Origin of the sequence: Aliiglaciecola sp. 2_MG-2023 (assembly GCF_030548145.1) — a bacterium.
GTDB classification, from domain to species: domain Bacteria; phylum Pseudomonadota; class Gammaproteobacteria; order Enterobacterales; family Alteromonadaceae; genus Aliiglaciecola; species Aliiglaciecola lipolytica_A.
Genome location: NZ_JAUORY010000016.1, coordinates 1 through 57671, shown reverse-complemented (window position 1 = coordinate 57671; position 57671 = coordinate 1). Strand labels below are relative to the sequence as shown.

At 40.1% G+C, this 57671-nt stretch carries 58 protein-coding genes, 1 pseudogene and 1 riboswitch (1 of these 60 running past the window's edge); of the genes and pseudogenes, 31 read left to right on the top strand and 28 right to left on the bottom strand.

Annotation, left to right across the window (positions count from 1 at the left end; genetic code table 11):
- Nucleotides 1–514, bottom strand: partial view of a thioredoxin-disulfide reductase gene (gene trxB / locus Q4567_RS15410; protein ID WP_216047490.1) — the 5' portion only. It extends 443 nt beyond the left edge of the window; the window shows 514 of its 957 coding nt (coding positions 1–514); it begins with the start codon at nt 512–514; its stop codon lies off the left edge, out of view.
- A 344-nt stretch (nt 515–858) separates the two neighbouring features.
- Here trxB and yfbV point away from each other — a divergent pair, with 344 nt between their 5' ends.
- Entirely contained in the window at nt 859–1305 is a 447-nt protein-coding gene (gene yfbV / locus Q4567_RS15405) for a terminus macrodomain insulation protein YfbV (protein WP_216047489.1), read from the top strand.
- A 30-nt stretch (nt 1306–1335) separates the two neighbouring features.
- On the opposite strand, the gene Q4567_RS15400 is transcribed toward yfbV, so the two are convergent.
- Entirely contained in the window at nt 1336–1824 is a 489-nt protein-coding gene (locus Q4567_RS15400) for a SprT family zinc-dependent metalloprotease (RefSeq protein ID WP_216047488.1), read from the bottom strand.
- A 92-nt stretch (nt 1825–1916) separates the two neighbouring features.
- Nucleotides 1917–3779 carry a signal peptide peptidase SppA gene (gene sppA / locus Q4567_RS15395; protein ID WP_216047487.1) on the bottom strand — a complete coding sequence of 621 codons (1863 nt, stop codon included), beginning with the start codon at nt 3777–3779 and terminating at the stop codon, nt 1917–1919.
- Between the two features lie 257 nt (nt 3780–4036).
- On the opposite strand from sppA, the gene Q4567_RS15390 reads away from it, so the two are divergent.
- Complete coding sequence (locus Q4567_RS15390; RefSeq protein WP_216047486.1) at nt 4037–4588, top strand: NAD(P)H nitroreductase; 552 nt, start codon at nt 4037–4039, stop codon at nt 4586–4588.
- Between the two features lie 144 nt (nt 4589–4732).
- Here the strand turns inward: Q4567_RS15390 and Q4567_RS15385 are convergent, their stop codons facing one another.
- The 3 genes from Q4567_RS15385 to Q4567_RS15375 all read right to left on the bottom strand — a co-directional run bounded on the left by Q4567_RS15385 (nt 4733) and on the right by Q4567_RS15375 (nt 8651).
- Complete coding sequence (locus Q4567_RS15385; RefSeq protein WP_303500956.1) at nt 4733–5905, bottom strand: trans-acting enoyl reductase family protein; 1173 nt, start codon at nt 5903–5905, stop codon at nt 4733–4735.
- 257 nt (nt 5906–6162) lie between these two features.
- A complete protein-coding gene (gene pyk / locus Q4567_RS15380; RefSeq protein WP_216047484.1) occupies nt 6163–7599 on the bottom strand; it encodes a pyruvate kinase in 1437 nt (478 codons plus the stop codon).
- 200 nt (nt 7600–7799) lie between these two features.
- Nucleotides 7800–8651, bottom strand: a complete 852-nt coding sequence (locus tag Q4567_RS15375; RefSeq protein WP_216047483.1) for a MurR/RpiR family transcriptional regulator — start codon at nt 8649–8651, stop codon at nt 7800–7802.
- A 287-nt stretch (nt 8652–8938) separates the two neighbouring features.
- Here Q4567_RS15375 and zwf point away from each other — a divergent pair, with 287 nt between their 5' ends.
- Genes zwf through Q4567_RS15350 form a run of 5 tightly spaced genes read left to right on the top strand, consistent with a single transcriptional unit; the run spans nt 8939 to nt 14572 of the window.
- On the top strand, nt 8939–10432 hold the full coding sequence (zwf, locus tag Q4567_RS15370; RefSeq protein WP_216047482.1) for a glucose-6-phosphate dehydrogenase: 1494 nt from the start codon (nt 8939–8941) through the stop codon (nt 10430–10432).
- Nucleotide 10433: 1 nt separating this feature from the next.
- Nucleotides 10434–11126 (top strand): 6-phosphogluconolactonase, encoded by a 693-nt coding sequence (pgl, locus tag Q4567_RS15365; protein ID WP_216047481.1) that lies wholly within the window; start codon nt 10434–10436, stop codon nt 11124–11126.
- Between the two features lie 8 nt (nt 11127–11134).
- Nucleotides 11135–12970, top strand: a complete 1836-nt coding sequence (gene edd / locus Q4567_RS15360; protein WP_216047480.1) for a phosphogluconate dehydratase — start codon at nt 11135–11137, stop codon at nt 12968–12970.
- Nucleotides 12960–13913, top strand: a complete 954-nt coding sequence (locus tag Q4567_RS15355; protein WP_303500953.1) for a glucokinase — start codon at nt 12960–12962, stop codon at nt 13911–13913. The genes edd and Q4567_RS15355 overlap by 11 nt, the downstream gene beginning before the upstream one ends.
- A gap of 5 nt (nt 13914–13918) precedes the next feature.
- Nucleotides 13919–14572 carry a bifunctional 4-hydroxy-2-oxoglutarate aldolase/2-dehydro-3-deoxy-phosphogluconate aldolase gene (locus Q4567_RS15350; RefSeq protein ID WP_216047478.1) on the top strand — a complete coding sequence of 218 codons (654 nt, stop codon included), beginning with the start codon at nt 13919–13921 and terminating at the stop codon, nt 14570–14572.
- Between the two features lie 122 nt (nt 14573–14694).
- Here Q4567_RS15350 and Q4567_RS15345 read toward each other — a convergent pair whose 3' ends face one another.
- The 8 genes from Q4567_RS15345 to Q4567_RS15310 all read right to left on the bottom strand — a co-directional run bounded on the left by Q4567_RS15345 (nt 14695) and on the right by Q4567_RS15310 (nt 23886).
- A complete protein-coding gene (locus tag Q4567_RS15345) occupies nt 14695–16062 on the bottom strand; it encodes an MATE family efflux transporter (RefSeq protein ID WP_216047477.1) in 1368 nt (455 codons plus the stop codon).
- The gene (gene glp, locus Q4567_RS15340; RefSeq protein WP_216047476.1) at nt 16059–17285 is read right to left on the bottom strand and encodes a gephyrin-like molybdotransferase Glp; all 1227 of its coding nucleotides are present in this window, start codon (nt 17283–17285) and stop codon (nt 16059–16061) included. The genes Q4567_RS15345 and glp overlap by 4 nt, the downstream gene beginning before the upstream one ends.
- 155 nt (nt 17286–17440) lie before the next feature.
- On the bottom strand, nt 17441–18298 hold the full coding sequence (locus Q4567_RS15335) for a TraB/GumN family protein (protein ID WP_216047475.1): 858 nt from the start codon (nt 18296–18298) through the stop codon (nt 17441–17443).
- A gap of 295 nt (nt 18299–18593) precedes the next feature.
- Nucleotides 18594–18803 carry a hypothetical protein gene (locus Q4567_RS15330; RefSeq protein ID WP_216047474.1) on the bottom strand — a complete coding sequence of 70 codons (210 nt, stop codon included), beginning with the start codon at nt 18801–18803 and terminating at the stop codon, nt 18594–18596.
- Between the two features lie 334 nt (nt 18804–19137).
- Nucleotides 19138–20898, bottom strand: a complete 1761-nt coding sequence (locus tag Q4567_RS15325; RefSeq protein WP_216047473.1) for a sugar phosphorylase — start codon at nt 20896–20898, stop codon at nt 19138–19140.
- A gap of 18 nt (nt 20899–20916) precedes the next feature.
- Nucleotides 20917–22140: a glycosyl transferase gene (locus Q4567_RS15320; protein ID WP_216047472.1), complete on the bottom strand. Its 1224-nt coding sequence runs from the start codon at nt 22138–22140 to the stop codon at nt 20917–20919.
- Nucleotides 22133–22975, bottom strand: a complete 843-nt coding sequence (locus Q4567_RS15315; protein ID WP_216047471.1) for a mannosyl-3-phosphoglycerate phosphatase — start codon at nt 22973–22975, stop codon at nt 22133–22135. Before Q4567_RS15315 ends, Q4567_RS15320 begins: the two co-directional genes overlap by 8 nt.
- The gene (locus Q4567_RS15310; protein WP_303500951.1) at nt 22972–23886 is read right to left on the bottom strand and encodes a kinase; all 915 of its coding nucleotides are present in this window, start codon (nt 23884–23886) and stop codon (nt 22972–22974) included. Before Q4567_RS15310 ends, Q4567_RS15315 begins: the two co-directional genes overlap by 4 nt.
- Nucleotides 23887–24136: 250 nt before the next feature.
- Nucleotides 24137–24309: riboswitch (molybdenum cofactor riboswitch) on the top strand.
- Here Q4567_RS15310 and moaA point away from each other — a divergent pair.
- The 11 genes from moaA (at nt 24299) to Q4567_RS15255 (ending at nt 32710) form a co-directional block, all read left to right on the top strand.
- Nucleotides 24299–25267 (top strand): GTP 3',8-cyclase MoaA, encoded by a 969-nt coding sequence (gene moaA, locus Q4567_RS15305; RefSeq protein ID WP_216047469.1) that lies wholly within the window; start codon nt 24299–24301, stop codon nt 25265–25267. Its footprint overlaps the riboswitch before it by 11 nt.
- Before the next feature lie 2 nt (nt 25268–25269).
- Complete coding sequence (locus tag Q4567_RS15300; RefSeq protein ID WP_303500950.1) at nt 25270–25866, top strand: molybdenum cofactor guanylyltransferase; 597 nt, start codon at nt 25270–25272, stop codon at nt 25864–25866.
- Nucleotides 25867–25897: 31 nt separating this feature from the next.
- Nucleotides 25898–26437 (top strand): molybdenum cofactor biosynthesis protein B, encoded by a 540-nt coding sequence (moaB, locus tag Q4567_RS15295; protein WP_303500949.1) that lies wholly within the window; start codon nt 25898–25900, stop codon nt 26435–26437.
- 1 nt (nt 26438) lies between these two features.
- Nucleotides 26439–26954, top strand: coding sequence for a cyclic pyranopterin monophosphate synthase MoaC (moaC, locus tag Q4567_RS15290; RefSeq protein WP_303500948.1), 516 nt, complete (start codon nt 26439–26441; stop codon nt 26952–26954).
- A gap of 7 nt (nt 26955–26961) precedes the next feature.
- The gene (gene moaD, locus Q4567_RS15285; RefSeq protein WP_216047529.1) at nt 26962–27207 is read left to right on the top strand and encodes a molybdopterin converting factor subunit 1; all 246 of its coding nucleotides are present in this window, start codon (nt 26962–26964) and stop codon (nt 27205–27207) included.
- A 2-nt stretch (nt 27208–27209) separates the two neighbouring features.
- Complete coding sequence (gene moaE, locus Q4567_RS15280; protein WP_216047465.1) at nt 27210–27683, top strand: molybdopterin synthase catalytic subunit MoaE; 474 nt, start codon at nt 27210–27212, stop codon at nt 27681–27683.
- Between the two features lie 269 nt (nt 27684–27952).
- Nucleotides 27953–30208 carry a TonB-dependent receptor gene (locus tag Q4567_RS15275; protein WP_216047464.1) on the top strand — a complete coding sequence of 752 codons (2256 nt, stop codon included), beginning with the start codon at nt 27953–27955 and terminating at the stop codon, nt 30206–30208.
- Nucleotides 30209–30218: 10 nt separating this feature from the next.
- A complete protein-coding gene (locus Q4567_RS15270; RefSeq protein ID WP_303500946.1) occupies nt 30219–31292 on the top strand; it encodes a dienelactone hydrolase family protein in 1074 nt (357 codons plus the stop codon).
- A gap of 21 nt (nt 31293–31313) precedes the next feature.
- Nucleotides 31314–31790 (top strand): Rid family detoxifying hydrolase, encoded by a 477-nt coding sequence (locus Q4567_RS15265; protein WP_216047462.1) that lies wholly within the window; start codon nt 31314–31316, stop codon nt 31788–31790.
- 95 nt (nt 31791–31885) lie between these two features.
- A complete protein-coding gene (locus Q4567_RS15260) occupies nt 31886–32236 on the top strand; it encodes a RidA family protein (protein ID WP_303500945.1) in 351 nt (116 codons plus the stop codon).
- Between the two features lie 75 nt (nt 32237–32311).
- Nucleotides 32312–32710, top strand: coding sequence for a YkgJ family cysteine cluster protein (locus tag Q4567_RS15255; protein ID WP_303500943.1), 399 nt, complete (start codon nt 32312–32314; stop codon nt 32708–32710).
- Between the two features lie 123 nt (nt 32711–32833).
- Here Q4567_RS15255 and cmoB read toward each other — a convergent pair whose 3' ends face one another.
- Both cmoB and cmoA read right to left on the bottom strand, forming a co-directional pair.
- On the bottom strand, nt 32834–33805 hold the full coding sequence (cmoB, locus tag Q4567_RS15250; protein ID WP_303500942.1) for a tRNA 5-methoxyuridine(34)/uridine 5-oxyacetic acid(34) synthase CmoB: 972 nt from the start codon (nt 33803–33805) through the stop codon (nt 32834–32836).
- A 2-nt stretch (nt 33806–33807) separates the two neighbouring features.
- Nucleotides 33808–34536 carry a carboxy-S-adenosyl-L-methionine synthase CmoA gene (gene cmoA / locus Q4567_RS15245; protein ID WP_216047458.1) on the bottom strand — a complete coding sequence of 243 codons (729 nt, stop codon included), beginning with the start codon at nt 34534–34536 and terminating at the stop codon, nt 33808–33810.
- 197 nt (nt 34537–34733) lie between these two features.
- On the opposite strand from cmoA, the gene Q4567_RS15240 reads away from it, so the two are divergent.
- From Q4567_RS15240 to Q4567_RS15230, 3 genes are all read left to right on the top strand, one after another.
- Entirely contained in the window at nt 34734–35372 is a 639-nt protein-coding gene (locus Q4567_RS15240) for a response regulator transcription factor (protein ID WP_216047457.1), read from the top strand.
- A gap of 45 nt (nt 35373–35417) precedes the next feature.
- A complete protein-coding gene (gene add, locus Q4567_RS15235; protein ID WP_303500940.1) occupies nt 35418–36413 on the top strand; it encodes an adenosine deaminase in 996 nt (331 codons plus the stop codon).
- A gap of 142 nt (nt 36414–36555) precedes the next feature.
- On the top strand, nt 36556–37302 hold the full coding sequence (locus Q4567_RS15230) for a hypothetical protein (RefSeq protein ID WP_216047455.1): 747 nt from the start codon (nt 36556–36558) through the stop codon (nt 37300–37302).
- Between the two features lie 183 nt (nt 37303–37485).
- Here the strand turns inward: Q4567_RS15230 and fadE are convergent, their stop codons facing one another.
- From fadE to purM, 4 genes are all read right to left on the bottom strand, one after another.
- Nucleotides 37486–39948 (bottom strand): acyl-CoA dehydrogenase FadE, encoded by a 2463-nt coding sequence (fadE, locus tag Q4567_RS15225; protein ID WP_303500939.1) that lies wholly within the window; start codon nt 39946–39948, stop codon nt 37486–37488.
- A gap of 219 nt (nt 39949–40167) precedes the next feature.
- Nucleotides 40168–40908 carry a DUF3108 domain-containing protein gene (locus Q4567_RS15220; RefSeq protein WP_252728898.1) on the bottom strand — a complete coding sequence of 247 codons (741 nt, stop codon included), beginning with the start codon at nt 40906–40908 and terminating at the stop codon, nt 40168–40170.
- Nucleotides 40868–41518 carry a phosphoribosylglycinamide formyltransferase gene (purN, locus tag Q4567_RS15215; RefSeq protein ID WP_216047453.1) on the bottom strand — a complete coding sequence of 217 codons (651 nt, stop codon included), beginning with the start codon at nt 41516–41518 and terminating at the stop codon, nt 40868–40870. Before purN ends, Q4567_RS15220 begins: the two co-directional genes overlap by 41 nt.
- Nucleotides 41519–42559 (bottom strand): phosphoribosylformylglycinamidine cyclo-ligase, encoded by a 1041-nt coding sequence (purM, locus tag Q4567_RS15210; RefSeq protein ID WP_216047452.1) that lies wholly within the window; start codon nt 42557–42559, stop codon nt 41519–41521.
- Nucleotides 42560–42804: 245 nt separating this feature from the next.
- Here purM and Q4567_RS15205 point away from each other — a divergent pair, with 245 nt between their 5' ends.
- Together Q4567_RS15205 and hda are read left to right on the top strand one after the other, a co-directional pair.
- On the top strand, nt 42805–43914 hold the full coding sequence (locus tag Q4567_RS15205; protein WP_216047451.1) for a DUF2066 domain-containing protein: 1110 nt from the start codon (nt 42805–42807) through the stop codon (nt 43912–43914).
- Between the two features lies 1 nt (nt 43915).
- The gene (gene hda, locus Q4567_RS15200) at nt 43916–44638 is read left to right on the top strand and encodes a DnaA regulatory inactivator Hda (RefSeq protein ID WP_216047450.1); all 723 of its coding nucleotides are present in this window, start codon (nt 43916–43918) and stop codon (nt 44636–44638) included.
- 92 nt (nt 44639–44730) lie between these two features.
- Here the strand turns inward: hda and Q4567_RS15195 are convergent, their stop codons facing one another.
- Genes Q4567_RS15195 through arsC form a run of 3 tightly spaced genes read right to left on the bottom strand, consistent with a single transcriptional unit; the run spans nt 44731 to nt 46093 of the window.
- Nucleotides 44731–45153: a DUF2069 domain-containing protein gene (locus tag Q4567_RS15195; protein WP_216047449.1), complete on the bottom strand. Its 423-nt coding sequence runs from the start codon at nt 45151–45153 to the stop codon at nt 44731–44733.
- A complete protein-coding gene (gene wrbA / locus Q4567_RS15190; RefSeq protein ID WP_216047448.1) occupies nt 45150–45740 on the bottom strand; it encodes an NAD(P)H:quinone oxidoreductase in 591 nt (196 codons plus the stop codon). The genes Q4567_RS15195 and wrbA overlap by 4 nt, the downstream gene beginning before the upstream one ends.
- Entirely contained in the window at nt 45740–46093 is a 354-nt protein-coding gene (gene arsC, locus Q4567_RS15185) for an arsenate reductase (glutaredoxin) (protein ID WP_216047447.1), read from the bottom strand. Before arsC ends, wrbA begins: the two co-directional genes overlap by 1 nt.
- Before the next feature lie 135 nt (nt 46094–46228).
- Here arsC and Q4567_RS15180 point away from each other — a divergent pair, with 135 nt between their 5' ends.
- Nucleotides 46229–46723: a TlpA disulfide reductase family protein gene (locus Q4567_RS15180; protein ID WP_216047446.1), complete on the top strand. Its 495-nt coding sequence runs from the start codon at nt 46229–46231 to the stop codon at nt 46721–46723.
- Here the strand turns inward: Q4567_RS15180 and Q4567_RS15175 are convergent.
- Nucleotides 46720–48180: a M48 family metalloprotease gene (locus tag Q4567_RS15175; protein WP_303500992.1), complete on the bottom strand. Its 1461-nt coding sequence runs from the start codon at nt 48178–48180 to the stop codon at nt 46720–46722. The genes Q4567_RS15180 and Q4567_RS15175 overlap by 4 nt on opposite strands.
- A 319-nt stretch (nt 48181–48499) precedes the next feature.
- Here Q4567_RS15175 and Q4567_RS15170 point away from each other — a divergent pair, with 319 nt between their 5' ends.
- Complete coding sequence (locus tag Q4567_RS15170; RefSeq protein WP_216047445.1) at nt 48500–49573, top strand: AI-2E family transporter; 1074 nt, start codon at nt 48500–48502, stop codon at nt 49571–49573.
- 66 nt (nt 49574–49639) lie between these two features.
- Here the strand turns inward: Q4567_RS15170 and bcp are convergent, their stop codons facing one another.
- Complete coding sequence (bcp, locus tag Q4567_RS15165; RefSeq protein ID WP_303500935.1) at nt 49640–50107, bottom strand: thioredoxin-dependent thiol peroxidase; 468 nt, start codon at nt 50105–50107, stop codon at nt 49640–49642.
- Between the two features lie 71 nt (nt 50108–50178).
- Nucleotides 50179–50706: a glycine cleavage system protein R gene (locus tag Q4567_RS15160; RefSeq protein ID WP_216047443.1), complete on the bottom strand. Its 528-nt coding sequence runs from the start codon at nt 50704–50706 to the stop codon at nt 50179–50181.
- Nucleotides 50707–50936: 230 nt separating this feature from the next.
- On the opposite strand from Q4567_RS15160, the gene dapA reads away from it, so the two are divergent.
- The 4 genes from dapA to Q4567_RS15140 all read left to right on the top strand — a co-directional run bounded on the left by dapA (nt 50937) and on the right by Q4567_RS15140 (nt 54799).
- Nucleotides 50937–51824: a 4-hydroxy-tetrahydrodipicolinate synthase gene (gene dapA, locus Q4567_RS15155; RefSeq protein WP_216047442.1), complete on the top strand. Its 888-nt coding sequence runs from the start codon at nt 50937–50939 to the stop codon at nt 51822–51824.
- Nucleotides 51825–51846: 22 nt separating this feature from the next.
- Nucleotides 51847–52953 carry an outer membrane protein assembly factor BamC gene (gene bamC / locus Q4567_RS15150; protein WP_303500934.1) on the top strand — a complete coding sequence of 369 codons (1107 nt, stop codon included), beginning with the start codon at nt 51847–51849 and terminating at the stop codon, nt 52951–52953.
- A 36-nt stretch (nt 52954–52989) separates the two neighbouring features.
- A complete protein-coding gene (locus Q4567_RS15145) occupies nt 52990–54093 on the top strand; it encodes a phosphoribosylaminoimidazolesuccinocarboxamide synthase (protein WP_303500933.1) in 1104 nt (367 codons plus the stop codon).
- 91 nt (nt 54094–54184) lie between these two features.
- On the top strand, nt 54185–54799 hold the full coding sequence (locus Q4567_RS15140; RefSeq protein WP_216047439.1) for a flavin reductase family protein: 615 nt from the start codon (nt 54185–54187) through the stop codon (nt 54797–54799).
- A 17-nt stretch (nt 54800–54816) separates the two neighbouring features.
- Here Q4567_RS15140 and Q4567_RS15135 read toward each other — a convergent pair whose 3' ends face one another.
- A complete protein-coding gene (locus Q4567_RS15135; RefSeq protein WP_216047438.1) occupies nt 54817–55215 on the bottom strand; it encodes a hypothetical protein in 399 nt (132 codons plus the stop codon).
- Between the two features lie 270 nt (nt 55216–55485).
- Nucleotides 55486–55866, bottom strand: a complete 381-nt coding sequence (locus Q4567_RS15130; protein ID WP_216047437.1) for a hypothetical protein — start codon at nt 55864–55866, stop codon at nt 55486–55488.
- A gap of 438 nt (nt 55867–56304) precedes the next feature.
- Here Q4567_RS15130 and Q4567_RS15125 point away from each other — a divergent pair, with 438 nt between their 5' ends.
- On the top strand, nt 56305–56598 hold the full coding sequence (locus tag Q4567_RS15125) for a hypothetical protein (RefSeq protein ID WP_216048744.1): 294 nt from the start codon (nt 56305–56307) through the stop codon (nt 56596–56598).
- Between the two features lie 859 nt (nt 56599–57457).
- Nucleotides 57458–57671 (top strand): annotated as a pseudogene (locus Q4567_RS15120) (hypothetical protein); the annotation flags it as partial.

The window sequence follows — 57671 nt, the reverse complement described above, 5'->3', positions numbered from 1 at the left end:
CTTCTGACGCAATATTAGATAAATATAAAGCTTCTTCAACGGCAGTATTACCACCGCCGATAACCGCTACTTTCTGGTTACGATAAAAGAAACCATCACAAGTAGCACAGGCTGAAACCCCTTTACCCATAAATGCCGTCTCAGATTCCATACCCAAATATTTGGCTGATGCGCCAGTTGCAATAATCAGAGCGTCACAAGTATAAGTGCCGTTATCACCTTGAAGTGTGTAAGGGCGTTTAGACAGGTCAGTTTTATTAATGTGATCGAAAATGATTTCAGTATCAAATTTTTCAGCATGTTTTTGCATTCTAACCATAAGGTCAGGACCGGTTAATCCCTCAGGATCGCCGGGCCAGTTTTCAACTTCTGTTGTAGTGGTAAGTTGTCCGCCTTGCTGAATCCCTGTAAGTAGTACCGGATTTAAGTTTGCTCGTGCAGCATAAACCGCAGCAGAATAACCTGCTGGTCCAGATCCCAAAATCAAAAGACGTACGTGTCTAACATCAGACATATTTAGTTCTCCAAAAGTAGTCAGGATTGAACCAATCCATCTGACCAAAAAATTAAATAAAAAGTGTTTCTAAACATATGGATTTTTTAACTAGATTCAACGGTCAAAAAATTATTTAGATCAAATATTTTAAGTTTTAAGCAAACCTTAATAAAAAGTTCTGATTAATATTCACTTAATGGGCAAATAAATAATCATCGTTTTTATATTATTTATCTATTTTACGTGGTTTTGCCCGTTGTTTTATCCTGAATTCTACTATTTCGTTAATTTATTTTGGTAAAATTAGCGATTAAAGATTATTCTTATAGTTACCAGTAGTTAATCAATCTGCAAGGATTCAAATGTCCCAGAGCATGACCGGAATTTTCAAAGATGGTCAAGAGTATATGAAAACTTGGCCGATGGAAAAGCAGCTGAATGCACTTTTTCCAGAGTATCGTGTGATTAGCGCTACTAAATTGTCGATTACAATTATGCCCCCCATCGCTGTATTGAGTGCGTTTTCTATTATTAATTTTTATGGTGATATTTTCATACCTCAGGGAATCGCCATTGGTGCATTTTTTCTTAGTCTTCCTCTGCAAGGATTAATGTGGCTTGGTCATCGTTCTAACCAAACTCTTCCTCCTGCCTTACGGGCGTGGTATCAAGAAATTCATCATAAGATGCAATTACAAGGGGTGACCGTTAGCCAACAACGGGCTAAACCTCGTTATAAAGAACTGGCGAAATTATTAAAAACTGCCTTTAAAGAACTTGATAAAGTGTTTACAAAGCAGTGGTTTTAGTAGCTTTTGGATTATTAATTTAATTGAAAATCAGGTTATTTCTAGCAACTCTTGTTGGCACTTCCGGCAACAATAAATCTGTTGTTTGTTAACCACCTTGTTATGCCTTCTCAACGTCAGCTTAACTGTCCCGCACTGACACTTATAGTCAAACATTTTACCTTGGGTCTTGGTTGTGTCCATTTTATGTCTTACCGTTGCGGGTAAGTTGAACACATTATTCATAATTGATTGCCATTCAATACCATGGGGTTTCACACGTTTGAATAACTGGAATGTAATGATGTGAGCAACTTCGTGAGGAATCACAGTAACAAGAAACTCGTCAAAATTATCCATCAATAAAGTGCTATTGAGCTTTATCAGGTTTTTTTGTAAGTGAGCCGTTCCTGCTATATTTCCCCGTTGATTAAACATCAGAGTAGGGGCTACAAACTTTCGATGAAAATAAACTTCAGCCATTTGAATACAGTCTAATACTCGCTGCTGAATTATTTTTTGTTGTGCAAAACTGATCATTTAATTGAAATTGTTTTTAGGTGCTTATTTGAGTGTAGAGGTGATGATTAATGGCCTAACTAGACCATTAATCATCGAGAGGATAATAGAGGTTAGTTTATTTCACAAGCTAAACAATGAGCATAAACACCATTAGGATCATTCAATTTTGTGACGGCATCTACCTCTTCAACTAGTTGTTTAACAAAGCCAGCTAGCGCAGAATCTTTTTTGGCGAAGCTGCCATGTCCAATTGTTTGAGAAGCTTGCCCTAAGAATTCTTTCCAGAATTTTTCACTAGGGCTTAAATCTCGTTCGACATATTTGGTTTCGTAGTTTTCCAGTTTCGCTAAATCTGCCGCAGCGGAAACGGCATCATCTAAAAACCCTAGGTTATCGACTAAACCCAATTCTTTCGCCGTTTCCCCAATCCAAACTCTACCTTGGGCAATTTTGTCGACAGCTTCCACCGTCATGTTTCTTTCCTTGGCAACTAAGTTAAGAAAATCTTGATAACCATGATTTATGCTCATTTGAATAACTCGGCCAACTCTTGGGTCAAGCGCTCTTGTCACGTTCAATCCAGAGAAGTCCGTGGTACCCACACCATCAGAGTGAATGCCTAAATAATCAAGGGTATTTTCAAAGGTCATAAACATGCCAAAGATACCAATAGAGCCAGTAACAGTGCTAGGCGCTGCCCAAATCTCATCCGCAGCAGCTGAAATCCAATAGCCACCTGAGGCACCATAAGTACTCATCAAAGCAACGACAGGTTTATTTGCAGTTTTTAGGTTTTCAACTTCTTGGCGGATAATTTCAGAGGCAAATGCGCTGCCCCCAGGGGAGTCTACATACAATACTACTGCTTTGACCGAGTCATCTAATCGGGCTTTACGAAGCAACTCAGCAGTACTGTCACCGCCGATGTCTCCGGCTTTTTGAGTGCCGTTTAAAATCGTACCTTTGGCGACCACGATTGCAACATGATCAACATCAACTTGTGGAAGATGATAAATGGGTTTAATTACTTTTAAGTAATTATTTAGGCTTATTTGACTAAAACTCTTATGGTTTTTGTCTTCGCCGACAATATCAATTATTTCTTGTCTTATAGCTTCACGAGTAGGCAATCCATCTACCCAACCGTTTTCCATTGCGTAGGCTGCAAAATCACCATCAACTTGTTCAAATTTGAGTAAAAATTGATCTAGATCTTCATCAAAAGCGCTAGTTGATAGATTACGTGCTGCAGCAACATCTGCTTTGTATTGATTCCAAAGTACTGTCAACCAAGCTTTATTTGCCTCTTTTGCAGGCTCAGACATGTCATCGCGAATGTAAGGCTCCACAGCCGATTTATATGTGCCTACTTTAAACACATGAGTTGTCACTTTTAACTTTTCTAAGGCTGCTTTGTAATAGGTTGGGTAACGTCCATAACCTTCAAACATCATCGCGCCCATAGGGTTCATGTAAACTTTGTCGGCTTTACTGGCCAGGTAGTACTGACTTTGAGTATAGTAGTCTGCTATGGCATAAACAGGCTTTCCACTTTCTTTAAAGTCGTCAATGGCCATTGCCACTTGCTTCATTTTATCCATGCCTACATTGCCCATACCTTGAAGTTGCAGAATCAAGGTTTTAACGCGATTATCATGTTTGGCATTTTCTAACGCGAACAGCACATCCTTTAATAACACTTCTGGATTTTCTGGCTCTTGACCAAAAGCTTCTTCCAAAAATTTGTTCATTGGATCAACATAGCGTTTCTCAATCACAATATCGCCTTCAATATTGAGAACTAATGCTGTACTTTTAGGAACCAACACTTTGCCATCATCTTTCATTAGCATCGCAATGAAACCGATAGCCAAAATAATAAAGATAATATTAAAAAATGCTTTTCGACAGAAATTTAAAACTGTCCAGATTCCAACAAAAAAAGATTTAGTCCAACTACTACCATTTGCCATATAGAAATTCACCTGAAATTGTACAATTTGCTTATCCTAACGAATTTTAATAATTAAGCGACAATACAAATGTAATTTTTTATGAATGAAATGACTTTTGTGGTAATTGTGCTCAATTAAACGGCAAAAGATTCGAAACCTCGGGCGCTAAAGCTTTAACGACAATTAAATTCACAAGGAAATTCAGATTGCAGTTGCAGTAAAACAGTGAAGTTTGCATACTAATATATCAATTCTGATTTAGTCACTGGGTTAATATGCAAGCTATTGAATTATTGTTAAACAGACGCTCTCAACCAAGATTGAAAGGGCCAGCCCCTCAAGGTCAGCAGCTTGAAATAATTATGCAGGCAGCATTGCGCGCGCCTGATCATGCCGGTTTAACACCGTGGAAGTTTGTTGTTTGTCAGGGAAGGGGACTAATTAAGTTAGGTGAGATTTTCGAAGAAGCGGCAATTAATGAAGATCTAGATGAAAACCAGATTAAACGGGCACCACAAATGCCGCTTCGAGCTCCTATGGTTATTGTCGCTATCGCCAAATACTCAGAGCATGAGAAGGTGCCATGGATTGAACAAGTTGCTTCCGCTTCGTGTGCCGTCCATGCAATGCAAATGGCTGCGGTAGCACAAGGTTTTGGCGGTGTATGGAGAACAGGAACATTCGCTCAAAATGAAGATGTTAAATGTGCATTTTTCTTAGAAGAAAAAGATGAAATTGTCGGTTTTCTCTATTTAGGTACGCCTACAACAGAAGCGATGCCAGCCCCGCAGCGCAGCAGCAATGATTATTTTGAGTTTTGGAATTAGTTACTCAGACCATAATTTTGCCTAAGCGCTAAACGACTGAAAGAAAAAACGCCCCATTTTGAGGTGGCCCTCAGTAATTGGATTGTCCAACTATTGAGGCCTCGTTAGATTTGGGGCGTTTTAGATGGCTAGATAAAAAGCTATTTATTCGACATTAAATGTCATGCCTGCTTTGTCAATTAATCGGCTGATCAATTTATCTCCCATTGCTGGCGCCGTAGTCCAAATACCACCTTTCACCGTTAGCTCATCCTTAGCAAGGCAAACGGCAGACTCCGAAATCATTTTAGAGGTTGTGCCATAGCCCGGGTCCATGTTGCCTTTTACTGAAACAGTTAACTGATTTTGGTTTTCTTGAGCTGAGAAAATAACATCAAAAAAGCCTGCTTCACGTTCCTCTTTACTTGGCCCTTCACCAGGTTTTGGTCCCTCGTCACTGGCCATGCTTTTGTCTGCAGCAACGTGGTCTGCAATTGCTTTGCCTTTTTCACCAGGGCCGGTAAACATCATTTCGTCGTATACAAAATCCTCGCCATACTGATGGGATAATAAATAATTTGAACGATGTATATTCCGAGTATTGATTGCCGCCATAATAAAAGGAGCAGACCAACTATTAAACTCTTCTTCATATATAGGTTTATTACCCAAAGGCTGTTCAGGGCCGTTAAACGTCGGCGTTAGTGCAAATGGATTTAATAATACCTGCATTACCGATTTATCTTTTCTCGCGGCCGCCATGGTAGCTTGTAGACTGGCTTTAGTGCCACCAGAAAACGTACCTTTCATACCTCTTACGCGACCTTTAACTCGGCTAAAGGTATGTGAGAATTTTTCTTTTGCTTTTTGCTGAAGAAAATTCACACCCAAGTCAAAGGGGATTGAATCGAAACCGCATGAAAATACGATTCTAGCGCCACTTTTTTCCGCGCTATCTTGGTGTGCGGCTATCATGTCATGCATCCATGTAGGCTCACCACATAGATCCACATAGTCGGTACCAGTTTGTGCACACAATGCGACTAAATCATTGCCATATAACTGATATGGGCCGACAGTCGTCAACACTACTTTGGTGCTTTGTACAAGAGATTTCAGGCTGTCTACGTCGTTTGAATCAGCGATTATGCAATCTACATCGGAACTTAGGTTTAAGTTCGATTTTATTTCGTTTAGTTTGTTGAGGTTTCTGCCCGCGATAGCCCAGTTTAGATCTTGTTTGCTTGGGTAAGTTTTTGCTAAATATTCTGCAACGAGTTGACCGGTAAAACCTGTTGCGCCATATACAATCACATCATAAGTTGGTTTCGACATCATAATAGCTACTAATCATTTTCTAATTATAGGAAGCATGATAGTAAACAAAATAGATACAAATTAAGAGTTGATAAGATTTATTAGCGACTATTGATATGGAGAATAGTTGATTTAAATAAGGGCTGATTGAAAAAGCCTTGCGGCTAGAAAAAGCAGAAACAAAAGATTGGGGAAGGGCAGATTTAGGAATTAAAAAAGCACCATTGCTAAGGCTAGCAATGGTGCTCATTAAATTAAAACTGAAATTGAAACTTTATTTAAGGAACAGTAACAATCTTAAATGCGTTAGTAGAGCCTATGGTTTCCATTTCATCACCATAAGTCATAACAAAACAATCACCACTTTCAACGATACCTTTGCTTTTTAAAACATCAATAACGTCTTGTTTCAATTTACCCGGCTCACTGCCTCGAGAATCGAAATAAACCTGTTTGACGCCTCTGAACAGGGCCATAGTATTTAACGTTGATTCGTGTCTTGATAAGGCATAGATAGGCAACGAAGTAGTAATGCGAGACATGATTTTAGATGTGTTACCACTTTCGGTTAACGCTATCAAAGCTTTGATGCTCGCCAAGTGGTTGGCTGCGTACACTGCTGAAAGCGCAACAGTCTCACTCACTGATGTGAATTTTTCATCGACGCGGTGTTTAGATATTTTAACGCTTGGGTGAGTTTCTGCACCTTCACATACTCGCGCCATAGCTGCAACGGTTTCAATGGGGAATTCACCGGCTGCGGTTTCGGCAGAAAGCATCACTGCATCTGTGCCATCTAATACCGCATTTGCCACGTCCATTACTTCGGCTCGAGTTGGCATAGGGCTGCTGATCATCGACTCCATCATTTGCGTAGCAGTGATTACTACCTTGTTCATTTGTCTGGAGCGGGAAATCAATTTTTTCTGTACACCAACTAACTCTGCATCACCAATTTCAACACCTAAATCACCACGGGCAACCATTACCGCATCTGATGCTTGGATAATGTCATCTATTGCTTCATCACTGGCGACTGTCTCAGCTCTTTCGACTTTGGCGCAAATAAGCGCTCTACAACCTGCTTCTACCGCAAGTTTACGAGCATAATCTAAATCAGCTCCACATCTAGGAAACGACACGGCAAGATAATCAACGTCCATTTGTGCGGCCGTTTTAATGTCTTGTTTGTCTTTCTCTGTTAACGCTTCTGCAGATAACCCGCCGCCGAGACGGTTGATGCCTTTATTGTTAGACAGCTTTCCACCTACAGTTACTTTGGTGAATACTTTTCTACCTACTACTTTTTCAACTAGCAGTTGAATTCTGCCATCGTCTAATAACAACAAATCATCAGGGTGCACATCATCTGGTAGGGCTTTGTAGTCAATTCCTACAGATTTTTGGTCGCCATCTTCTTTGCCCATTTCAGCGTCAAGAATGAATTCATCACCGATGTTTAATTTAATTGGACCATCTTTGAACCGAGACACTCGAATTTTTGGACCTTGAAGATCACCAAGGATAGCAATGTATTTCCCCAATTTTTTGGCCACATCTCTTACAATTTTGGCTCTATTAATATGGTCTTCTGCAGTTCCGTGAGAGAAATTCATACGCACGACATTTGCGCCTGCCTTGATAATACCTTCTATCATTTCAGGGGTGTCTGTTGCGGGTCCAAGAGTAGCGAGAATTTTAGTACGTCTTAACATAGAGTTTAGTGTCCGACTTGGTTTGTTAAAAAATAACCTGAATTGGCGAATAAAAAGCCGATTTGTGCTTTTTCGGCAAATAATCTGACAGCAAACTCAGGTTTTTGTAATTTTATTACAAAATAGTAGTGCAAAGTTGCGTAAATGTGAATTAATTTAAGTAAATACTTTGATGAATATTAAATGACAGTCACTGTAAGCTACTCGTCTCGCTTTTCAAATCTAGACCCTCTGAGTGTATCTTTTACACGTTTTAGGTTTTCTCTAAACTTACCACCGCGTCTTAAAGTAAAGCCGGTAGCGAGAATATCAATTAGAATTAATTGCGCGATTCTGGATGCCATTGGCATGTACATGTCAGTATCTTCAGGCACCTCGAGTGATAAAACTAAATTACATTCTTTGGCTAACGGGCTATTTTTAGATGTTATCCCAACTACAGTTGCATCGTTTGCTCTGGCAATATGTGCGATCTCCACTAGGCTTTTTGTTCTGCCAGTGTGTGAGATCAATACGACGACGTCATCTTCAGTGCTGTTCATGCAACTCATACGTTGCATCAAAATATCTTCAAAATAGACAACGGGAACGTTGAATCTAAAAAATTTATTAAGGGCATCGTGGGCAACAGAAGCACTTGCCCCTAAACCAAAAAACGATATTTTTTGAGCTTGAGTAAGCAAATCAACGGCACGATTGATTGTATTGATATCGACTGATTGCCTTGCAACTTCTAATGACGCCATGGTTGATTCGAATATTTTTTTAGTATATTCCTCAGGCCCGTCATTTTCCTCGACATGTCGATTGACATAGGGCGTTCCGTTGGCAAGACTTTGGGCAAGATGCAGTTTGAAATCTGGAAATCCCTTAGTGTCTAGGCGACGACAAAACCGATTAACGGTTGGTTCGCTGACATCTGACATTTTAGCAAGTGTAGCTATACTTGAATGTATTGCTGTTTGAGGATTATCTAAAATTATATCCGCTACTTTTCTTTCAGATTTACTAAAAACGGATTTATTTTGTGTTATTTTTTCAAGAATATTCATCGGTGCATAAATCTTATTGTTTTGTTGCGACTTAGTTTAAACGACATTTAACACTACTTTTGTCGGTTTGTTACAGTAATTGTTGTAAGTTTTTACCAAATTAGCCAGCATTTTTTATAAGTTTTGTTAAAATAACCATATTATTTGTAATTAAACAAGAGACGTAATATGTTGTAATATTACAACATATAATGTTAAATTTTAGCTCAATTGTCATAATAAAACGTAATTCATTTGTTGTAATTACATTTTATTAGTGTTCATTCTTCTATATATAGGTCATTAAAATGGTGTTGGAAAATTCTATTGAACCGTGCGACTTTGTCCTTTTTGGTACTAAAGGGGATCTGGCCCGCCGTAAATTATTGCCGGCTTTATATCAGTTAGAAAAAGCAAATTTAGTCCACGCCGATTCACGTATCATCGGTGCGGCTCGTCAAGATATCAGCAACGAAGAATATGTTGAGGATGTTAAAGATAGTATCGTTGAATTTAGTGGCGAAGCCCTATGTGAAGATACTTGGAATCGTTTTTCAGAAAAATTAGATTATGTTTGTGTCGACATGAAAGACATAAATAGTTACCCATCGTTTAAACAGCATGTAGATAGATCGCGGACTATGGTTTGCTACTTAGCAACGCCACCTTCTATCTTTGGTGACATTTGTAAAGGCTTGCACAATGCAGGTGTTATCGATTCGAGTGTACGTGTTGTACTTGAAAAACCACTTGGTCATGATTTGAAGTCGTCAAAAGTCATCAACGATCAAGTTGCTGAGTTCTTCGACGAAAAACAAATTTATCGAATTGATCACTATTTAGGTAAAGAAACTGTTTTAAACCTTGTTTCATTACGCTTTGCCAATTCAATTTTTGCAACCAATTGGGATCATAACTGTATCGACCATGTGCAAATTTCTGTGGCTGAATCAGTTGGGATTGAAGGCCGTTGGGGATATTTTGATGAAGCTGGTCAAATGCGCGATATGGTGCAAAACCACTTGTTGCAAATCCTAACGTTGATTGCCATGGAACCGCCCGCAGTTTTAGATGCAGACAGTATTCGTGACGAAAAGTTAAAAGTGTTGAAAGCGCTTAGACCTATTACCGCTGCCAATGTACAAACAGATACTGTACGTGGTCAGTATGTAGGTGGTTTTGTAAAAGGCAAAGAAGTACCTGGCTATTTGGATGAAGAAGGCGCTAATACCAAGTCTGAGACAGAAACCTTTGTATCACTCAAAGTTCATCTAGATAACTGGCGTTGGGCAGGGGTTCCATTTTACCTGCGTACTGGTAAACGTTTGCCAAGCAAAACCAGTGAAGTCGTTATTTACTTTAAACGCCAACCTCACAATTTATTTGGGGAAAGTTTTGCGCAATTACCACCTAATAAATTAACCATTCGTCTGCAACCTGATGAAGGTGTTGAAATTACCGTAATGAACAAAGTACCTGGGCTAACTAGTAGTGGTTCCATGGACTTGCAAAAATCGCGCTTGAACCTAAGTTTTTCTGAAGAGTTCAAAGATGACCGTATTGCCGATGCTTACGAAAAATTACTGTTAGAAGTGATGATCGGTAATCAGGCATTGTTCGTGCGTCGTGATGAAGTTGAACAAGCTTGGACTTGGGTTGACGGAATATTCCGCGCTTGGGGAGCCAACAATGATTTACCAGAACCTTATCAGGCTGGTACTTGGGGTCCAGTAGCATCAATAGCGCTGCTAGCTCGAGATAATCGTGCATGGTATGAATCGCGAATTGGGAAGAAAAAGTAATATGGCGCTAATTGAAACTAAATATTCTTCAGTTGAGCTTTTGAATCAAGATTTTTCAAGTCAAATCGCAGATATCTTGAAACAAGGAATAGCAAAAAACGGTCGAGCTAGTTTAGCCGTTTCAGGTGGACGTACTCCGGCTGCGATGTTTAATCAGCTTTCTAAGCAAGACTTAGAATGGGAAAAGGTAGACGTAACCTTAGTTGATGAACGCTGGGTGGACGAAAGCGATCCGGCGAGCAATGCTGCAATGGTGAAGCGTGAACTATTGATCAATAAAGCCGCAGTGGCGAATTTTTTTGGATTAAAAACATCAGAGGCCGATGCTTGTGATGCCGTGTCTTCTTTGAATACGAATTTAAGCAAGATAAAAACGCCTTTTGATGCGTTAATTCTTGGCATGGGTGAAGATGGTCACACCGCTTCACTGTTTCCCTGTTCTGAACAATTGGAACAAGGCTTAAATACCAATTTAGATAGCGATTATATTGCGGTTACTCCTACCACTGCGCCAAATCAAAGAATGTCACTAACATTAAAAAGTATACTCAACAGTGAAAATATCTTTTTACATTTAGTGGGTGAATCTAAAAAACGTATTATCGACATTGCTCAGCAAAGTGATGACGCCTTGGAAATGCCTATTCGAGCCGTCTTTAATAATACCGATGTAAAACTTATTTGGGCTGCTTAGGAGAACATATGAATTCTGTGATTCAAGAAGTAACCGAGCGGATTATCGAACGAAGTCGACAATCCAGACAAAATTATCTAGACAAAATTGAAAGCGCACGCTTGCAAGGGCCACATCGTGGTGTTTTATCTTGTGGCAACTTAGCCCATGGTTTTGCTGCCTGTAATACAGAAGATAAAGCTGATTTAACTAGCTTAACTAAATCAAATATTGCCATTGTATCGTCATACAATGACATGCTTTCTGCACACCAACCTTATGAAGCTTATCCGCAAATACTAAAAGATGCTATTCGTGATATCGGTAGTGTTGCCCAGTTTGCCGGTGGCGTTCCGGCTATGTGTGATGGGGTTACTCAAGGTAATCCTGGCATGGATCTGAGCTTGATGAGTCGTGATGTCATTGCTCTTTCTACCGCAGTAGGGCTGTCGCATAATATGTTCGATGGCGCATTGATGCTGGGCATTTGTGACAAAATCGTCCCAGGATTATTAATGGGCGCTTTGAGTTTTGGACATTTACCAACAGTTTTTGTACCTGCGGGTCCAATGCCTTCTGGTTTACCTAATAAAGAAAAAGCGCGCGTACGCCAAATGTTCGCTCAAGGTAAAGTAGGCCGCAAAGAGTTACTTGAATCAGAATCGAAAAGTTATCACTCAGCGGGTACGTGTACCTTTTATGGTACCGCTAACAGTAACCAATTAGTGGTTGAGGTGATGGGACTGCATTTGCCAGGCTCTTCTTTTGTTAATCCAGGTACGGATTTACGGGATGAATTAACTAAAGCCGCTGCCCGTCAAGTGACTCGATTAACCGATTTAGGTGATAATTATACGCCTATTGGTCATATTGTGGATGCCAAAGCATTAGTCAATGGCTTAGTCGCATTACTTGCAACAGGTGGCTCAACTAACCACACCATGCATTTAGTTGCAGTCGCACGCTCTGCGGGTTATGAGATAAATTGGGATGACTTTTCTGACATTTCCAATGCAGTACCTTTGTTAACACGGATTTATCCGAACGGTTCTGCTGATATTAACCACTTTACTGCCGCTGGCGGTATGGCAGTTTTGTTTAAAGAATTGCTAAGCGCCGGTTTATTGCATAACGATGTGAAAACCATTTGTGGCGAAGGGTTAGAACAATATACCAAAGAACCTACATTGAAAGATGGCGAGTTGACTTGGCAAGATGGTCCGGCTGAGTCATTTGATCCTGAAGTGATCTCATCTGTTGCTAAACCATTTAAACCCGATGGCGGTTTATCTGTTTTGCATGGCAATTTGGGCCGTGCGGTGATGAAAACTTCGGCATTACGTGAACCTCATTGCAAAATTAAAGCTCCGGCAGTGGTATTTGAAGATCAGTTCGAATTGGCCGATGCCTTCAAGGCCGGTGATTTAGATAAAGATTGTATTGTTGTCGTTCGTTTCCAAGGTCCGGCAGCGATTGGTATGCCTGAACTGCATAGTTTAACGCCGCCTCTTGGTGTGTTGCAGGACAAAGGCTTTAAAGTTGCTTTAATCACCGATGGTCGTATGTCTGGTGCATCTGGAAAAGTACCAGCTGCTATCCATGTGACCCCTGAAGCCTATCACGGTGGTTTGTTAGCCAAAGTCGAAAGTGGCGATTTAATCGAGCTCAACACTGAAACCGGTGAGATGTGTTTATTGGTTAGCACTGAAGAATTGGCGAAACGAAAAACTAAAGTGGCACAAACTGACAAACACCAAATTGGTATGGGCCGTGAAATGTTTGCTTCTATGCGCAACTCTCTAACGGGTGCAGAGCAGGGCGCATGTTCTCTATTTGCTGGATCAGGTAATCAACATGACCTCTAAATTCGTAGCCGATGTCGGTGGGACAAATATTCGTATTTGCCAAGTTGAAGGACATAACTTAATCAATATCAAAAAATATTTATGTGTTGATTTTCCTACGATTGAAGATGCGATTAAACATTACTTTAGCGAATTTCCAGAGGTTAAGTTTAGTTTTGGGTGTATCGCAATAGCGTGCCCGGTAATCGGTGATTGGGTAAAAATGACCAATCACACATGGGAGTTTTCCATTGACCAGCTAACCAAAGGTTTATCTTTGGATTGGCTGGGGGTTATTAATGACTTCACTTCTGTGGCGCATTCATTGCCAGTGTTAAAGGATAATCAAAAAGTTCAAATTGGCGCTGGTGCGCCAAAATTGAATGCCAATATTGCTGTTTTTGGACCAGGTACGGGTTTAGGTGTAGAACACCTCACTTTTACGGATAAAGGTTGGAAAGCTCTAGATGGCGAAGGCGGACATGTTGATTTTGCCGCAAATGACGAGAATGAATTCGCTATTTGGCGCTACCTTAAAAAGAAATTAGGGCATGTGTCTGCTGAAGAGGTTTTATCAGGCCGTGGCATCGTACATATCTATGAAGGGTTGGCAGAGAAACATCAGCAAGCAGCTATTTTTGCTGATCCAGCCCAAATTACTGAAAAAGCGCTATCTGAAGAATGTGAAATCTGCGTAGAAACATTGCAGCAGTTTTGCAAAATTATGGGTAGTTTTGCAGGTAACTTAGCGCTTAATTTAGCAACCTATGGCGGCGTATATATCGGTGGTGGTATTGCTTCACGTTTTGTTGACTTTATTAAAAGTAGTAAGTTTCGTGCTCGTTTTGAAGACAAGGGACGATTTAGACATTATGTCTCTAACATCCCAACCTACATCATTACAGAACCTGATCATGGTTTACTGGGCGCAGCTGCCTATTTACAACAGAATCATAAGGAGTAAGCAATATGTCATTTAATTGGAAAATGAGTTCGCAAGAAATTTTTAGTCAGGGGCCAGTCGTACCTGTATTAGTTATCAAAAATATTGAACATGCAGTACCTGTTGCAAAAGCTTTAATAAAAGGCGGCATTAAAGTACTTGAAGTGACATTACGCACTGAAATCGCTCTTGATGTGATCAAAAAAATCGCCACTGAAGTTCCTGAAGCCATTATTGGTGCTGGTACAGTGACTAACGAAGCGCAGTTAAAGCAAGTTGAAGAAGCAGGCGCTATTTTTGCAATTAGCCCAGGGATGACTACCAGCTTATTGGAAGCAGGCAAACGTTGTTCAATATCTCTAATCCCAGGTATAGCTTCAATATCTGAGCTGATGACTGGATTGGATATCGGTTACACACACTTTAAGTTTTTCCCTGCAGAAGCTTCAGGTGGTATAAAAGCGCTGAAATCTATTGGCGGTCCTTTCCCTGATATCACGTTTTGTCCAACAGGTGGAATCGGTCCGAATAATTATTTAGATTACTTGGCTTTGCCAAACGTTCAGTGTGCTGGCGGTTCTTGGTTGGTGCCAGACGATGCGGTTGAAGCGGGTGATTGGGATCGTATCACTGAGCTTGCTAAAGCGGCGGTTGAAGGTGCTAAAACACTTTCTAAGTAGTGTTTTTTAGCCACTGAAATGAAAAAAGCTTGTATTTATTACAAGCTTTTTTTGTTGGTGAGACAGATGTGTTTAAACCTTTTTTTGAAAGCTCTATTGTCACCGGTTTAGTCTAAAAAACCTTAAGCATTGTCAAATATTTCAGGGTGTAATCTCAATCGTTTTTGAATAACACTCAATCTGAACCCCAACATAATAGCGGCACTTGTTAACCCGCAAATAAAACCGATCCAGAATCCAGATGCACCTAAAGCAGGTACAATAAAATCGGTTAGCGCTAGAATTATTCCGGTTGGCAAACCCACGCCCCAATATGCAAAAAAGCAAATAATGAACATCGCAGTTGTATCTTTGTATCCCCGTAATGCACCTGCGGATATTGCTTGAACAGAATCGGAAAGCTGAAACATTGCAGCTAGGGTCATTAGGCTCATGGCCAGCTCAATCACTTGCCGATTTTCAGTGTAAAGCATGGATATTTGTTGTTTAGCGACTATGGTTATGATTGCTGTAAAACACGCAATAAAAAGGCCTAAAAGGATTGCCGTTTTGGTTGCCAATGCTGCGCCAACCTGATCTTGTTTACCCCAAAAATGACCTACACGTATAGTTGTTGCCATCCCTAAACTCAGTGGAAACATAAACATGGTCGCTGAAAAGTTGAGGGCGATCTGGTGTGATGCAACGGTTAATGGTCCAAGTGGTGACAATAGCAGTGCAACCACACCAAATAAGGTCACTTCAAAAAGTAAGGTCAACGCAATCGGAAGTCCCAACTTTAAAGTAATGTAAATTTGTCTAATATCGGGTTTTGACCAGTTCTGAAATAAATTGCTGTTAATACGCTTAGACAAATGGATATAGAGTGCCGTGCCAATAAACATCGCAAAAAATACTAAGCTTGTTGCCAAACCACATCCAACACCACCCATAGCCGGCAAACCAAATTTACCGTATATCAATATATAGTTTGCTGGAATATTGATGATTAACCCTAATCCCATGATTAACATAGTCGGTTTAGTAAATGACAAACCTTCGCAATAATTACGCAAAATTTGATATCCAGCAAACGCTGGGGCTGATACAACAATGTACTTCATGTAATCAGTAGTGATATCGCGTAATTTGTCTTCGATGTCCATCAACGAAAACCAGTACTCTATAAAGAATACTGAAAGAGCAATACAGATCGATACTGGAATAATCAAATAAAACGCTTGGTGAACCTTTTGCGCTGCTTTTTCCGATTCGCCAGCTCCGTGCAGTTTCGAGACGATTGGCGGAATGGCCATCGCTAGACCTTGTACAAAGCACAAGATGGGAATGGTAATGCTGAACCCAATTGCCACTGCTGCCATATCGGTTGCTGAATAGCGGCCTGCCATGATGGTATCGGACACACCCATTAAGGTTTGGGTAATTTGAGCAATAAGCAGCGGCCAAGCAAGGTTTACTAGCTGCTTTAATTCGGTTTTTAAATTAGTCAAAATAATTCAATCTTAATTTTTGCGCCTGTCGGCAAGTTAGTCTGTTCTTTTTCCAGGAGAATATAACAATTTGCGGATGCTATGGATGACATGATGCCAGAGCCTTGACTACCATTAGGTTTTACCCAATATTCTCCGTGTTCGTCTTGGTATGCTATGCCTCTTTGAAAATCAGCACGCCCAGCTCGCTTAAAAATAGGAGCAGCGCAGGTAGCGTTAATCGTAAACTGGTTAACGCTTTTGCGTCCCATAAGTTTATGTAATAGGGGCGTTACTAGTTTTTCAAAGGTGACATAAGAGGAAACGGGATTTCCAGGTAAACCACAAAATATGGCATCATTAACCATACCAAACGCAAAAGGTTTTCCTGGTTTAATCGCGACTTTCCAAAAATCGATGCGTCCTACTTTTTCTAATACTTGCTTAACATAATCAGCATCGCCTACGGAAACCCCGCCACAGGATAAAATTAGATCCGCCTTACGACTGGCATCTAATAAAACGTCTGCAATTTTATCGGGATCATCTTCTATGATGCCATAATGAATGATATCTACATTCATTTGCTGCAATAAACCCTGTAATGCGAATCTATTACTTTCGTATATTTGACCATTTTTCAACTTATCGCCAGGCACCACTAATTCATCCCCCGTTGCGATAATTGCCACTCTAGGTTTGCGCAATACAGTTACTGAAGGTTCTCCAATCGAGGCTAATAATGCCATATGTGCAGGCGTGAGTTTTTCTCCCGCTGCGATAACTTGCTGTCCTAATTGGATGTCTTCACCGGCAAGGCGAACACTGTTACCTGCCTTTGTAGCTTGATTCAAAACGATGTTATTTTCGTGTATCGCTACGTTTTCTTGCATCATGACGGTATTCGTACCGGCGGGCAGGATTGCGCCTGTGGTTATTCTGATGCAGTGTCCCGCTTTTACCTCATCATCAAAGGGCTGCCCAGCTAAAGCTTGTCCTTGAATGGTTAATGTGGTGCCTTGGGGTAATTCGTGGTCAACTTGAAACGCAAAACCATCCATTGCTGAGTTATTTTTTGGCGGCACTTGCAGTTTTGCAAAAGCAGCCTCTGCGGTGATTCGGTTCAATGCATCTATGATTGAAATAGTTTCCTGCTCTACTAAGGTTTCGCATTGCTGCAACATTTTATCTAGTGCATTTTCAATTGGCATTAAGTTCGGCATGGTGGAGTCACTATTTTTCATTCAAATTAACACTAAAGCTGGAAGTAAAGGAGGGCGCTAATATAACGTGATTTTAATGGGTTACCAAATCAAAATAATCAAAACTTTGACTATGATTGTATATAGAAAAGAGGTAGTTAGCGCATTGTGATTATACTAACTACCTAGAAACGAAATTAGTATTTTTCGATGCTGTAGCCTTTTTCTTGCATTAATTTAAGTACGCTTTGCTCACCCGCTAAATGTAATGCCCCAACTAAAATTAATTCGTTTTGTTGGTTGTCAAAAAGTTGTTCAATCTTAGGTAGCCAGTTTTTATTACGCTGAACTAATAATTGATCATATATCTCTGGATAATCACGCTGCATTTCATCAATACCTATTTCTGCTAATTTGTCTAAATCACCGGCACGCCAGGCATTAATCAGTTTTGGCATCATTTCTTTTATTTTTGCTACATCTTTAAGGCTATAGGCAATCATGGCGTCTTCTTCCCCTTTACCCATGTCTGCCAGCATAGCCATTTGTTCTTCAGGCTCTTCAAACCATTTTGCTTGCTTTTGATCGCCCATACCCTTGGTAGAGTAATATACATCTACGCCAGCACTGCTTACCCCCATCATTTGCAGTTCAATCATCGACAAGGTGACGGATAAAAAGCTCGGTTTTAGCATAGAAAATTGTTGCAAAGAGAGATTACGTTGTTGTAAATGAGTTTCAAGATCTTGGTAGGTTTGCTCTGACAAAAAGTCTTTAATGGTCTTACCATCTTGCAATAAAATATACTGTAATGATTGCTGTTGGAATTCGGGACTATTCATTCTGACGATATCGGATTCAAATACTAGCGTATCTGAAGCTTGATAAGCTTTTTCAAACTCTTCAGGCAAAGGATAATCTGTTGCACTTAATACATGGATTGTGCCACCGATAATTACAAAGTCATCTCCTTTACTTATTTTCCATAAGGGTGCTGCTTGCGCATAAAAAGATTGCAAAACCATAAATAATGAAATGAATAAAATTTTGTACATGCTGTAAATTCCTTGACGTATTGCTTACTAATTATCCAAATAAAAGAGGGAGTACTTTAGGTTAATCGTGACAGAACAAGTGATGTTGTTTACTTGACCATTTCGTTCAATTAAACGTCGATAATACTTTTATATGATGTCTGAACCTATTGATAACATATTTTAATTATTAAAAATATGCCTAATTAGGTTATGGCTGGGGAAATAATATAGGCAATTGCGTTAGCGGGAAAAACAAAAAACAACACCCACTCAAGGTGGGTGTTGTTTGAATGTTGAATGACTATTCGAAACCTTAGTGTTCGGCTAACTCACTAGGGGTTAGGTAACCATCTTTGTTCATATCTAATTCTGCAAAAACGGCTGACAAAGCTGGATCGCTTGCCGCTTCTTCTACACTTATACGACCATCTGCATCTGTATCTAAAATTGATATTTTGTCTTCTTGTGCATAAACAGAACTACTGGCTAAAACGAACGCGCTGATAAGGATAGCTTTTTTCATCTTCATATCTCCACTTGATTTAGATTTTCGTGTTTCGGATTAATACAGGCACTACTCAAATTGCCTCTTAACAAAACAACAATAACGTTTGTTGTATAAGTGGGGTATTACACTTACCGTGCCAGAATGGAGATGTCTTTTAATATCATATGGTTATGATTAATTTGTGTGGGGAGGGTTGAAATGCTGCGAGAAAAACATGTAAATAACATGTTAATGTGTGTATGTTCGGTCACACTAATCGAAGGGGTAAAATATTTATCAAATAAATCATGGAGATAGGGTGGTGCAAAAAAGTGACAGCAAACTATCCCCATGACTTATAACATAGACTTTACATACTGCGAGTGTTACTTATCCAAACCGTTTGATACGGCGATAAAATAAAATCAGAATGATCTAAAATGATTTCATTTCCAGTGATGAGATCCCACCAACAGTCTGTTCCAATTAAGTTAATATCCGACATAACAACAGTTTGCTGTGTATCAGTGATATTGCTTATACAGAATATGCTTTGTCTTCTATCGATACTTTGTCGCCAAAAGCCAAATAATTTATTCCCTAACTGCAAGGTAAATTGTGTGGCGTTGGGATGAAATGCCTTTTGATTAATTCGAATTGACAGTAAATGATTCATCCGTTGAAGTGCTATGGCATGCTGGCTGTCTTTATTACTCAGTTGATCTTCAAGTTCCGACATATCCCAGCGCCTACGGTTAATGGAGCGATTCTGGCTGGTATTAGTGACCCTTTCATAATCATTCCCGGTGGCCAGTAAACTATGCACATACAACCCAGGTATGCCTTCAAGTGCAAACATAATTTCGTGAGCACAAATGAATCTTTCCATACCTAAATTATCAGGTCCTTTAGTGGTTCCTTTTAACGCATCGAATAAAGCGATATTAATTTCGTAGGGTTTTTGCTTGCCACCGGGTAGGGTACGCCAAGACACCATCCCGCCAAAACTCTGCATAGTGTTAACCAAGGTATTGATTTCTTTTTCATCGAGTAAACCCTCTGCTGGGCGCAGACCTATGCCGTCATGGGAGGCAATAAAGTTAAAATAGGTCGTCCCGTTTTGTGCAGGGGGCATGCTCATTTGCCAGTTCTTTAAATAAGTACAGTCTCCGGTAACCAATGTGTTGACCAACAGCGGTGGCAATGAAAAGTTGTACACCGCATGGGCTTCGTTAGCATTACCAAAATATGTGAGGTTTTCACGATTAGGAATGTTAGTTTCGGTAATAATAATACTGTCGTTTTGCGCATATTCGATTAATGTTCGAAGTAAGCGAATAACTTCATGGGTTTTTTCCAAATTGATGCAGGTAGTGCCTGATTTCTTCCAAAGAAAAGCAACCGCATCTAACCTGAAAATTCTGACACCATGATCCAAGTATTGACGGATTATTGAAACAAAGGCCGCCAAAACCTTAGGATTTTGAAAGTCAAAGTCCACCTGATCATGACTAAAAGTGCACCACACTTTTTTAATTCCGTTCTCGGTTTTGGTTTCCCGTAACAATTCCGATGTGCGCGGTCTTACCACGTTAGAGATATCGTAATCGTCATCAACAGTGAAGAAAAAATCACTGCCAGTGCCTTCACATTTAATAAAATTATCAAACCATACGCTGCGCGAAGAGCAGTGATTAATGACCAAGTCGGACATTAAGCGATAATTGCTGGAAATTGACTTAACGTCTAACCAATTACCCAGAGATTCATTCACACTCGAGTAGTCAATCACCGCGAAGCCATCATCTGAACTATAAGGAAAAAATGGCAATATATGCACCGCATTAATTGTATCTTTCACATATTTGTTCAAAAACTGGTGTAACGTTACCAATGGATTCTGCGTTTCTGACTCTAGGCTATCCCCATAGGTAATTAATATAATGTCCTGTTCGTTCCAATGATTTTGATGAGGCACTGGAACCTGTCTATCGCTTACCTCATCTAATCTCATTGTAGTGATAAGAGACTTTGCGATTTCCTCACTACTTTGAGGAATATCAACCCCTTGATAAATGACATCTAAGTGATGTTGTACTTTTTCACACAGCCAGGTATAAGCTTCAGACATTTATGTATCCCCTTACTGTTAATATCGAAACTCTTCGTAATCTAATTCAACAGCATCTTTGATGCGTTCGAGTATATCTGGAACCGCACTCATTACTCGGTTCCAACTAGGTATGAAGGGTGTTTCCATTGGGTTTTCAAGGAAACTTTGACCTGCTTTCATAATGTTTTCAGCAAACATTTCTACCGCTTTTTCTTCTCTATGGATGTCTAGTTCTAAACCATTCATTACCGCATCGTTGTGGTATGTTTCAACAAAATCTAATGCAATACGAAAATAGGTCGCTTTGAGTGTACGGAAGGACTCATTGGTGAATGTAAACCCTTGCGTTGCCAACTTACGAAATAGTGCTTTGGTAATGTCTATGGACATTTTAGACAAGCCACCTTGATCGTTATGTAAGGATAGATCTTGGTGTTTGTGGTCATAAGTTTCAGCAATGTCTACCTGACACAAACGATTATGGGAGTAGTTTCGGTGCATTTCGGACAACACGCCTATTTCTAATCCCCAATCGCTAGGAATACGAATATCATTTAACACATCACGTCTGAATGAAAATTCGCCCGCCAATGGATATCTAAAACTGTCCATGAATTCTAAGTATTCGTTATTACCTACGGTGCGTTTTAACGCTCGTAACAACGGAGTCACTAATAAGCGGGAAACACGACCGTTAATTTTCCCATCTGCTACACGGGCATAATAACCTTTACAAAATTCATAATTGAACTGTGGATGAGCAACCGGATAAATCAATTTGGCAAGTAAGCTTCGATCATAGGTTAAAATGTCACAATCGTGCAGCGCGATGGATTCTGCCCGTCCTGTGGCAAGAATATAGCCCATGCAATACCAAACATTGCGGCCTTTACCCATTTCTTTTGGCGCTAAGCCCATGTCGGCTAATTCTTTATCAATGGCTTTTAAACGCGGGCCATCATTCCACAAAATACGATGGTGTTGCGGAAGTTTGTCAAAAAACTTAATGGCGTGCTGATATTGCTCTTTTGAAGCTCTGTCCAAACCAATTACAATTTCATTTAAATAAGGAACTTTGCAAATATGATTGATGATTTCAGGCATTGCTTCGCCCTCAAGTTCAGAAAACAAACTTGGCAATAGCAGCCCTAAAGGACGTTTTTTAGAAAAGGCCAACAATTCAGATTCCATTTCATCAATGGGACGTTTTGAAAGTTGGTGTAATGTTGTGGTTATTCCGTTTTGGTAAAAATCAGCCATTTTCTGGCTCCTTTAACGTTAAATTTAATATTTTTTGAAGACATTCAGTCCAACCCTCAGGTCCTTCGAGTTGGCTATCAAACACATTTTCTGTACGTTGTAATTGCGGGTAGTCGTTAACGGGAGACTTGATGCGCACTGCAATGTCTGCAGCATCAAGCATAGCAGCATCATTTTGACCGTCTCCTAATGCAATTGAAACCCAGTTTATCTCTGGATATTGGCGTTGTAATTCACCGACAAACCAATTTAACGCAGCACCTTTATCTGTTTCTCCTGAAATATGAATAAAGCGTCCGCCTATCAGGGTTTTAGCCCCCAATTGTGTGACGCACTTGATAAATTCTTTCTTTTGTTGTTCGCTTCCAAGCCATAATACTGGTTCACCGTATAACCTATTTGCAGCCCGTTTTGCTTGTTCCGGTTCTAATCCAGTAGCATCACATATCTCGGAAAGTGTCATTTTTGAAAAGTGGGTAAATTGACCGGCAAAATCACTTTCAATTTTCTTTAGTAAACTTAACCAATAACTTTTCTTGGAGGTGAAATTGCGAACCCAATTTTTACCAACCCATTGGGTATGTGCGGGTTTTTTCTTGAAGAAACCATGTGGGATATGGATTGCCGCGCCATTTTCCACAATGAACGGACCTTGTAAGTCTAATTGCTCGGTCAATTCCTGCATTTCATCATAGGTTTTACTGGTATTCGGAATAACTGGAATATTATTTTTTTTCAAAAAAGCGAGCATCTTTTTTGCGGCTTCGTGGCTGTAAGAATGATGATCCAGTAATGTGCCATCCATATCGGTAAAAATGACAAACTGGTCGCTCATTTTATCCCCTTTACGTTGATAATTTTTCGATGTTTATCTAATTCAAATACGACATCACAGGTTTCACTAAGAGTAGCCAAACTCTGATCCGTTAGTCTTTGATAGTGCTGAATAAATCGTTTAATTTCGTTTGCTGACATAATCCCACTGTTAGCTTCAGAATTCGAAGCAGTTGCCAATTTTTGGATAAGTTTTTGTTCTTGCTGCAAGCGCCAATCAAATACACATTCAAAAGAAGGTGCTTTTAACATTACCCAAAAATCCATTAATTGATATAAGTTTTGATATTCAGTTTGCAGTTGTTGATTAACAAAAGTGCGCCAAACGCTATTGCTGTCTTCTTCAGACTCTAAGGTGTTTACCGGAACTGACAGCTGCTCGTTGGTTTGCGCAGTGACTCCCCAGCACCAACCTTCCATCAATATAATATCCACAGGCTCTTCGATGATAGGCCAATCTTCCGTTGGGAAAGGGTCGTCTGTTGCTTTATTAAACCGTGGAATGGCAAACCCAGTTTTGCGTTCCTTTAAACTGAGCAATACTTGTTTTAATAACGCTGTATCGTGGGTCCCTGGTACGCCACGGGTCGCTAATAAAGGATGTATATTTTGCGCTAACTGTTGTCGATAATCTTTTGAAAAATAAAAGTCATCGAGTGAAAGGTTTATCACGCGCAGTTGTTTTATTTCTACTAAATAGGTGAGTACCAGTTCTGTTAGGGTGGATTTACCAGAACCTTGGCAACCATTAATACCAACAAAAATCGGTCCTTCTGCACCGTCATGGTGCATTTTTAGTTTTTCAGCTAAAGGGATGAACCATGTTAGCGCAACGTCGCCAAAGTTCGCATCGAGTTGGTGTTTTTCGATAAAGGCTTCAAGTAGCCTTTTAGATTCTGTGGTTACCTTCAAAATTAGCCTTTATAGAGTAAATAATTAATTGGAATTTTCATTATCATCAAATAGAACTTACAACAAACGTGCCAATATGGTGCTAATTTTATTTATACAATTGTGCAAAATAAGATTCATTGATTTCAAATAAGCTCGATTATCTTCATCAACAATAAACAATTTGCGTTGCACCTCAATAGTGAGGTTAAATGCCATTATCAACAATGCTATACTAACGCTCAGTAAGATCTTAATATAGTAAGTGATAGTAAAAATGAAACTCCGAGCCTCTATTACTAAGTATTGAAATACAATATAGGTAGTTTTGGCCGCAACTATAATGGGTTGCCAGGGTAAATTGGGAAACTAGTTTGCCTCCCGCTACATGTTCAACAATTTGGTTGTTCGTGACTTTGGAAAGGTGTTTAACGTGTTAAAAGATAAATATGGACGTCGCTTCCATTACTTGCGGCTGTCCGTCACAGATGTTTGTAACTTCAGTTGCGACTATTGCCTTCCTGATGGTTACCAATGCGACTCCGATCGTAATTTTTTAAGTTTGTCTGAAATTCGCCAAATATGTGCTGGTTTTGCAGAGCTAGGAACTAAGAAAATTAGGATAACCGGAGGTGAGCCCTCATTACGCAAAGATCTCCCTGAGATTATACAAATTGCCGCCTCAACACCTGGTATTGAACAGGTTGCAATTACCACCAATGGTTATCGTTTAGAACAGCAAATCGACTCTTGGGTAGATGCGGGTCTGAATTCGCTGAATGTCAGCATAGATAGCCTTGATCCTCGCATGTTCGAAAGTATCACCGGACACGATAAACTCGAAACGATTTTGGCAGGTATCAGTCGTGGTATTGAACGTGGCTTAAAAGTCAAAGTAAATGGCGTGCTAATGCGCCAATATAACGGTAACGAACTCAGTGTATTTTTAAACTGGTTAAAACATACACCTATTACCTTTAGACTTATTGAATTGATGGAGACGGGTGAAAACAAAGATTTTTTCAAATTAAATCATTTGTCTGGTGAGCCAATTCAGCAGTATCTAACTGAAAACGGTTGGAGCCCAGTGATCCAAAATAACACCGCCGGGCCCGCTCAAGAATTTTGGCACCCTGATTATCAGGGTAAAATTGGCCTTATCATGCCTTACAGTAAAGACTTTTGCGCGACCTGTAATCGACTTAGAATAAGTGCAACTGGTAAGTTACACCTATGTCTTTTTGCTGATAAAGGTTTGGATATTCGAGAATATTTACAACAACAAGATACACAGCAATTACAGCGACAATTGCAAAAATTGTTAGGTGATAAAGATGCAACGCATTGGTTAGATCAAGGTTTCACGGGTGCCACTAAACACTTGGCAATGTTAGGCGGTTAAAGATGTTGGCTGAACCAGACTGCTTAAGCAAAACCTTGGGACTGATTTTAGCCGGAGGGCGGTCTAGTCGAATGGGGGTTGATAAGTCCACATTGAATCTGGCTGGCGTGTCTTTTTTACAACTTGCCATCAATCGTTTTGAATCCATCGGGATCAAAAATCAGGTGATTAGTTCTAACACCTTAAAAGGTGCGCTTACCGACAGATTGATTGATAAGGGGCCTTTAGCTGCACTGGATGCGGTATTAAGTCTTCCTGAACATCGATTAGCCAATGTCGACAGCTTTTTAGTTGTTCCCATTGATATGCCGGTATTCCCAGCAGATAGTCTAAAGCAACTTGCTTTACAGGGGCGAGTACAGCATTCAGCTTGTTATTTCCAATCTCATCCTATGCCGTTTTTTATCATCTTAGATGATAATTTTAAGCAAACACTCAATGGGCAAATTCAATCCAATGATCGATCTATATTTTCGTTGCTGAAAAAACTCGCCGCAACTGAAATTGAATTGTCTGAAGACCAAATTTCACAACATGCTTTTTATAATGTAAATACGCCCGAACAAATGCAACAAGTGAAACAAATGTTTCCATGCTAGATGGGGTTTAGAACAGTTTTATGGAGGACAAATGCCTGCTACCAGTAAGTTTATAGCACTGAATATCGCAGTGTTAACTGTGTCGGATACCCGAGATGAGGAAACTGACACATCGGGACGTTACCTAGTTGAGGCGGCAAGCAATGCTGGGCATCAAGTGGTGGAGAAGCGAATTTGTAAAGATGATAAATATCAACTGCGTAGTATCGTTTCTAATTGGATCTTAGCGGAAAATGTTCAGGTAGTGCTCACCACTGGCGGCACAGGCTTTACACCAAGGGATATGACTCCAGAAGCATTAGAAGTACTATTTGATAAGCAAATCGAAGGGTTCGGCGAGCTATTTCGACATATTTCTTATCAACAAATTGGTACTTCTACTGTGCAATCCAGAGCGCTAGCAGGAATGGCAAACGGCACAGCTATATTTTGTTTACCTGGTTCAACTGGTGCATGTAAAACCGGCTGGCAAGATATATTACTGGAACAATTAGATAGTCGTCATAAACCTTGTAATTTTGTGGTTCACCTAAAAAACCTCAATATTGAGCAATGCGAAAGTAGGGGATAAGGTGAGTAATCAGTCAACAGAAAGTGGAAAAAGCCTAAGCCATATCGATCACAAAGGTCGGGCAAATATGGTGGATGTAACCGACAAAGCCGTCACACAAAGAACGGCCAGAGCGTCTGGATTTGTGCAAATGCAGGCTGATACATTAACTATGATCGCAAATGGACAACACGCTAAAGGTGATGTTTTTGCGGTGGCTCGCATTGCAGGTATACAAGCCGCGAAAAAATGCGCTGATCTAATTCCGCTGTGCCACCCATTAATGCTATCTAAAGTACAAGTGGATTTTAATGTTGATACAACAACAAATCGCGTAAATATTTTGGCTACCTGCAAACTGGCGGGGCAAACTGGCGTTGAAATGGAAGCGCTGACGGCTGTTTCTGTCGCTGCATTGACGCTTTTTGATATGTGCAAAGCGGTTGATCCGCATATGTTAATTGGCGATATTAAAGTTGAGCAAAAAAGTGGTGGAAAGACAGGCAATTGGCACCGCAGCGAATCTCAATCGTGTTAAAGAGGGTTTGATGAAAATACTGTTTTTTGGTCAACTGAGAGAACAACTGGGTGTTGCAGAATTATTGTTAAGCGAAACCCCCGATACTGTGCATGCTTTGCGTGATGTTTTGGCTTCTAAGGGCGAACTTTGGCAACAGTATCTATCAAGCGGTAATATTTTGGTTGCGGTTAACCAGACCATAAGTGACTTTGATACTGTTTTACAAGCAGATGACGAAGTGGCGTTTTTCCCTCCGGTCACTGGAGGCTAATAATGTTTAAAGCAAGCCAGTTAATTAACATTCTCGTACAGCCGCAAGATTTTGAGCATGCTGAAGAATATCAACGACTAAAAAATCATGGTACTCAATATGGTGCCATTGTTACCTTCACTGGTTTAGTTCGGGATATGAATTTAGGTGCAAATGTTAAGGGATTATTCCTCGAACATTATCCTGGAATGACGGAGAAAGTACTCGAAGATTTGGTTCTACAAGCGACCCAAAAGTGGTCATTAGGTGCAATCACTATCATTCATCGAATTGGGCAGTTAGATGTCAATCAACAGATTGTGTTTGTCGGAGTGAGTGCTAAACATAGAAAAGAGGCGTTTGAGGCTTGCCAGTTTTTAATGGATTTTTTAAAAACCCAAGCTCCCTTTTGGAAAAAGGAACTTAGGGACGATGCTGAGTATTGGATTGAAAAAAGACAATCTGATGATCTTGCTGTACAAAAATGGAGCAAGTGATAGGCTTCGACTTTCACTATCCCATAAACTCTTCCTAGACCTAAATAACCGCCAATTTGGCCTTAATTGTAGCCTCATTGGCTATTTATATTGCCGTTTATAGGCGCGTTTTACCCGCAACAAATCATGTGTAAATTAACAAATTTTCTAATTTCATTAACAACTTAGCTTGCCAAGTTAAGAAAATACTATCAACATGGGACAACTGAACAAAATAGTTAATCTAATTAAATGATTTGTTTTATAAAAAAGAGTAAAAGGAACCTCTAATGAAAAGTCTAGTTACTGATTTACCCAGCAAATTTTCCATTTGTCAAAAAGGCCTGATTACCAGTATCGCATTAGCTTTGTCTTCCAACAGTATCGCTCAACAAACACCGCAAGCGGATACTGACAATGAAGAAGAATATGAAGTCGTTGTTGTTACCGCCCAAAAAAGAACCCAACAATTATCTGAAGTCCCCATCGCAATTTCGTCTTTCAGTGCGTCCAGTATTGAGCAAACTGGGATTACCCAATTAACTGAACTTGCTGATTTCATTCCTAATTTATCCATTACTCGCACCACTGACTTTACCTCGGCCATTACGATTCGTGGGGTAGGGGCGAACAGCCGAAATATTGGTTTTGACACGCGAGTAGGGGTTTATTTGGACGGCGTATATCTTGGTCAGTCTCCAGCTCTAAACCAAGAGTTACTTGATTTAGAACGAGTAGAAGTATTACGCGGACCACAAGGTACCCTGTTTGGTAAAAACACGGTAGCTGGTGCAATTAATTTAATATCCAAAAAGCCGTCTGACGAGCTCGAAGGAAAATTGAGTGCTTCTATAGGTAACATGGGCGCTCGGGAAATTCAGGGCCAGATTAACGTACCCATTTCGGATACCAGTGCGGCTAAATTTTCGGTTACTAAGTTGGATCGTGATGGGTATATCAAAAACCTTACGACAGGCAACGATTTAAACGAGCGTGATGCCTTAGCTTATCGCGGTCAGTTTCGCTCACAACTATCTGACAAGTTAGAGCTTAACTTTAGCGTAGATGGACTGAACACCGAACGCCTATCATTTTTAGGGGAAGCGATTTCCGATACCCTAAGCACTATGCTGGATTTGGCTGCTCCTGAGAAAGATGAAGTCGCCACCACTATAGATACCTTTGAGAAGCGCGATATAGTCGGCGGATCATTAGACTTGTCTTATTCTATGGACAATGGCTACGACATAAAATCAATTACAGCATATCGTGATACCGATATTTTTTATCGTAATGATTCGGATTATGCAGCGGCTGATTTATTGGTGATTGAATATTCTGATCAATATGAGCAGTGGTCTCAAGAATTTCAATTCATCTCTCCACAAAATGATTCCGGCCTTGATTACGTCGCTGGATTGTATTTATACCGTCAAGACGCAGATACTCGACGAGATGCAATCAATGGTGTCCATTCATTCTTGTTTGGGAATGTACCAGGTTCAGTAGTAACCAATACCGGCTTTGTGACAACTGACAGTTATGCCGCTTATTTTAACGGTGGTTATGACCTGAGCGAAGACAGCTCGCTTGCTTTGGGATTACGCTATACGGATGAGACAAAAGATCTTGATTGGTTGCTAGACGGTTCTGCTTCAGGGATTTTTGGTATTGGTAGTACTGACGGTCAACTGGTCGACTCACGTAGCGACAACTATGTATCTTATGCACTGAGCTTTAACCATGCTTTTAATAAAAACCTAAACGGTTATGCTAAATATTCAACTGGTTTTAAAAGCGGCGGTTATAATCTCGACTTCATCACCAATGCCGACCTCGCAGCGGGTATTCAATTTGATAAAGAAACCGTTGGTAGTGCAGAGTTGGGTTTAAAAGGTAACTTTTACCGTAACAGCTTAATTTTAAACTTCGCAGCATTTAGTTCTGAATTTAAAAACTATCAAGTTAATCAATTTATAGACTTGGGTAATGGTGCATCCTCAATTTCAATCCGTAATGCTGCCAAGGCGAATACCCAAGGTATAGAGCTTGAAATGACTTATAGACCTATTAGCAACCTAGAAATTCAAGCAAGTATGGGATTACTGGACACTGAATTTGATAGCTTTCCCGGTGGCCTAACTGGTGGCGGTAATGCCGAAGGAAAAGATCTAATCAATGCACCAGACAGTAATTTTTCGATTGGTGCTCAGTATATAACTGAAATTAGTTCACTTAACGCTGATTTAACGTTGCGCTTTGATGTTACTCACAGTAGTGGATTTTTTACCACAGTTGATAATGTCAAAACTGCAACGTTGGCCGATGGCACTGTTGTCGATTTTGGCCATGTGAACAGCATCACTCTAGTTAACGCGCGCATAGGTCTACTCGGCACTAACAATGGTTGGGAAGCGTACCTTTGGGGCCGTAACTTAGCTGACGTTCGTGATCCGACTGATAATCGTAAAGACTTTTTCGGTACAGTTACTTCAAATTATCAAGAGCCTCGCACTTACGGTGTAGAAGTGGTTTATAGCTTCTAAGGAGAAAACAATGCGAGTATTTTTGTTGTGTTTAGCATTTGTCACATTTGCTAGTTTATCTCAGGAAAAGAGGCAGCCACCAGCGTTGCCTGATTTTCCAGATTATCCGCCAGTAAGTGAAGTAACGGCGCAGACCAATGGCGATGTTTACTTTTCTTCAGTTACCCCTGGAGATTACAAATGGCTTGTCTTAGCGGAACAAAATCTCGCTGAAACTACCGTAAAAGCGCAATTGTTCTTGCCCGAAGGGGCAAGTGCCAGCAATCCAGTTCCTGCAATGGTAATTATTCACGGCAGTGGGGGAATTCTGCCTAGCCGTGAAATTGCCTATGGTCAATGGATGGCTGATCACGGTATTGCTGGTTTAGTGGTTAATTCCTATGGAGCTCGGGGCGTAACTGACGAAACGCCCTATGGGCTGCGAGTGGCCATTGTCAGCGATGCAGATGAAACTGCTGACGCATACGGTGCGCTAAAATTTCTAAACCAACATCCGGCAATTAATCCCGAAAAAATTGGCTTAATGGGCTTTTCCTATGGCGGAATGGCGACCCGTGCCGCTTTGGACAGTCGAATTCATCAAAATATGGCCGCGAAGGTTTTGCCTTTCGCCTTACATCTAGATTATTACGGCCCATGTCATTTTGATTTACAAACCGCTAAAACTACGGGGGCGCCATTATTTAGCTTACGTGGGGCAGAAGACAAATCAAATGACTTGGAGGCCTGTGCACGTCTTGAGAATCGTTTAAGAGACGCAGGTTCCGCAATTGGCAGTACTATCTTTCCAAGTGCTGGACATGGCTGGGAAATGGCTACACCAAGACAATTCATCGCCACCTTAAATCCAGCACCCTGTAATCAAGTTTTGTTGGAAAACGGTGATTGGCAAATAGACGGTAAAACAATTACTGTGCCTGATGAACTAAGTCGCCAAGAAAAGTATCTTTTCCGACTCGGCTTATTAGGAGAAATGAAACAGTCTTGTATGTCTGAGGGATATATCATGGGACAAGATAAACAAACCCATGGATTATCTAATTTGCTACTTTCCCAATATACCTCAGCCTATTTATTAAATTAATCTCAGCACAATGGAGTTGCTATGAAATCGTTTTCGACTGTAATCTTTGTTTTATGTAGTTTGCTATTGTTGTTTCCAATTAGCAGTCACGCCAATCCACAATCTAGCAACAGCATAAAACGTCTTAGTTCTGAGCAATTTAAACAGTTAAATTTGCCCTTTTCCCAAGCAGTAGAAGCGAATGGGATCTTATATTTATCAGGCGAGTTAGGTGTGATCCCCGGCCAACTTAAACTAGTGGAAGGGGGCGTGGTAGCCGAAACACATCAAGCTCTGCAAAATATTAAGGCAACCTTAGAGAGATTTGGTTCAGGCATGGACAAAGTGATCAAATGCACCTTGTTCTTAGCTGATATTAACGAATGGGGGGATGTCAACAAAGTCTATATTGAGTATTTCAAAGAGTCTCTACCTGCTCGCAGTGCCGTTGCTGGTAGCGGTCTAGGTTTAGGCGGTAGGGTTGAAATTGAATGTATGGCTTTGGCCGCAGACGCATAAAAATCGGAACCGGCGGCTGGTTATTTGACATTTAAGTTTAGCCAGTCGTTGTGTTATTCTCGCCCGCATTCAAACCTGCCAAACAAACATACACTATGATAGAAAGAATCAAAAGCACCCCGCGGATGAGCCGCATTGTTAAACATAACGGCACCATTTACTTATGTGGGCAAGTCTGCAAAGACGCTGAAAAAGATATTACTGAACAAACAACTACTATGTTGGAAAAAGTCGACGAGCTTTTACATAAAGCAGGAAGCGATAAAAATCACATATTGTCAGCAACCATTTATGTCAAAGATATGAGTTACTTTTCTGCGATGAATGCCGTATGGGATGCATGGGTTCCAGAAGGCCACGCACCGGCTCGTGCCTGTGTTGCTGCAAAAATGGCAAGAGAAGCGCTGTTGGTCGAAATATCAGTGGTTGCAGCAGAAAAAAGTTAAGCACAAGTTTTACGCCGCGCGTAATCTATATTTTTGTTAGACTAGCGCGCTATATCGATTATAAATTAGTAAATAATGAAAGATTGTAATCAATGCGGAAAGTGCTGTATTAAATACGGCGGTGGCGATCTTAGCGCGAGCAAAGAAGAAATTGATTTGTGGGAAATATTTAACCCCGAGATATTTGAATACGTTAAGAATAATCAAATATGGTTCGATCCTGAGTCGGGAAACAGATTGAAAACCTGCCCATTCTTGGAAATCGAGCCTCAACAAAACCCGCTTTCCAGCAAAAAGTATAGCTGTAGCATTTACCAAAATAGACCAGAAGATTGTCGCCATTATCCCAGTCTTATTTCAGAAATGATAAGGGATGAATGTGAAATGATTGAAGTTAAAGATTTAACTAATCAAAAGCAGTCGCAAAAGAAACTTGATGTTCTGATGCAAGATAGTCGCCCAGCAAACGGTTAATAAGCTGGCAATCACAAATAGGTGATTGCGCTTAATGAATTCACTCGCTAAGTTTGCGCAGAACATGTGTTGAAGTGGCGTTAAGCCTAGTGTTTGTATCTGCAGTTATCCCTAATTACATACTTAAACCGTTGCCGTGAGCACTGCTCGAATGGGTGCAGGGTAGCCCTCGATCGTTTTTGTATGATCGTTGGGGTCGAGAAAATCAGCTAATGATTGACTGTCCATCCACTCTGTTTTGCGTTGTTCATCTAAACTTGTAGGTCCTACATCAACCACTTTTATATGTTTAAAGCCAACTCGTTCCAACCACACAGTTAGCGCCTTTGTACTGGGCAAAAACCACACATTACGCATTTGCGCATAACGTTCACCGGCCATTAATACGCTGTGCTCATCCCCCTCAACTACCAGCGTTTCTAGGACCAATTGTCCACCAGGTCGCAGTTGCTGTTTCAGTTGTTGTAAAAAATCAATGGGGCTACGTCTATGATATAAAACACCCATAGAGAAAACCGTATCGAAGGCTTTTAAATCAGGGAGTTGTTCTACGCCAATGGGTAACAAATGAATGTTAGGGTTAGGATTAAAATGTTTAATGACCTGAAATTGCATTAAAAACAATTGCGTTGGATCTATGCCTACAACAAAGTTTGCATCTTCCCCAAGCATCCGCCACATATGGTATCCACTGCCGCAACCAATATCTAATACTGTCCTGCCTGCGAGGGGGTCAATATGGGGCAGCACACGGTCCCACTTCCAGTCTGAACGCCATTCTGTATCAATAAAAATATCATGAATATAAAATGGACCTTTGCGCCAAGGTTTAAACTGTTTTAACAAACCGGTTATTTGGCGTTTGGTGTATTCATCAATATCGTCTGCAGTACCCATTCTAACCGCTTCTTTCAAATCGGTCTGTGACACATTAGTTTGCGGAAGTTTGCTTAGCAATTTTTGCCATTTGGCATAATCACCATGTAACTGCTGCTTTTCCCAAGCCGAAATTTGCGCGGGCAATACTTCTAGCCAATCACTTAATTGAGTCTGTGCAATAAGCGCATAAAATTGTTTAAACCAGTCATGAGCCATACTTATTTAACCACCAACATTGAAGTGAAATTGAAGCAACAAAACCACATCACAAAATTCTTAAAGCCCGCATTGGCCAACCTATTTTGATGGGTAGGTATGGAATCAATTAGCATGACGTTTTCAATTGCAGAGCGTTTTTGACTTATTTCCAATTCGCTGTATCCGTTATTTCGTTTAAATTCGTGATGTAAATCAATCACTAGTTCATTGGCTAAGCTGTTTTCATGACTAATTTTTTCAGACAGCACAAGAACCCCGCCAGGTTTCATCCCAGAGTAGATTTTTTGGATAAGAAAATCTCGTTGATTCGGAGGGATAAACTGCATAGTGAAATTCAGCACAACTACCGAGGCGTTGCTAATCTCAAAATCAAGAATATCATCACAGTATACATTTACCGGTATGTCAGATTTAAATGCGTTAAGGTGCAGTAGGCATTTATCTACCATTGCCTGAGAGTTATCAACGGCTATGATTTTACAGTCCGATTGTTTAACACTGCGACGCATGGCTAAACTCGCAGCACCTAACGAACAGCCTAAGTCGTATAGATTACTGTCTTGCTGAGCAAAGCGATTGGCAATTAAACCTATATTATCGATAATGGTGCTGTAACCCGGTACCGAACGTTGGATCATATCTGGAAATACTTGCGCAACTGCTTCATCAAAACAGAAATCGTTTACTTTTGATTTTGGTTGCGAGTATATCGCGTCTTTTTGGCTCATCGTTTTTAACTCACAAACACGATTAAAGAAAATTTTCGGCAATTCTACCTGTGGCGATCGGTGTAAGCAAATCGAGCTAAAACTTTGAATATTTGAATACAACTGTAAAAACTTAGTTTAAACTTATCAAAATATAGACTAAAGTCTAAGCGTAATTTTGACGATATATTAATAATTAAAAATACAAGGGAAGTTTCATGCCAAAATTTCTAATAGCGGATGACCATCCGTTATTCAGAGAAGCATTAAAAGGTGCTTTGACTCCTTTATATGAGGAAGTGCAATTCGTTGAATCAGATGGGCTTGAAACAACGTTAGAGTCAATCCAAGCTTGTTCGGATATTGATATCATACTGCTTGATTTAAGCATGCCAGGCTGTGAAAAATTTTATGGGGTTATTCGTGTTTGTGGAGATTTCCCTGACATCCCTGTGATTGTTATTTCTGCTAGCGATCATCCCAAGATAATCTCTCAGGCCCTTGGTTACGGCGCAAAGGGCTTTGTTTCAAAATCAGCTGCTGTTGCATCCATTGCAGAGGCAATAGATACCGTTCTTGAAGGTGGTACTTGGGTACCTGAAGATTTGAAAAGTAGTATCGATAGCATATCTGGTGAGCAGCAAGAGATTGCATTGATGGTTGCCGAGTTAACCCCAAAGCAGTTTCAGGTGCTGAATTATTTGCAAGAAGGCTTGCTTAACAAACAAATCGCTTATGATATGGATGTGACTGAAGCAACTGTTAAAGCGCACACTAGTGCCATATTTAAGAAGTTGAAAGTTAACACCAGAACGCAAGCTGTATTGTTAGTTGAAAAGTTGCAGTCTAATATTTAGATATTCCGAAAACTCAAATTTAACTAATTTTTCAAGGTCTTTTTGATGATAGATTATGCTTTGCCATTAGTTGATTTGCATCGGCATTTAGATGGTAATATTCAACCCCATACAATATGGGAACTTGCCCAAAAACATCATATTCAATTACCTGCTAACACGTTGCAAGAAGTGGAACAGTTAACCCAGATTAATGATAAAACCAGTGATCTGTTGGCTTTTCTGGCAAAACTTGATGTGGGTGTGTCAGTTTTGGCTGACTATGATGCTTGTTATAAAGTGGCATATGAGAATATGCGAGATGCTAAGAATAGTCGCTTAGATTACGTTGAATTGCGCTTTTCTCCTTACTACATGGCTAAATCTCACGATTTGAATATGGTTGATCTGATTGCCGCTGTTATTGATGGGGTCAGAGCCGGCGAAAAAGACTTTGCTGTGAAAGCCAATTTAATTGGCATATTGAGTCGCACCTTTGGTGCACAAACTTGTATGCAAGAACTTGATGCTTTATTGGCTTACCAAGACGACCTAGTTGCACTAGATTTAGCTGGCGATGAATTGGGTTATCCTGCTGAATTATTTATGGATCATTTTGTAAAGGCCAGAGATGCAGACTGGCACATTACCGTCCACGCCGGAGAAGCAGATGGTCCACAAAGTATTTGGAATGCGATATACAAGCTAGGCGCTTCTCGGATTGGTCATGGTGTTACTGCTGTGCAAGATGAAAAGCTGTTGGCGTATATGGCAGATAATAAAATTGCGATTGAGTCTTGCCCAACATCGAACTATCAAACCGCTACTGTAAAAAATTTAAAAAAACATCCGATGGCGACATTTTTAAAGCACAATGTTTTAGTCACTTTAAACACTGATGATCCTGCCGTTTCAAATATTGATATTGCCCATGAATACCAGATTGCGCATGAAGTTTTAGGGATATCAGAGCAGCAATTAAAAACTATCCAACTGAATGGGGTTAAAGCTGCTTTTTTAAGTGACGATGAGAAAAAAGCATTGTTAAATAAAGGCGTATAAGGGTCAGAGCATTCCGCTTAGCGTTAGCTTAAACCCAAGGTTGCGAATAATACAATTCAACAGTAGTAAAATCCCTAAGGTTTGGCATCTGCTAAAACAATCCTAGTTTTATGGCAACTAATGATAGGTTGCCCATGAAAATTTGCATGTAAAATATGACAGGTCCAAGCCTTCTATGAAATCAATTCTATTGTTAAACATCCTCGTTTTTATTGGGTTAATCAGCGGGTGCGCGTCGCAACCAAAGGTTTATATTTACGGCAAATACCTCGATAAACAACAAACTAATGAACTCAATGAAGCGTTAACGGCACGCAATTTTTTAGTTGAGTTTAATGATTTCGATTTTCCCACCTCGATTACCCAAAATACCATCTTGTATTCATTATTATTAGAGGATGCTGAAACATTAACGGTTGCACAAAACATATTTGAACAATTAGATATAGCTGTCGATAATGTGCAAGGTTTGACGAAAGGGAACCATTGGTACACGAAAAACTCGCTAGCTTTATTTGTATTTCCAGCTGAAACAAATCTTCATAGCGGTGTATTTAAGCAAGATCTTGCACAAACTTATCAGCTTGAAGTAAACGAAGATTGCCAATTGAAGGCTGATTTAGAATTGAAGCCCAATGGCAAATACCGTTTTATTATCGATAATCCCGCTACACAGCTTAACAAATATTTACAGGGCGATTGGCTTTATCGGCAATATCCATATTTAGAACTTCGTCCTGATAAGGAACCTTATAGTTCAGGGTATTTTCAGATTTCTAAAATCTCAGAGCAGGATCAGATCAGTAAAATTGATTTTATCCGTTTAACGGCTATTGAGTCTAAAGTTGTTCCTGCTGGTTGCACGCTAGAATTCGGCCTCCGCTATTAACCATTAGCAATGGGGGAGTTTTAATCTGGTTAATTTGTTAGCGCGAGGATGAACGCAGGTTTGTAGGTTTTAAGCTGACAAAAAAACCCCACTTAGTAAGTGGGATTTTTAGTTCTAGGCATATTTTCAGTTCTAGACAGCTTTTCTAGTTCTAGACAGCTTTTCTAGTTGCTAAAAAGTGCTTTAGCTTGCCTTGCTGCGGGGCTTTCTTTTAGGTTTGAGTAGGGTTTTATCAGCCATTAGCTCTTCAGGTGCAAAATCGTCAACGTTGATAGTATCTAATCTGCCTTGTTCAGCCCGTGCCATTAATTCAGACTCTTCTTCGGTTAGCACGCCCAATTCCAATCCTTTTTTGCCTACTTCATTTAGCTGCGTAAATGGATAGCGCTCATCTGCAGCTTTACACACTTTGTCATACAGTGGTTCAGCGGCTAAAATGTCATCTAAAATTTGCTCCAATTTACCCATAGGATTGCCTTCGTCACGACCTAGGTATTGACCTTCAGCTAAACGATTACGGGCCTCACCTGGGGTTTGTAAAAGGGTGGCAATTTTATGATCCAATTCATCACCAGGTTTGGTGAAGCTCTTACCAAACGGCATAATAATCGCCCGCAAGAAATAACCTAAAACTTTATTGGGGAAGTTATGCAATAACTCATCAATAGCCGTTTCCAATGAATAAAGACTGTCTTGCATTGCCCGGTGTAACAGCACTAAGTCTTCTTTTTGACGACCTTGGTCATCAAACTTTTTAAGGGTAGCTGATGCTAAGTAAAGATAGCTTAAAATATCCCCTAAGCGCGCTGAAAGTCTTTCTTTGCGTTTTAACTCACCGCCAAGAACAGCCATTGCAACATCTGATAATAATGCCATATTGGCACTGTAGCGCTTCATTGCTTTGTAGTATTTACTGGTTTCATCATCAAAAGGCGCATCGGCCGTGATTGCTCCTGTTAACGAATACCACCAACTTCTGAAGAAGTTACTCATTGCAAAACCAATATGACCAAACACTGCATGATCAAATTCTGCTAAGGCTTCACTTTCATCTTCTTTACCTGCGGCATACATTTCTTTTAACACAAATGGATGGCAGCGTATTGCGCCTTGGCCATAAATCATCATGTTACGGGTCAAAATGTTTGCACCTTCAACGGTAATTGAAATAGGTGTTCCTTGATAAGCTCTACCCAAATAATTATTTGGACCAAGCATTATGCCTTTGCCGCCGTGAACATCCATGGAATCGTTTACTACTGAACGGATATTTTCGGTTAAGTGATACTTACAAATCGCTGAAATGACAGAGGGTTTTTCGCCTAAATCGACACCTTTTGTGGATAGACTTGTTACAGCATCCATCATATATGCGTTTGAGCCGATACGACCAAGCATTTCTTCGATGCCCTCCATTTTACCCACAGGAATTTTGAATTGGCGACGAATTCGCGCGTAAGCGCCCGTTGCTAGGGCAATTGATTTTGTAGCACCGGCAGCTGTTGAGGGCAGGGTGATACAACGTCCCACCGATAAACACTCAACCAACATACGCCAGCCTTGGCCAGCCATTTCTGCACCACCAATTATATAGTCTAGTGGAACGAAGATGTCGGTGCCTTTCAAAGGCCCATTTTGGAATGGGATATTTAAAGGAAAGTGTCGATTACCAATTTCTAACCCCTTTGTATCGCGCGGGATTAAGGCACAGGTAATTCCTAAATCTGACTCACCACCCAACAGACCTTCTGGATCTGTCATCTTGAAAGCTAAGCCAATTACGGTGGCGACGGGAGCTAAGGTAATATAGCGTTTATCAAAGGTAAGCTTCATACCAATGATTTCTTCGCCTTGCCAAGTGCCTTTGCACACTACACCAGTATCTGGAATAGCGCCTGCATCTGAGCCTGCTTCTCTACCGGTTAACGCAAAACAAGGTATTTCTTCCCCAGTAGCGAGACGCGGTAAGTAGTGATCTTGTTGTTCAGTGGTACCATAGTGTTGTAACAGTTCGCCAGGACCTAAAGAGTTGGGTACACCAACGGTAGTAGCCAAAACCGCATTACAACCTGATAACTTTTGTAATACTCTGGATTGCGCATAGGCGGAAAATTCCAAACCACCGTATTTCTTTTTGATGATCATGGCGAAGAATTTGTTGTCTTTAAGAAACTGCCAAGTTTCAGGCGATAAATCGGCCCGAGTATGGTGCACTTCCCAGTCATCAACCATACGACAGGCTTCTTCAACAGGCCCATCTAAAAATGCTTGCTCTTCCGCACTTAAAACTGCTTTTGGAATGGCATGCAATTTTCTCCAATCAGGATTACCACTGAAGATTTCACCGTCCCACCAAACAGTACCGGCATCAATTGCTTCTTTTTCAGTAGTGGACATTTCAGGCATGATTTTACGATACATATCGAGCATTGGCTGTGTCATGTATTGCTTTCTAACTGATTCCATATTCAACGGAATCGCAATGCCTAAAAACACTAACCAAGTGAAAAAGCCAACATATCCAAAGGTAGTTGCAAGTAGCAACACTAAGCCAACAATTACACAGGCGTTAAGTAACCTCAATCGGAGAAAACTGACTACGCCTACAGCACCGATAACGGTGACTAACCACAATATAATATTCATTCTAAAGACCTTTTTCTGACCAAGAAGTAAAAATATGCCTGTTTTTGATGGAGATCAAATGCATTCATCTTATAGCTAATTATAAGCATGGCTATATTACTGATGTTTTCAAGGCTAATTTGCTATTTAGAGGGTTTCCTTGAGTGAAAAATAAGCATTCAAAAGTAATTGAATGCTATTTATCACGTTTCTTGTACGTTATTGCTAAGGAAATGGATGTTAGTTACTTGCCGCAGCTGTTGTAAAAGCAGAAAGCTGGATGTCGCCTTGTTCTTCGCCATCCTTAAATTGCTTCAATCTCACTAATTGATAGCCGAGTGATGGCGCAAACCATGCGTAGGTTTCGCGAGTGGAATTAGGACGGACTATTTTAACTTTAACACCTTCTAGTAAACCATAAGGAAGAGAAAGCTGCTCAGTTGACATCACAACTAAATTGTATTGTTTTAATTCGCCGCGATAGTTCAGCAGATTGTACTGTAATTCTTTTTTACCGGCAGCAAGCTGCAGTTGTATGTCTAACCGGTAAAGTTGGTTATCGAATTCATCATGCCACTGTACGCTGGATTCATTATTGATTTTGATGGAGTTTTTTTGCCGATCAAATTGAGCGACTAAACTTTTGTCAGAACCGAAACCGGTGCGTTCGTAACTGTATTTGAAGGGAATAATGTTATCGTCATTAAAGCTAAATAAACTCACTTCTGTGCGTTTATCGGATAAAAAGAACATTGAAACCTTAGACTGATAAGATAAGCGAAAACGTTGACGACCAAGAGACTCAAGTTTTAAGTTCGCGGTACCTAGTTCTTTACCAAAACGAAATGCTTTGTAATGGGCATCAAATTCGGTTAATTCGGCAGCGTGTACGCTAGCACCCAAGTTGAGGCAGAATAATACTATTCCCCATAACAAGCATTTAATCAGTCGCATATCCGTTTTGTGGAAGTTCCTGTCCATCTAATACTGCCTTATTGTTGATCATCATTAATCGCTGCTTACAAAACCAGTCTACAACAAGTGGATATATATTTCGCTCTTGTTGCTGGACCCTTTCGGCTAATTCAGCAGCTGTATCATGCTCAAAAACTGGTACTTTGGATTGAATAATCACAGGACCACCATCAAGTTCTGGTGTCACGAAGTGCACGGATGCACCATGTTCCAAGTCTTTTGCATCAATGGCTTTTTGATGGGTATTTAAACCTTTGTATTTAGGTAACAAAGAAGGGTGGATATTGATCATCCTGCCACTGAAGCTAGTTACAAATTGTTCGGTTAAAATACGCATAAAGCCAGCGAGTACCACTAAGTCAGGTGAGTATTTATCTATTGCTGCTTTTAAAGCTTGGTCATATTCAACACGGCTGTCAAACTCTCGGTGATTAACACAAAGTGCATCGATTCCGGCATTTTCTGCTCGTTGTAAGCCAAACGCAGAGGGTTCATTGGAAATAACCGCTGTGACTTTTGCTAAATCAGTTTTGTCACTGAAATAGTCGATAATGGCCTGTAAATTAGAACCATTACCGGAGACTAATACAACGATTGATTTTGCTGAACGACTCAATTAAACAATCTCAACTTGTTCTTGTTGCTCACCGCATTCAGCGATTTCACCTAGTACCCAAGCATTTTCGCCCAGTTCATTTAGGTAATTTACCGCTGCTTGCGCTTCTGCTTGTGGTAATACAATCATCAGACCAACACCACAGTTAAAAGTTCGGAACATTTCGTGGTCGGTGATATTTCCATTTTCTTGAAGCCAATCAAAAATGGCAGGTCTTGTCCAACTGTTGCGCTGAACTACTGCTTTTGCATTGTCAGGTAATACCCGAGGAATGTTTTCCCAGAAACCACCACCGGTGATATGAGAAATAGCATGAACACTGTGCTTTTCTAACAAAGCTAAGACAGATTTAACGTAAATCCGTGTGGGTTCGAGCAAGTGATCAGCAATAGTACTGTCTGCAAAGGGGGTTTCTGGATCTGTACCACTGACTTCCAGTACTTTTCTGACTAAAGAATAGCCATTTGAATGAGGACCTGAAGAGGCAAGGGCAATGATTGCATCGCCAGGAGCAACTTTACTACCGTCGATTACTTGATCGGCTTCAACAACACCTACACAAAAACCAGCCACATCGTAATCGTTACCGTGGTACATGCCAGGCATTTCAGCGGTTTCGCCACCAATCAGTGCACAGCCAGATAATTCGCAACCTGCACCTATGCCGCTGACCACTTCGGTAGCCGTATCTACATCAAGCTTACCGGTTGCGTAATAGTCTAAAAAGAATAATGGCTCTGCACCTTGAACAATCAAATCGTTAACGCACATAGCAACCAAATCGATGCCGATACCAAAATGACGTTTAAGATCCATCGCTAGTCTTAATTTGGTACCTACACCATCGGTGCCTGATACGAGTAAAGGAGAACGATACTTTTGAGGAATTGAGCACAATGCACCGAAACCTCCCAAGCCGCCTTTCACTTCTGGGCGGTGAGTTTTTTTGGTCACGGACTTGATTCGTTCTACCAGTTGATTTCCTGCATCAATATCGACGCCTGCGTCTTTATAGCTCAGAGATGGGTTAGAATCGCTCACAATATTCCTCAGTAAAAAATTTTTGCGGATTTTATCAGTATGACAAAAGAAAAGGTACTGTAAATCGAGGTATTTTCTATCTAGACAGTAAACATCGTCAATCAAGAGGTTATTTTTATCTGATAAATATTGCCAAATCGCTTGAAAAACGTACGGTAAAGGCAAACAAGCTTTAAACAAATGGTGAAATTTTAATTTAGATCTATGACAATACCGCTTTGAATTTTCAAGAGTGTTTAATACTAATGCGTTGTCTGCTGTTTTTAACATTGTTAATGGTCGCCCAACTTAATTGGGTAAACGCCGCTGTTGTCGAGGGTTTGTACAATGCGTCTGTTGTGGTTTCAGACCAATCTACGAATGCGCAGAAAAAGGCGGTTAAGCAGGCCCTAGCAGAAGTATTGGTTAAAGTTAGCGGCAATCGCGCGTTATTAAATGATCAAGAAATTAAATCGTATTTAAACAATGCACAAAATATTTTGTTGTCGTACGCTTATGAATCAACACCTGAAGGCTTACTTTATAAAGCTGAATTTGATGTCAATAAAGTGGAAAGTGTTCTACGTTCAACAGGATTTTCCATTTGGGGTAAGCATCGACCGCAAACACTTGCATGGATAGCGATTGAAGAAAAAGGCACGAATTCCCGTAAATTATTGACAGACAGCATTCATCAAAACTTGATAGAGATGGCAAAAGAAACAGCTCAACGTCGGGGAATAGAAGTTGCTTTTCCGGTGATGGATTTAACGGATATCCAACAGGTAAGTGTTTACGATGTTTGGTCGAGCTATACCCAAAATTTAGTCCAAGCCAGTGAGCGTTATGACACCGAATATGTGATGTCAGGGCGTTTATTCTATCGCGATGAGCAGCCCGTTGTTAATCAGTTTGAAGGTGATCCTGAAATACAACCAGAACCTAAAAAACTCGACGTTTGGGTTCTCGAATGGATAATAACTCGACGAGGAGCATTTGATTCTGGTGAAGTGGAAGCTAGTTCCCCTGAACTTGCAATGCAAAAAGCGATTGATATGGTGGCCGATGAGCTAGCTGCTAAATATGCTATTGAAGCTGTGGCTGGGAACTCAGTTGAAAACAAAACGGAAATTGTAATCGGCAATATTTCATCTCTAACTACTTATATGGAAGTTCTCAACTTTTTAAACAACTTATCAGTGGTTATCGACGTTAGATTGATTGAACAGCAAGGTAGTTTCTCTACTTTTGAGTTAGAGTTATTTGGTGCCAAAGAAAATCTTGACGAAGCGTTTAGGTTAGACAACAGAATGCAAAGTCCAATGGATGATTTTAGCCAACATGTAGTCAATAAACCCTATTTTTGGAGACCTTAATTTGGTTGGCGATCAGTTACCAAAACAAATTTCTTTAGATGTTGATTTGCCTGACGAACAGACATTCGACTCTTTGGTCGTTGGCAGTAATTCGTTAATTTATCAACATTGCGGTTTGCTTGTTGAACAAAACGACTCCACTGAATTGCCTTTTCTGACCTATATTTCAGGGGCTGCGGGTACGGGGAAAAGTCATTTGTTAGTGGCGATGTCACACAATGCAGCACAACAACAAAAATCCCACTTTTATTTGGCATTAGATGCCTCTCTTCGCTATCCCCATACTATTTTAGATGGAATGGAAAACATTCAGTTGTTGTGCATAGATAACATTCAACATATTCAGCACAGTGAAGATTGGCAAAGAGCGTTGTTCGATTTAATTAATCGTATTCGTGAAACCCAACACTGTAAACTTGTGGTGAGCTGTGATCGTGGACCTAAACAACTGCAATTTGAGTTAGCTGATTTGGTCTCACGTTTAGCTTGGGGAATTAGCTTTAGTTTAGCGCCACTAGACGATCAAGATGCGTGCGAAGCCTTAAATATTAAGGCCAAGCAGCGCGGGATCAGTATCTCCCGTGAATCACTGCAATTTCTGATCAGTCATGCTAAACGAGATATGCATAGCCTTGTCGCTGCCCTAGATGAATTGCAGTTTCAAGGCATTCAAGAAAAACGTAAAATTAGTATTCCCTTCATTAAACAAGTGCTTGAACTTTAATTGTTCAGTTTATCTTGGCCAATTAGCAACTAAATCATTAATCACTTTTAAACCACTAACCACTTCTCTGTAAACATCAAGTGCTAAGCGGTTTATTTTCCGAATGTGGCTTTTTCTTTAGCCATTTCATCTTTCAATTTTGGAATGCTTAATCCTAATTCTTTACCTCTAAGACGTGCATAAAAGCTGCAACCAATAAACATTCCAACACTTAAAACAATCTCGATTAACGCATAATAACGTTCATTTTCTACCGCGTAAAAGCTGGTGAGGCCATGCATGATATAAAACATGACAATAAAATTGGCCCACGCATGGGTATAAGGTTTGCCCCTTAAAATCCCCGACATTGGTAACAACAATGGGATGGTCCAAACAAAGGTTAGAAAAATTTCAAATTGTTCACTTCTGCCTGTGGGGTTCGCCAACAAGAGATGCCAGATTGGAACCCATATTAACAACAATAGGTAACTTACTAAGGCTAATTTTCGATAAATACTGGTTGGAATTTTCATTTTTGTCCTAGTTTTTGCGCTAACATGGCAAGTCGTTTTCCCTGTGCAATGCACAGTGATTGTTCGTCTTGACTTAATATCGATTTGTTTTGCAAACTAACGTGGGTCACGCCATAGGGAGTTCCGCCGGTTACGGTGGAATGTAACTCGGGTTCAGAATAGGGCAGACCACTTATTAGCATGCCGTGATGCAATAACGGGATCATCATGGTTAATAATGTAGACTCTTGCCCACCGTGCATACTGCTAGAGGAGGTAAACACACATCCTGGCTTACCATTTAGATTGGCTGACAACCACAATGAAGAGGTTGAGTCCCAAAAGTGTTTCATAGCACTACTCATATTGCCAAAACGAGTCGGGCTGCCGAGAGCTAAACCACTGCAGTTCGCAAGTTCGTCCAAGCTCACATAAGGATCACCTGATTCAGGGACGGCCTGCTGGCTAAAATCTATGCCTGTGGCTACCTTAGGCACAGTGCGCACTATCACATCAGCGCCTTGCATCTGAGCACCTAAGGCTATTTTATTGGCTAAATTTCGGGTAGCGCCATGCAGGCTATAATACAAAACTAAAATGGGACCCACTAGAGAATTTCCAGCACAGCTTCTGGTGGTCGTCCGATTTTAGCTTGTGTGTTATTCACCACAATAGGACGCTCAATAAGCTTAGGGTAGGTGGCCATTGCCGCGATTAACTGGGCTTTGGTAACACTGTCTTCACCGAGATTATTATCCGTGTAGTCTTTTTCTTTCACGCGCATCATTTTTCGTGGATCATCGATATTCAATTGCTCCATGAGTTGTTCGATTTGCGAAACCGTTAATGGCGTCTTTAAATATTCAATTATTTCCGGCTGATAACCTTTTTCGGTTAACAACTCTAATGTTTGACGACTCTTGCTACAGCGAGGATTATGATAAATTCGTAAGTTTTGCATAATATGATTACTTTTCATTGCCAATTAAATTGCAGTATTCTAAAGGTTAATGCACAACGGCAACAAATGTTATTTGGATTTGTTCTAATAATTTCATGTTGAGACGAATTAGAAGTATAGGGTAGCGCAAAGTTTATGTTTAAAAAGTTAATCTTCGTGAGTTGCGGTTTAGCTGCGGCTATAGCTGGTTTTTACTTGTCGTTGAGCCTCAAATCTGATTTTACTACTGTGGAAGGGCAAAGTTACCAATGGCAAGATTTTAAAGGACAGTATTTAGTCGTGAATTATTTTGCAGAATGGTGCGCCCCTTGCCTGAAAGAGCTCCCTGAATTAAATCAGTTTGAATCTTTTGCGAAGGAGCAACCCGATGTGTCGTTGCTGGCGGTTAACTTTGATAATTTAGGTGATCCTGAGTTACAAGAGTTAAAACAGAAGTATCAAATTGATTTTAGGGTTATATCCGGATTGCCAGAAAATGCCGTTTTTCATAAGCCGAATTCCCTACCTACTACCTTTATTATTGGCCCTGACGGTGCACTAATTAAGCAGCTACAAGGTGAACAAAATAATGCTAGTTTACAGAATATTATCACTCAACTGCGTCAGCGACACAGCTTAGCGTCAAGTTAAAGGGCTTTAATCTTGTCTATTTGCTCTCTAATTTGATCGATTCTGGCTCTAATTCGTTGTTTCTCTAATTGTCGGTCACCGGCAAAATTATATGCACTGTGCAGCTCATCTATGGCTCTAGGATAAGCTCCAACTAATGCAAATACTTCCGCTTTACTTTGATGCATCTCTAGCATCTGACGATTTTCAAGGTAAGCATCTGTGAGTAACTGCAGGGCCAACAGATTATTCGGATTAACCAATAAGAAGTCTTTTAATAAGCTAGTAGCTCGTTTGATATCACCTTTTTTAACCAGTATATTGGCTAAATTCAATGCAATCACACTATTATGAGGGGTGTGTTTTGCCTGTTCTGATAGCATCACAATAGCAGGTTCATAATCCTTTTGCGCGATAGATAAGTCGGCGGCAATATCCAAGTAGAAAAGATTATCTGGATCGCTCTGAATCAGTTGCTGCACGATATTCTGCGCTTCGGCATATTGTTCATTTTCAAAATACGACAATGCTAATCCATACAAGGCGGATTGTTTGAACACATACTTTTGCTTATCAATGATGTCTTTGAAACCAGTAATATTGTCTTTCGGATTTCCATAATAGCGAGCCACGATTCTGGCTTTGGCTAAATGAAAACTGAGTCTTTCGGGAACCTGTCTAACGTTATATGAACTGGCTCTACTGCGGGCATCTGCAATACGAGATTGAGGCAATGGGTGAGTCATCAAATAAGCGAATGGAGTGGATTGAAGGCGATACTTTTCCGCTAACTTTCCAAAAAATGTGGCTGCCGCATTGGGATCGTAACCACTTTGTGCGAGCACTTGAATGCCAATTCGGTCAGCTTCGCGCTCGTTAGAACGTGTATAGTTAATCGACGCTTGTTGGGCAGCGGCGTTGGTTGCACTTAATGCTGCCATGCCCGCTTCAGGGTTTGCTAAGGCCAACAATACACTACCAAATATTGAGGCTAACTGAAGGGGCGAGGATTTTTGTTGAGACTGCATCTTACGAGCAATATGACGTTGGGTAACGTGGGCAATTTCGTGGGCTAGTACTGATGCCAATTCACTTTCGTTGTCTGAATTGAAAATTAACCCAGTGTGCACACCTATGTGACCACCAAAAAATGCAAATGCATTGATATCGGCACTATTAATTAGAAAAAATTTGAACGGAAATTTTACGTTATCAGCTTGCACAACCAAACGGTTTCCCAAATCTTGCAGGTATTCGTCTAATAAGGGATCGCTCAACAGCGGGGCTTGACCTCGAAGTTGGCGCATTAATATGTCACCAATTTGGATTTCTTTGTCAATGCTGATGGCATCCGACGCCACCACACCTATTTCAGGTAAAGCGTTACGTTGGTGTTGGTCGCTTACCTGCGCTATCGCTGAAGTTGATGAAAAAGCGAAGACTGCAGAAGCTACTGCTATAAAAAGACTCTTGGTCATATTTTTCAAACTAACTTCTCTCAAATTTTTCTATCCACTCTAAATGTATGGGTTAATGCGTCTGTTTGAAACAGCTATAGGCAAATAAGTTCAGTTTTTTACGTCAATATTGTGTAAATCTATCGGTAATATATCATTACACTATGTATATAGGAGCAGATATCTTAAATTCTAATTTCACTTAAATTTAATTATTAATCGTGCAAATATAGTGTAAATTATTATGCAGTTATAAAACGAACCTCACAGCAAGTTGCATTACAGTCATTGTAGTGTTCAGGAAACAACCCCACAGAAGTAAAAATAGGCAGGAAATCACATGTTTGAGATGTTAGATCGCTGGTATAAGCGTAAGTTTTCGGATCCGGATTCTCTTATGCTGTTAATGCTATTGATCTTTGTATCGGTATTGTTCGCAATTTGGGGCGATATTTTGATGCCAGTCATTGTTGCAGCTGTTATTGCATATTTACTTGATTGGCCTTTGATGCAGTTAATGAAGTTGGGATTAAGCCGGGTCTATGCCACCGTGATTATTGTGTTGGTGTTTATTGCGGTTTGTATTTTAACCTTTATTGGTTTAGTGCCCGTTATTACTCAACAAAGTGTGAATTTGATTAAGGAAACCCCGCAAATCTGGAATAAAGGTCAAGAGTGGCTGTTAACTTTGCCGGATCTGTACCCCAATTTCATCCAAATTTACCATATTCAAAATGTGTTGCAGGAGATCAATCAAAAGATTGTACAAGTTGGTGAAACACTTATTTCAGCTTCATTTAGCTCGTTGGCAGATTTAGGCGCAATTCTAATCTATTTGATTTTGGTGCCGTTGATGTTGTTCTTTATGCTCAAAGATAAGGACGTATTGATTGCGAATCTGTTGCGGATATTGCCAAACGAGCGACGCTTGATCAAACAAGTGAGCTCAGAAATGAACTTGCAAATTGCCAATTATATTCGTGGAAAAGTAATTGAAATTATCATTGTTGGTGCGGTTTCATCGGTGACATTTGCGTTTATGGATTTGCGCTATGCTGTGCTGTTAGGGGTGTTAGTTGGATTTTCTGTGTTAATCCCATACATAGGTGCGGCAGTGGTTACTTTGCCCATCGCCATAGTGGCGTTATTTCAATGGGGTATTACTCCCGACTTTTGGTATCTAATGATTGCCTATGGCATCATCCAAGCGTTAGATGGCAATGTGTTAGTGCCGATCTTATTTTCAGAAGCGGTCAGTCTACATCCTATATATATTATCGTTGCCGTACTGTTTTTCGGTGGTCTGTGGGGCTTCTGGGGCGTGTTTTTTGCGATTCCCTTGGCAACACTGGTTAAAGCGGTGATAAATGCGTGGTCACCCAGTGTAACTTATACCCCTGAAAGCGGAACTTAAGGTAGGCTTTAAACACACAAAAGGGAGCTAATATGCTCCCTTTTTCGTGTTTAGCGTTTGTGCGTATTAGTTGTTGCTTAAATAGTCTAATACGACTTGGTGGTGGTCTTTGGTTTTGAATTTATCAAATACATGGGAGACAACACCTTGGGGGTCGATCAAAAACGAGATGCGGTGGATACCGTCGTATTCTTTACCCATAAACTTTTTTGGTCCCCACACGCCAAACTGATTTGCCACAGCATGATCTTCGTCTGACAATAATGTGAAGTTTAGTTGTTCTTTGTCGGCAAATTTAGGCAAACGTTTTTGTGCATCTGGGCTAATGCCTAAGGTAACCACATTAAGTTTGTCTAATTGTGCTTTTGAATCTCGTAAACCTTGTGCTTGCACAGTGCAGCCTGGGGTCATTGCTTTCGGGTAAAAATACACTAAAACATTTTTACCTTTAAAATCGGCTAATGAGACGGGATTATCATTTTGGTCTTGTAAGGTAAATAGCGGGGCTTTGTCGCCAGCTTTAAGTCGATTCATGGAAAAATCCTAATCAGTTGAGTTATGTTTAACAATCTATTGGCATCTACGAATTTATCAATTTGTCCAAATTAATGGTTTTCGCTGATTTTGCCTTGCAAATTTAAGCTATCCAGTAGCTCATTGAATTGTTTAGTGAGCCCGACCATATCACCTTCAAGAGGCATACTAGCTACAAATTTAACTTTCATCTTTTCTTTTTGGCTATCTTGGTCGGTAAAAGTGTGTTGACGCAATGCACTAATAGCAGCATCGAAACTGGTTAACAGGGTTGAAACCTTATGAATCACGCCAGGTATATCGTCGCCGCTGATTTGCACGTCGATGAGATGCTCCAAGTTTTGCTTACTGTGGCGCTTTGTACGTTTCATCATAGACAGGAGATCATGGCTCTGGCAGGTTTGTGGTATTTTCAGCTCAGCCTTGGTGATTTCTAATTGCGAACCTTCCAGAATCATAGTTAGGGAAAAGTCTTCGCCATAAATAGCTTGCCGACTATCCAATATATTGCAACCTGTGGCGCTAACGGTATTGGAAATTTCACTTAAAATTCCCACATTATTGCCGCCCATAATGGTAACGATGAGTTGTTGTTTCATTAATTAAAATTAATTCAAAGTAAAAACGATGGGCGCATTATAAAGGAATTTTTAAGCTATTAAAAAACAACTATTTAAGTTTATTGATAAGGAACTAATTTAGCAGCAGAAAATCCAACCCTGCGAATCTTGTCGGTAAACAAAATAGGGCATTACTATTTTATTGATTATGTGCTTGTTTTTAGCGGGCTTGATCATTACCATTAGGCGCTCATTTTTGTGGAGAAAACATGTTTAAAGGTAGTTTTGTAGCGCTTGTGACCCCGATGGACCAAAACGGGGACGTAGATTATGTTGGCCTTAAAAAGCTAGTTGAGTTTCATATTGAAAATGGTACTCATGGTTTAGTGTCTGTAGGCACAACTGGCGAATCAGCAACTTTACCCTTTGAAGAACACATCGAAGTGGTGAAAAAGACGGTTGAATATGCAAATAATGCTATCCCAGTAATTGCGGGCAGTGGTGCGAATTCTACCTCTGAGGCTATTTTCTTAAGTAAACAGTTGGCCAATACCGGTATCGCCGGTTTTTTGAGTGTGGTGCCTTATTACAATAAACCACAACAAAAAGGCATGGTTGCGCATTTCGAAGCTATAGCGGATGCCACCGATTTACCGGTTCTGCTATATAATGTGCCGGGCAGGACGGTCGCGGATATGCTTCCTGAAACGGTTGCGATATTAGCAAAACACAAAAATATCGTAGGTTTAAAAGATGCGACTGGCGATATGCAACGTTTAAAAGAAACCCAAGCTGTAGTACCTGAAGACTTTTTGTTACTTAGCGGTGACGACTTAAGTAGTTGTGAATTTTTATGCAACGGTGGTCACGGTGTGATTTCAGTAACGGCCAATATAGTGCCGGCGGAAATGGCTAAAATGTGTGAATCTGCGGCAGCTCAAGATTTTGAACAAGCAAAAAGAATTAATCAATCGATTGCAGCCTTACACGAGGCGTTATTCATAGAGCCCAACCCAGTGTTGCCTAAGTGGGCTTTATACAAAATGGGCTTGATAGACAGTGCTTTTTTACGATTACCATTAATTCTTCCGGAACTCCAATCCAAAAAAGATATCGAAGAAGTCATGCGTGCAACAGGCATTCACATTAATGGTTAGAAAATACACTAAGGAAAAAAGCATGGCTCGATTGACAATGTTAGCAGTATGTCTAGGTGTAGGCGCGTTAAGCGGTTGCACTAGCCTTGAAGAAAGGCAACGTGCCAATGGTAATTATGATTACGTAGAAGCTGAAGAAAAAGTACCGTATAAAGTACCCAGTGACGTAGATACACCCTATTTAAAGAGTGATTATGACATACCTCCAATAGGAGAAAATGCCCCTAAAGAGTTGGTTGGAGATAAAGTTACGGTGACATCACCTTCTTTAGTCCTGCCTTTAGTGTCTGGCTCACATGTAGAAGAAGGTTTAAAAGAAGCGACGGTTTGGTTTGATCAAATTGATGATTCAGAAGCCTTAGATACTACGATTTGGAATTCGGTTATCAGCTTTTTAGATGATCGGGATATCGGTGTCGTGAATTTTGACAAAGAAGCACAAATATTAGTAACCGATTGGATGATTATTGAGCCTGATAAAGATAATGGCTGGTTTAATTGGACGACGACAGAGCGGAGTATTGGTCGACGCTTTGAATTCAACCTTGATATTAAACCTCATGGTCGAACGGCAAAACTGAAAGTACAATTACGTGATTACCTAGAAACCATTGGTGATGATGTTATTGCCGATATCAACTTCGAACAATCTCGCCGTAACGAAGTAGAAATATTAAACCAAGTTATTAGTCATTACGAAAAGCAAGTGCGCTTGGAAGATGTAAAGAGAATTCGTCAAATTCGTAGTGGGTTTGGTCTGGAAATGGGATTCAACCCAGATGGCAATCCTGCTTATGTAGTTGATGGTCAATATGATTTGGTTTGGCCCCGTCTATTGTTAGTGCTCCGTAAACTGGGCTTTAACGTGAAAGATTTAGATAAATCGACTGGGTTGCTGTTTGTAAATTACGGCGGAGCTGAGAGTTCTTGGTGGGATAACTTATTCTCTAAGAGTGATGGTCAGCTTGATTTAGAAAAAACCGACTACCGTATCCAAGTTAAGAAACAAGGTCCGAAAACGTCATTTACCTTATTGAGTGAAGAAAGTGAACCCTTTGAAGTCAAAAAAGTGACTGATTTGTTCCCCGCGTTTAAAGAAGCGATGGGCACAGAGAACTTAGATATTTAATCGAAACAACTAGCATTTAATTGGAATTTGCAACAAATGAGTTTAGCCAACACGGTTTTAGCGGTAAATGATGACTTACCGATTCGAACCCATGCTCCCGTTCATAGCGGAAAGGTTCGCTCGGTATATTGGTTGACTGAACAAGACAGTCGTCGGCTGATTCAGCAACACAATTATGATGTGGCAGAAGACACGCCTTTAGCAGTGATGGTTATCAGTGACCGTATTTCTGCGTTTGATTGTGTCTGGCGCGCTGAAGGTGGTTTAGACGGGGTACCTGGCAAAGGTGCAGCGTTAAATGCGATATCTAATCATTGGTTTGATTTATTTAAACAACAGGGTTTAGCAGACAGCCACATTCTTGATGTTCCTCATCCACTAGTTTGGATAGTACAGAAAGCCAAACCAGTTCTAATTGAAGCAATTGGACGACAGTACATCACCGGCTCTATGTGGCGAGCATATAGTAAAGGTGACCGTGACTTTTGTGGTATCAAATTACCTGAAGGTCTTGAAAAAGATAGTAAATTACCTGAATTGCTTATCACGCCGTCAACGAAAGGTGTTCTGAAAGGGATTCCTGGTGTACAAGAAGCAGATGATGCCAACATAACAAGGCAGTCTATTGTTGAGCATTTTACCCGTTTTAATTTTAAACAATTAAGCGATGTGGATTTGTACGAAAAGCTGTTAAAGCAAGGTTTTGATGTTATCTCTTCGGCGTTGGCTGAAATTGATCAAATATTTGTTGATACAAAATTCGAGTTTGGTTATGTCAAAGACAGACAAGGTAACGACAAGCTAATATACATGGATGAAGTGGGGACTCCCGATTCGTCACGTATTTGGGATGGTCCTGCATATCGCAATTCACAGGTAATTGAGAATTCTAAAGAGGGCTTTAGACAAATGCTATTGCAGTATTTTCCTGAGCCTGACATTTTGCTTAACAAAGACAGAATGACCGAGCGGTTCGCGTTAGCGCAAAATAATCTACTTCCGCAACAAGCGCTTATGGATTTATCTCAAACCTACGTGAATATAGCTGAAAAAATTACCGGTAAGCAATTACACCTTAGCGATAATCCTAAACAAGAAATTATTGACGTGCTCAAAGACAACTACGGGTTGGTTGATTAATTTAACCAGTCCGATAGCTCAACTCAAAAAAAGGTAGTAGCGCAAAACAAGCATTAACGTGAGTCAAGTTTAGGCTTTTGCAGGGGGGAATATGTCGAATAACTATCATTTTTATCAGCCCAAAGATGGTCATCCGTTAAAACATGATCCATTCAATGCCATTATCGCTCCAAGACCAATTGGTTGGATATCTACAGTCAATCAAGATGGTTCTGCTAACCTAGCGCCATATAGCTTTTTTAACGCATTTAATTACACACCACCGATTATCGGTTTTTCTAGCATCGGTTATAAAGACAGTGCAAGAAATGCGCAACGCAGCGGTGAATTTTGTTGGAATTTGGTTAGCGCTACGTTAGCCGAAGAAATGAACCAAACGAGTGCTATGGTTGATGGCGATGAGTTTGAATTGGCAGGTTTACAAAAGCGAAAATCAACTATTATCAGCCCCCCACACGTAGCCAAATCACCAGTGGTTATGGAATGTAAAACGACACAGGTTATTCAATTAAAAACCGCAGATAACAGCCTCTGTGAGACCTTTTTAGTTTTAGGTGAAGTCGTTGCGGTGCATATTGAAAAGTCGGCAATTGTCGATGGTGTTTACCAAACCGCCTTTAATCAACCCATTATGCGCGGCGGTGGGGTAGGAGACTATTTTTCAGTAGATGAAGCACAAAAATTTGAAATGTTAAGACCTAAATAACTCATTCGAATAAAATGCTAACTCGCTATTTGTTGTTTTTGGATTTCCTCAAACCACATTAACGCTTCATCTTTATTGCTGAAATATTGAATATTTTGATGTTTGAAAGATTTGACTCTGTGCCTAGCGATTTGTGCGATAATCTTGTTTTCTATGAGTAAGGCTTTGCCTATCATATTACGGGTGTTTAACCACTGATTAAACTCATCAATAATAGTGTAAGCCTCAGGAGTTGCACCTTCTAACTGCAGCATATCTGCAAAGATTAGAAAATCTTTATTGCCAAACTGTTCAAGCAACTCTCGCGCCTCCTGTGCAAGATGGGTTGTAGTTGCAGCATTAAACATTCCCACGAAACGCATAAATGCAATGTTGCCGTCGATATACAGGTTGTAAGAACCATAAGGCGTTTTCATAATCATTTTCCTCTTGATTAAGTTTGCATAGCCCAGGTTGCAAACGGGTTAAATTATTCCTTGAATAGGTGAATAATAGTCAAGTTGACGACAAAATAAACATAAATAATGCCAATTTAGCCTAAAGTATAAGGCGCATAAAATGCTGTTTTTGCTGGTTTGGTGCGCTTGAAAGTAAGCTGAATCTGAAATAAATCGGTTTAGTGTTTATAAGCGTGTTTTTTGATAGATAGAGGTTGCTTAGGTTTGTAATTATCTAATTTGGAAAGTCTATTTTATCTGTTTAATCCACTTCACAGCTTCGTTAAAATCATGGAAATATCTTAAGTTCTGTTTTTTTAATTCAGGTACTCTTTCAGACACTATTTTTCCCACAACGTCGTTTGAAACTACGATCGCTTTGGCTGCCAAATTTTGGGTATTCACCCATTGATTAAATTTATCGATCATTTCATATCCCTCAGGAGTAAGGCCCTCCATAGCGCGAATATCGATAAGATTACAAAAGGGTTTACCATCAAATTGGCTAATCATTTTTCTCGTTTCACTCAAATATGCCTGAGCTGTACTGCCACTAAACATACCGGTAAACGTTTGATAAACAACGTTGCCTTCAACACGAAATTGATAAGACCCAAGAGGCGTTTTCATTGAAGCCGTTCACCACCCAATTAATTAATATGACTCGTTTTTAGAGGGGACTCACTATCACCTGATCTAAATATGACATAAGCGTTTAATTTGAGAAAGTATAAAGGGAATTATTTTTCACTGCGAAGAAAAATCATTGTATTGCTTTGCCGAAGCATCAATTTTACTTATTAAGTGAAAACAACGTTAAAAATCATCCTCAACTGGAAAACAATCAATCTCAATAATGGATTAATTACAAAATAGTGCTTTTTTCCAGATAACAGCGGATTTCAAGAAAATTTCCAGATTCCAATCAAATATCATTATTTAGTTTGCCTATATTTTTATACTGTACAGGGAGTTACCTACTATGCTAAAAAAGTAACAATAAATAATTAAGGAAAATTTCGGTGTTATTTCAAGGAATTTTTCTAACTAAGAATATTGTTATGTTTTATGAATAAAGTTTTAGAGTTAGCATATTTTATAGTTTTATTGTTTTTTCTCACTGAAGGAAGAACTCTGTTGGTGCTGGCTTTAATATTTTCTTATTCAGCGTTTTTATACTTCAGAGACAAAGTGGTTCTTTGGTTGTCTGTAATATTTTATGTTTGGTTTGCTATTTTAGAGATATTACAGGTAGCTGAATTTCCTTTAATTAATGACGATGAATATATTTTTGGTATCGCTTTTTATCTTGTTTTATTCATACCTCTTTTCATTCAGATTATTCGGGAAAGCAAAACATAACAAGCGCATTAAAGTGGACGCCTAACAGTTGGCTGGCGCTCATTCTTTGCTAAGTTTAGCCAACTGTTATCCGCCATTTATGCGGAGCGTTATATGGCAAATGTTGAATATAGGTGATCTAATATGAATGAGGGTTTGATATTTGTAATTCCAGTATCAATTCTATCTTTCATAATCTTATTAGTTTGGTTTGTGAATGGTGCAGGTAAAAAAAAGTGGAAGTTAACATTCGTCTTAGTCTATGTTTTAATTTCTTGTGTACCCTTGGTGTTTAACGCTACTTTTTTTGCATTTTTATTATTGTTCTCCGGCGGTTTTGTAGTACCAGTATTATCGAGCAGGTGGTTAAATCGTAATGCCATATAACAAACCAATTATTCCGACCTCAACTCGCTGCGCTCGTTTCGTCGGCATATTGGGGCGTTATGAGGTAAAAGACTTAAATTTTGTAGTCGTTTAAACTGAACTTGGTGAGCTAAGTTTTCTGGTGGTTTAGGCCGTGCAATTCTTTCATTTTTCAAATAGAGTTTTTTGGCAATATCAGCCTGGTTACAGTTAGTATTACGGCAAGTTTAATCGCTTTAATATCAATGCTTGGTGTTTAAAACGTGTGGTACAGCTTGCGGCCACATTTTGTTAAATTGGCATTGTTCGTTGTTTCCAAATTACCGCTGCAAACATTGCAGTTGTTTTTAAAAGGCAAATAGGGTGTTATTACATCTATAAACTTTTTAAGGTCGGTATTTTGTCATCACCTCATAACAAACAAAAGCACCGGAAAAGCACTCGCTGGGCTTCGCCCAAATGCGCTCGCGCTTTCCGCTGTTTCGGGCGTTAGCAACCTAAGGAATGGTCAACATTGAGAAAGTTTTTTAGATTTTTTTGGAACGCTGGTGCCACTATATTTTGGGGAGGGCTAATTATCCTTACCCCTATTTGGTTGCTCGGATTTTTAATGGCAAGTGGTTGCTCATTTGATGAATATGAAGAACTATTTTCCCCGGATAAAAGTATGAGAGCGGTAGTTATAAACGCAGACTGCGGAGCAACCACAAATTGGCAAACCCAAGTGT

What these genes read in the sequence shown, in the direction of transcription:
- yfbV (WP_216047489.1), top strand. Translation starts at nt 859, where the DNA reads ATGTCCCAGAGCATGACCGGAATTTTCAAAGATGGTCAAGAGTATATG.
- Q4567_RS15400 (WP_216047488.1), bottom strand. Translation starts at nt 1,824, where the DNA reads ATGATCAGTTTTGCACAACAAAAAATAATTCAGCAGCGAGTATTAGAC.
- sppA (WP_216047487.1), bottom strand. Translation starts at nt 3,779, where the DNA reads ATGGCAAATGGTAGTAGTTGGACTAAATCTTTTTTTGTTGGAATCTGG.
- Q4567_RS15390 (WP_216047486.1), top strand. Translation starts at nt 4,037, where the DNA reads ATGCAAGCTATTGAATTATTGTTAAACAGACGCTCTCAACCAAGATTG.
- Q4567_RS15385 (WP_303500956.1), bottom strand. Translation starts at nt 5,905, where the DNA reads ATGATGTCGAAACCAACTTATGATGTGATTGTATATGGCGCAACAGGT.
- pyk (WP_216047484.1), bottom strand. Translation starts at nt 7,599, where the DNA reads ATGTTAAGACGTACTAAAATTCTCGCTACTCTTGGACCCGCAACAGAC.
- Q4567_RS15375 (WP_216047483.1), bottom strand. Translation starts at nt 8,651, where the DNA reads ATGAATATTCTTGAAAAAATAACACAAAATAAATCCGTTTTTAGTAAA.
- zwf (WP_216047482.1), top strand. Translation starts at nt 8,939, where the DNA reads ATGGTGTTGGAAAATTCTATTGAACCGTGCGACTTTGTCCTTTTTGGT.
- pgl (WP_216047481.1), top strand. Translation starts at nt 10,434, where the DNA reads ATGGCGCTAATTGAAACTAAATATTCTTCAGTTGAGCTTTTGAATCAA.
- edd (WP_216047480.1), top strand. Translation starts at nt 11,135, where the DNA reads ATGAATTCTGTGATTCAAGAAGTAACCGAGCGGATTATCGAACGAAGT.
- Q4567_RS15355 (WP_303500953.1), top strand. Translation starts at nt 12,960, where the DNA reads ATGACCTCTAAATTCGTAGCCGATGTCGGTGGGACAAATATTCGTATT.
- Q4567_RS15350 (WP_216047478.1), top strand. Translation starts at nt 13,919, where the DNA reads ATGTCATTTAATTGGAAAATGAGTTCGCAAGAAATTTTTAGTCAGGGG.
- glp (WP_216047476.1), bottom strand. Translation starts at nt 17,285, where the DNA reads ATGAAAAATAGTGACTCCACCATGCCGAACTTAATGCCAATTGAAAAT.
- Q4567_RS15335 (WP_216047475.1), bottom strand. Translation starts at nt 18,298, where the DNA reads ATGTACAAAATTTTATTCATTTCATTATTTATGGTTTTGCAATCTTTT.
- Q4567_RS15330 (WP_216047474.1), bottom strand. Translation starts at nt 18,803, where the DNA reads ATGAAAAAAGCTATCCTTATCAGCGCGTTCGTTTTAGCCAGTAGTTCT.
- Q4567_RS15325 (WP_216047473.1), bottom strand. Translation starts at nt 20,898, where the DNA reads ATGTCTGAAGCTTATACCTGGCTGTGTGAAAAAGTACAACATCACTTA.
- Q4567_RS15320 (WP_216047472.1), bottom strand. Translation starts at nt 22,140, where the DNA reads ATGGCTGATTTTTACCAAAACGGAATAACCACAACATTACACCAACTT.
- Q4567_RS15315 (WP_216047471.1), bottom strand. Translation starts at nt 22,975, where the DNA reads ATGAGCGACCAGTTTGTCATTTTTACCGATATGGATGGCACATTACTG.
- Q4567_RS15300 (WP_303500950.1), top strand. Translation starts at nt 25,270, where the DNA reads ATGTTGGCTGAACCAGACTGCTTAAGCAAAACCTTGGGACTGATTTTA.
- moaB (WP_303500949.1), top strand. Translation starts at nt 25,898, where the DNA reads ATGCCTGCTACCAGTAAGTTTATAGCACTGAATATCGCAGTGTTAACT.
- moaE (WP_216047465.1), top strand. Translation starts at nt 27,210, where the DNA reads ATGTTTAAAGCAAGCCAGTTAATTAACATTCTCGTACAGCCGCAAGAT.
- Q4567_RS15275 (WP_216047464.1), top strand. Translation starts at nt 27,953, where the DNA reads ATGAAAAGTCTAGTTACTGATTTACCCAGCAAATTTTCCATTTGTCAA.
- Q4567_RS15270 (WP_303500946.1), top strand. Translation starts at nt 30,219, where the DNA reads ATGCGAGTATTTTTGTTGTGTTTAGCATTTGTCACATTTGCTAGTTTA.
- Q4567_RS15265 (WP_216047462.1), top strand. Translation starts at nt 31,314, where the DNA reads ATGAAATCGTTTTCGACTGTAATCTTTGTTTTATGTAGTTTGCTATTG.
- Q4567_RS15260 (WP_303500945.1), top strand. Translation starts at nt 31,886, where the DNA reads ATGATAGAAAGAATCAAAAGCACCCCGCGGATGAGCCGCATTGTTAAA.
- Q4567_RS15255 (WP_303500943.1), top strand. Translation starts at nt 32,312, where the DNA reads ATGAAAGATTGTAATCAATGCGGAAAGTGCTGTATTAAATACGGCGGT.
- cmoB (WP_303500942.1), bottom strand. Translation starts at nt 33,805, where the DNA reads ATGGCTCATGACTGGTTTAAACAATTTTATGCGCTTATTGCACAGACT.
- cmoA (WP_216047458.1), bottom strand. Translation starts at nt 34,536, where the DNA reads ATGAGCCAAAAAGACGCGATATACTCGCAACCAAAATCAAAAGTAAAC.
- Q4567_RS15240 (WP_216047457.1), top strand. Translation starts at nt 34,734, where the DNA reads ATGCCAAAATTTCTAATAGCGGATGACCATCCGTTATTCAGAGAAGCA.
- add (WP_303500940.1), top strand. Translation starts at nt 35,418, where the DNA reads ATGATAGATTATGCTTTGCCATTAGTTGATTTGCATCGGCATTTAGAT.
- fadE (WP_303500939.1), bottom strand. Translation starts at nt 39,948, where the DNA reads ATGAATATTATATTGTGGTTAGTCACCGTTATCGGTGCTGTAGGCGTA.
- Q4567_RS15220 (WP_252728898.1), bottom strand. Translation starts at nt 40,908, where the DNA reads ATGGACAGGAACTTCCACAAAACGGATATGCGACTGATTAAATGCTTG.
- Q4567_RS15205 (WP_216047451.1), top strand. Translation starts at nt 42,805, where the DNA reads ATGCGTTGTCTGCTGTTTTTAACATTGTTAATGGTCGCCCAACTTAAT.
- Q4567_RS15195 (WP_216047449.1), bottom strand. Translation starts at nt 45,153, where the DNA reads ATGAAAATTCCAACCAGTATTTATCGAAAATTAGCCTTAGTAAGTTAC.
- arsC (WP_216047447.1), bottom strand. Translation starts at nt 46,093, where the DNA reads ATGCAAAACTTACGAATTTATCATAATCCTCGCTGTAGCAAGAGTCGT.
- Q4567_RS15180 (WP_216047446.1), top strand. Translation starts at nt 46,229, where the DNA reads ATGTTTAAAAAGTTAATCTTCGTGAGTTGCGGTTTAGCTGCGGCTATA.
- Q4567_RS15175 (WP_303500992.1), bottom strand. Translation starts at nt 48,180, where the DNA reads ATGACCAAGAGTCTTTTTATAGCAGTAGCTTCTGCAGTCTTCGCTTTT.
- Q4567_RS15170 (WP_216047445.1), top strand. Translation starts at nt 48,500, where the DNA reads ATGTTTGAGATGTTAGATCGCTGGTATAAGCGTAAGTTTTCGGATCCG.
- bcp (WP_303500935.1), bottom strand. Translation starts at nt 50,107, where the DNA reads ATGAATCGACTTAAAGCTGGCGACAAAGCCCCGCTATTTACCTTACAA.
- Q4567_RS15160 (WP_216047443.1), bottom strand. Translation starts at nt 50,706, where the DNA reads ATGAAACAACAACTCATCGTTACCATTATGGGCGGCAATAATGTGGGA.
- dapA (WP_216047442.1), top strand. Translation starts at nt 50,937, where the DNA reads ATGTTTAAAGGTAGTTTTGTAGCGCTTGTGACCCCGATGGACCAAAAC.
- bamC (WP_303500934.1), top strand. Translation starts at nt 51,847, where the DNA reads ATGGCTCGATTGACAATGTTAGCAGTATGTCTAGGTGTAGGCGCGTTA.
- Q4567_RS15145 (WP_303500933.1), top strand. Translation starts at nt 52,990, where the DNA reads ATGAGTTTAGCCAACACGGTTTTAGCGGTAAATGATGACTTACCGATT.
- Q4567_RS15140 (WP_216047439.1), top strand. Translation starts at nt 54,185, where the DNA reads ATGTCGAATAACTATCATTTTTATCAGCCCAAAGATGGTCATCCGTTA.
- Q4567_RS15135 (WP_216047438.1), bottom strand. Translation starts at nt 55,215, where the DNA reads ATGAAAACGCCTTATGGTTCTTACAACCTGTATATCGACGGCAACATT.
- Q4567_RS15130 (WP_216047437.1), bottom strand. Translation starts at nt 55,866, where the DNA reads ATGAAAACGCCTCTTGGGTCTTATCAATTTCGTGTTGAAGGCAACGTT.
- Q4567_RS15125 (WP_216048744.1), top strand. Translation starts at nt 56,305, where the DNA reads ATGAATAAAGTTTTAGAGTTAGCATATTTTATAGTTTTATTGTTTTTT.